This is a genomic window from Photobacterium sp. HL06 (assembly GCF_059552575.1).
On record NZ_CM183915.1, the window covers coordinates 346,029 to 403,699 of the forward strand.

The following is a 57,671-nucleotide window of genomic DNA, read 5'->3' on the forward strand; positions in this document are numbered from 1 at the left end:
AAAAAGGGCTGTTTATCTTTCCAGGCCTTCAAGGGAGTCGTGATATTTTGCAATATAATTTTAGGATGCCCCTTGCTGACAATACGATCGATAAACTTTTTATGACGCAGGGTATCTAAAGTAAAAATCAAATAATCAGGATCAGTTTTTAACGCATCAAACAAGTGCCTGCTTTGTTCTCTTGGCTCTAACGAAGGTTTGGTGAAAAACGGCTCCAGTTGATAAGGAATGGCCAGCTCTGCCATCCTAGACTCAAATGCGGAGATATTTCTACGCCAATAGTCGGACACTTGCTCTGCAGGGTAGATCACCGCAACTTTTAATGGCCGCTTTATCTTTATCCGTTGTGGTTGTGCTGGCAGCTGAACTTGAGCAGAAAATGTTTTACTCAATTGTATTTGTTCGGGGTGGGCGATGAGGAACTCATTTAGCTCCCAATAATCTTTTAGGGAATCAGCTGCCATCACGAAGCTTGAAAAAAGGCCAATGATGAGCACACTATTGAGTTTGATTAGCAAGTTATCCATAACTAACAATCCATCCTTAATCGGTCTTGATATGCAACTAACTATAGTTGGCCCACCTACCACAAAAATAGTCCATTTCCGCATATGATGTGCGGTTATTAACGACCTATGTACTGATGAATGAATCATAACATTACGATGGCCTCCTACAACCTGATTTATACCAACTGTTCACCTCAAATAGTAATATACCCAAGCTACCTCAAGATGCTCGTTTCAGCGAGAATGACTGGGTTGGTGGGCAAGACGCTGCTTTGAATACATAGTCTTCTACGTTAAAAAGCAGCAACACAGCATACTGGCCCAGTCAACTCGCCCTACGGGAGTGATTCAGCAAACCCATTTCTGTGTCAAATGATGTTGAAAGGGGCAGCCATTCCTGCCGTCATTTTCCTTGAACTGGGCATGCTGCTATCACTCTGAATCCTGCATCTTGAGGTAGCTTGGGTATAGCGTTCACACACTCGGACGCAATATCCGAAGTGGCAATCTTAGCCACCTCTTATAAAGTTACATTATGATCAGTATTGTCATTGTCTCCCACAGTTTGAAGCTAGCAGAAGGGCTACTAGAACTGGCATCTCAGGTGACCCAAGGCAAGGTTGCGATCACCATCGCTGCAGGCCTTGATGATCCTGAAAACCCAATAGGTACAGATACAATCGCCGTCATGGAGGCCATCGAACAAGCGTACTCCGAAGATGGTGTTCTGGTATTCGTTGATTTAGGCAGTGCGATCCTCAGCGCTGAGACTGCGCTCGATTTAATGGAGCCTGCTCAAAGCAAAATAGTGCATGTCAGCGCCGCACCACTGGTTGAAGGTTGTATTGCTGCTTGTGTTTCTGCGGCGTCAGGCTTATCACTGAAGGCCGTCGTCAGGGAAACCAATAATGCCCTAGCCGCCAAATACCAAGCGCTTGACCAGCTATTGCAATCCGAAGAACCTGAACCCGAAGCTGTAGATGAGCACCTCAATCACGAGGAACGACTCAGCTTTTCATGGACAGTGCATCATCCTCATGGTCTCCATATTCGCCCTGCCGCAGTGCTCGTTGCATCTCTTCGTCCTTTTGAAGCCCAAATATGGTTGGAAAAAGCAGGCAAAACAGTCGACGCCAAAAGTATTAACAATCTACTGTCATTAAGTATCCAGCATGGCGACACACTCACATTCACAGCCTTTGGTCATGATGCCGAGCAAGTGATCAATACCTTGCAAAACCAAGCTAAGAAACTGTTTGGGGCTAATAGCGATAAATAGAACAGAGCAATACGAATTGCTCAGTTTTGCTGCTCGGATTGAAAATAGATCTCGCGAACAGAGGCATTGACGGCTTGCTTGAGCATATTGACAAACAACTGCTCAACGTCACTCAATGGGATGTTTTCTGGCGTCACTAGGTACACCTCAGCAACAGGTAAATGTTCATAGGGCGGCAGTTGCCATAAGAGCCCCTGTTCAACAAAAGGCCTTGCTCCCTCAACGGTCAGCGCACCAAAACCAACCCCAGCCAGAATTAATCGACGGATCTCTTCCTCATTCGAAGACACCGCCACCAGTTTTCCCCAGAACGGTTGTTCGGCGCGAAACTGGGCTATCGCGTTAAGCCCTTCACCAGGTTGATCACTTTCAAAGGAAATATAAGACAATCCACTGAGATCTTCTAAGTTCAAATCCGTTTTGCCAAACAAGGCGTGATTGCGACAACAATAGAATGCCATTTGTTCATAACCGAGCAAATCAAAACATAGCCCTGTTTGTGACGTTTTCTTATTACTTAAACCAATATGCAGCTCATCATCAGCCACCGCCCTGACAATATCCGCACTTGGTTGAGTGTTAATTGTCATTAACACATTGGGATACAAACAATGAAACTGTGCCAATGTTTGGTCAAAAGCCGGGCAATGGATATGGCTGGCGATCTGTATGTTTATCTCCCCTTGAACCGCCCCTTCATCACCCGAGAACTGCTCCGCCATATGGGAAAGGATCCCACTGGCTGAAGAGGCATACTCATACACTCTAAGCCCCTGATAAGTTAGGGTAAACACCCCCTTTCGCCTCATTATCAGCTGCATCCCAAGATGCTCTTCGAGTCTTTTCAAGGCATTACTGACACTTGGCTGGCTCAGCGACAGCTTTCTTGCGGCACCGGTAATACTGCTTTCATCAACAATAGTGAGAAACGTATACAACAGGTTCCAATCTAAATTTCGTAACAAGCGTTCCTGGGGCGATAGCATTTTGCAGTCCTATCCAAAGGGCCATATCCAGCACATAGCGAGGCGCTATGAATATCATAATTATTATCCATTTGTAAAATATTAACATTTTCACAACAATCATTTTGTGCACTTACGCTGTCATGACTCAATAGAGCTTGGCGGTAGGACAGCCATTGATATCGGCTCAGACTCCAAGGAAAACGATAATGAATAAAAAACTCTGCTCATTGGCACTATCAACATTACTTGCTGCGGCTCCACTATCCGAAGCACTGGCAAAAGAAACAACGACGCTACGTATCGGCACAGAAGGCGCCTATCCTCCATTTAACTATTTCACCGCCAACGGTCAGCTAGCAGGCTTTGATATCGAGATTGGCGAAGCGCTATGTAAAAAAATGGAGATGAAATGTACTTTCGTCGCCCAGGATTGGGATGGCATTATTCCTGCTCTTCTGGCAGGTAAATACGATACTGTGATTGCTTCTATGTTTATCACCGAAAAACGTAAAGAGAAGGTCGATTTTACCGACCCATACCAAAAATCTGCCATGACGTTTGTGGTGCCTAAAGACTCGGCACTGACTGATTTCTCTCCGAATGCACTAGCTGGAAAAACCATCGGTGCACAGGGTTCAACCACCCAGGCCGACTACCTAACGGCCTTATATCCAGAATCGGATGTCCGCCTATACCCCACCCAGGATGCCGTCAATCTCGATTTGGTTTCCGGCCGTCTTGATGCGCAGGTCGGCGATATGATCCCAATGCTCGATTGGACGCAAAAGTCTGACGACGGAAATTGCTGCAGACTCTCAGGTGAAACCATCACAGACCCGAAATATGTGGGTGATGGTGTGGGCATCGCAGTGCGTCAGGCAGACGATGCATTGCGGCTTAAATTAAACAAAGCACTGGCTGAAATTGTTGCTGACGGCACCTATCAAACCATCAATGACAAATACTTCTCGGTCAACATTTTAACCTTGCAATAACGCCACATTCACCGTCAGTTGTAGCTAGAAAATAATAAATATAAGTTCAGAGGATACTGTATGCAGTGGTTTGATTACCTGAGTTTTGGCAATAACGGCTGGGGAGATGAGTTGCTCAGTGGCTTGGGAATAACCCTGGCCTTGGCATTAGTCACATTACCTATCGGCTTGACTCTAGGCTTTGCAGTTGCTGCCGCATCTGTATCCGGAAAACCTGTCCCCCGTTCAATGGCGTTACTTTTTACAACGACAATTCGGGGGCTTCCAGAACTACTGACCTTGTTCATGATTTACCACGGTGCAGGGCTGCTGATCAACAGCACCTTGAAGTGGTTCGATTCGGAGGCCGGCTTTTTTGAGCTAAGTCCCTTTATCGCTGGCACGGTAGCATTAGGACTGGTGTTTGGCGGATATGCCGGAGAGGTGCTTCGCGGTGCATGGCAAGCCCTGGATAAAGGACAACGGGAAGCCGGCCAAGCGATTGGCTTAAGCCGCCTACAAGTTTTCTTTCATATTGAATTACAACAAATGCTTCGCCTGGCACTGCCGGGGCTGGGCAACCTGTGGATCAACCTGGTCAAAGATACCGCGCTGGTCTCTGTAATCGCCTTAAGTGATTTGATGCGAATGGCAAATGTGGCCGTCGGCGCAACGAAAAAGCCATTTCTGTTCTTCCTGACAGTCTGCCTGGTCTACTGGGTGATTTGCATCTTCTTCGAGTGGTGCATCGCCAAAATGGAACAAAGAGCTAACCGCGGTATTCGCGCGTCATAACTGTTGAAGGATATATCCCATGTTTGAAATGCTGATCAACTACGGGCCGAAGTTGCTCGATGGCGCAGTCATGACCCTAAAGCTAACGTTCATAGCCGTTGCTATCGCGTTACTGCTATCGCTACCTTTAGCCATGCTACGACAGACCAAAGTTGCGCTATACCAATTCCCTATTCGCCTTTATGTCTCTTTTTTTCGTGGTACACCATTATTGGCGCAACTATTTCTTGTTTATTATGGTTCGGGGCAGTTTCGTCCGGAGTTAACCGAACTAGGGATCTGGTGGTTTTTCCGTGACCCCTATTATTGTGCGCTGTTTACCTTCGCTTTGAATTCAACAGCTTACCAGATTGAAATCCTTCGAGGTGCGCTGCAGGCCGTCCCGTACGGTGAAATTGAGGCTGGTATTGCCATCGGTATGCCACGGCCTTTGCTATACCGGAAGATTATTTTGCCCCATACCTACCGGATTGCATTCCCGGCTCTTGGTAACGAAATCATTCTGATGCTCAAAGGTGGTGCTATTGCCAGTGTGATCACTTTGCTGGATCTCATGGGCCAGACCCGCCGGGTTTTCTCCCAGACGTTTGATATCTCAGTGTACTTTTGGACTGCCTTGTTTTACTTGGCCATCACGAGTCTCTTCGTAATGGGATGGCGCCTAATTGAACGCCGCCTGACCCGGCACCTTCATTACAACAATCAAAACCACATTAAAACACAAGATATTCACACTCAGGCTCCTGAGGCAATGACCACCCAATTGGAGGAACCTACCCATGTTCGTTAAGCCCGATACCGAATATGCCTTGCAAGCAGATGATCTGCACAAATCCTTTGGTGACGTAGAGGTTCTAAAAGGGGTTTCCCTGGCGGCAAAAAAACACGATGTCATCAGTATCATTGGTTCCAGCGGTTCTGGGAAAAGTACATTTTTACGTTGCCTGAACTTACTGGAGTTACCCAATTCAGGCAGGATCCGAGTGCATGGTGAGGAATTGAACCTCTCTTTGAACAAAAAGGGGAAAACCTCAAAGCACTTCCAACAACAAATTGAACGCACGCGTGCTCACCTCGGCATGGTATTCCAGCAGTTCAATCTATGGTCCCATATGACTGTGCTGGAAAATGTCATGCTAGGCCCCTGCGCGGTACTCAAGCGCAACCGTAGCGACGTTGAGGCTCAGGCCAAGGCACTGCTCGACCGTGTTGGTATGCTTGAGAAACGTCATATGTACCCAGACCATCTTTCCGGAGGCCAAAAACAGCGCGTCGCCATCGCACGAGCGTTAGCCATGGATCCTGATGTGATGTTATTTGATGAGCCCACATCTGCGTTAGATCCGGAACTTGTCAATGAAGTCTTACTGGTGATTCGTGAGCTAGCTCAAGAAGGACGAACAATGATCATGGTGACCCACGAAATGCGCTTTGCCTGTGACGTATCATCACAAGTCGTTTTTCTCCACCAAGGGCGTATCGCCGAACAGGGCCCGCCCGAACAACTGTTTAACAACCCACAATCAGAGCATCTGCAGCGTTTCTTATCGTCACAGTACTAATGCGCTGATTTACACTCTTTATAACACCGAAAATTCACATCGATTGAGTTCGAAGGGCCTACTGATGCCCACAGCAAAAGGATAATGCCATGACTACGAATGAATTGAAGACACCATACCTGGTTTTTCTTGGAGATGCTGAAGACCTATTGATGGCTAAGGTTGCCAAAGGGGTTGCGTACTGGCGTCCTGAAAAATGTTTAGCCCAAATGCGTCTGGAAACAGCCAAAGCCGACCTGGGCCTGACTGAAATGTCGATAAAAGAAGCAGCTGATGCCGGGGCCAAAACCTTCATCCTTGGCTTGGCTCCGATGGGAGGTACGCTGCCACAAGAGTGGATCCCACTGCTAATTGAAGCAATGGAATCAGGCATGGATATCGCTAGTGGGCTGCATATTCGCCTCAATGATATCGAAGATCTAACAGCTGTCGCTCAACGTACCGGCCAGCGGATGATTGATGTGCGTAACCCCCAGCAAACATTAGAGTGCGGCACCGGATCACCGCGTTCTGGTAAACGTTTATTGACGGTGGGCAGTGACTGCTGTGTCGGCAAAATGTTCACCGCCCTTGCGATTCACAAAGAGATGGCAAACCGCAATATCAATGCATCATTCCGAGCCACTGGCCAGACGGGAATTTTGATTGAAGGATCCGGGGTCCCCGTTGACGCAGTCATCTCAGACTTTACGGCTGGCTCGGTTGAGCAACTTTGTCCGGCAAATGATGAACAGCATTGGGACATTGTTGAAGGCCAAGGCTCCTTGTTCCATCCGGCTTATGCCGGTGTCAGCCTCGGGCTTTTGCATGGTGCACAAGCTGATGTGATCATCTTGTGCCATGAGGTTGGCCGTACCCAAATGGATGATATGGAAGGCTATCCTGTTCCGGATTTTGAAACATTAATCAAAACTAACCTAGAGCTCGGCGCGTTAACCAACCCCAATATTCGCCTGGGCGGAATTGCTTTGAACACCTCAGCCCTTGAGGAAGAGCAAGCACTAGAGGAAATCGCACGTTATCAGGAACAATACGGTGTTCCCGTTGTTGACCCAGTCAGAACCGGCGTTGCTGCTATTGTTGACGAGCTGGAGAAATAATCATGCGTAAACTCTCTGTTAAGGTTGAAAAGTGGCCACTAAAACAGCCCTTCGTGATTTCTCGTATGGATCCGATGCTACATGGCGAGGTCGTCGTGGTTGAAATCGAACAAGACGGCGTCATCGGACGCGGCGAATGTGAGCGCAGCGATGTGTTTGAACCGGGCTATCCCCCAGTTATCGAGGCTATCGAAGATGCCCGCGAAGCCATTGAGCAAGGAGTCACTCGTCACCAGCTACTGGAGGTCATGCCTGCAGGCTGTGCCCGGAACGCCGTGGATTGCGCCCTGTTCGATCTGGAAGTAAAACAATCAGGAAGCCATGGCTGGCAGCTAGCCGGGTTGGAGCATAGCCCCCTCCCCGTTACTACCGTGTTCACCCTCTCGCTAGACAGCCCCGAAGAAATGGCTGCAATGGCAGCCAAAAACAAAGATCGACCGCTTCTAAAACTGAAACTGGGCCGAGAGGGAGATATCGAGCGGGTAGCAGCCGTTCGCGCAGCAGCGCCTAATACGCGATTAGTCATTGATGCCAATACCGGCTGGAGCCTGGAACAGCTGCAAGGCTACCTTCCCAAGCTGGCAAAACTTGGGGTAGAGATGGTGGAGCAACCACTGTCGCCAGCTCAAGATCACTTGTTGGAACTCGTTGATCCGATCATTCCGATTGCGGCCGATGAATCCTGCATCGACCGCAGCTCTCTGCCGGGTCTGAAAGGCCGCTATCAGATTGTTAACATCAAGCTGGATAAAACCGGAGGCATGACTGAAGCACTAGAGCTGATGAAAGAAGCACAAAGCCAAGGGTTTGACATCATGGTGGGTTGCATGATTGGTACCTCGCTAGCGATGGCTCCGGCCTTGTTACTGGCACAGCAGGCTCGCTGGGTTGACATCGATGGCCCACTGCTGCTTTCCAAAGACAGGGCTGATGGCCTCATTTACCAAGGGAGTACCGTGCTCCCGGCAGAGTCGGATATCTGGGGTTAATATCACTTCAACCTACACACCCTTCGCCGTCGTGGCACTGTAATTCAGGGCCACGACCAAAAACACACAGCTCAGCACGTTTACCCCTTTAACCAAGCCATAATAATTAAAACTTTAATTTTCTCATCGAATTCTCAAAGGCATCTCAATTTTTAACGCCATCTATCACCTAGCCATAAATTACGTCGAAGCAGCAAACAAGATACCACATTGCAAATGATAATATCATTCACTCCTATAATCAGACATTAATCACCAGCATATTACCTTCATATTTATTGTGGTTATTCTTGATACTGAGCTTGATCTAAAGTATTCACAAACAATACTTCAAACAACAAATAGACAATTAAAAAAGCTAGGTTACTGTGTTTAATAAATATGTGGTAATAACTTTACTTTTTATTCTAAACAGCCCATCGTTTGCTGGAACGTTACTGCCCGTTACCGTAAAAACACATCAGTACAGTATCGCTGCATCACCCAACAAGCCACCTATCCGACTGAATCAAATACACTCTTGGACTATAGGTATTAAGGATAAAGCGGGCCATCCCATTCAAGGATTGCAGTTCTCTGTACAAGGAGGAATGCCCGCTCATCAGCATGGTTTTCCCACACAGCCTCTACTAATAGGTGAGCCTAATCCCGGTGAATATATCATTGATGGCCTGAAATTTAATATGTATGGAAAATGGCAAATAGAATTAATAGGTTCAGGCTTAAATCCTCAATTCCATCACATAATAGAAATTGATATAGATCATGCTAACTCCAATTAAAATATTTATTGTCATAATATCTACTATGACAATATTAGTTGCTGGTTTAATTAAATATAACTCTATGCCTATAGCAACACATTGGACTCAAGAAGAATTAGGCGTTCTTCGAAGTTTACGTCTTCCTAATATATGGGAGGTAAATGATCCCTCTAATGATTATCTGCACAACTCACAGGCAGTATTACTTGGAAAGTTACTTTTTGGTGATACTCAACTAAGCCGTTCTAAGCAAATTGCTTGTGCTAATTGCCACCAGCCAGAACACTATTTTACCTTAGCGCATAACAGCGACATTTCATTAGATAAGCAGGTTCCATCACTATTGGGCGTTGCCAATTTCAACTGGTTTATGCTCGATGGCAGTGCTGATAGCCTATGGGCCCAGGCCCTAAGGCCACTCGAGAACCACATTGAGCATAACGGCACGCGTACCCAATATGCGCTGCATGTCCTTAGCCACTATCCACAACTTTACCAAGCTGTTTTTGATCATATACCCGAAGAGCTTGTCAATACACCCTTGCCAAAGCAAGCTTCTCCAACTAGCCAGTATTTGACAGAGCAGGAACAATGGCAACAACTAGACACTCACACACAAGAAGCCATCAACCGTGTTTTCGCTAACATCGGAAAATCCCTCGCCGCCTATCAGGCAACCTTGTGGCCGAAAGATTCGCGTTTTGATCGCTACATCGATCAGATCACAACATCGATAGAAAAGCCTGTTGATGACCAAGTCCCTCTGTTAAATGCAAACGAAATAGCAGGGCTGAGAATTTTCATCAGCGAGCAAGGGCAATGTCTTCGTTGCCACAATAGCCCGCTGCTATCAAACGGTGACTTTCACGCCACAACCGTTCCCTTACCTCACCCTGCCGCGCAAAAAGGTCGCTTGGCTGGGATTGAATATGCGATTGCCGATCCATTCAATTGCCTAGGGAGCTATAGCGACAGCGAGTCATCTCAATGCAAAGAGTTGCTATTTAGCAAAAGGGCCTCTTACGAGCTTGAAGGGGCAACTAAAGTACCTACTTTGAGAAATGTCGCAGCAACTGCCCCTTATATGCATGCAGGGCAATTTAGCACACTCATCGACGTACTCAACTACTACAACCGAGCGGCTACGCCTTTCGGCACACATTCAGACTTAGCACCACTGAAATTATTACCCTATCAACTCAACCAACTCGAAGCATTTCTCTTAACGTTGACTGAAGAGCCCAGCAACGGATCAGCGAAATAACCCAGGGTTAATTTGGGGAGGATATATCTAATGAAGAGAATGAGATTAACACATGGCAAACTATGGTTACTTATCACAGTTTGCTTAATTGCTCTTGGCTTTAGCCAACCTGGTTATGCCCATGTGAGGTGGTTTATCCCCGATGGTACAAACCCTGACGTTAGCCTTCCCCTTGATACCATCACACTGGCCATTACAATAACAACACTCGGCTTGTTTGTTTTTGCCTCTCTATTCACCCGTGTCCCAGCTCTGCCACACCCATTGAAGGTGGGTTTAACTCGCCCTGTCGTAACGTCCCATCCATGGCTATGGTACTTCCTGGTGCTTATTATTAATTGCTATCTGGCAGTCAACCTATTGCAGGGTGAATTCCTTGCCCCGAACCTCTATCTTTCTCCTCAATTTGCTTTATATGGCGTGATCATCCAAGCTGCAGCTATCATAATTATGGCTGTCTCAGTCAGTCTTACGGGTGTCGCGATTGTGTTCACCTCTCTCGCGCTGCTATTTTTCTTTCCTTTTTTCATCGCCCTGGATTACCTCTTTGAATTTTTGTTCGTCGGCCTCTCACTAGTATTTATTGGCCCTAGCCTTAACAGAAATGACGACCAACTGTGTAAATCATGGGGGCAGAGCAAAGAACAATGGCGCAGCATCGCTGTTCATCTCATTAGAATAGGACTAGGGCTGCAATTATTGGAGTTGGGAATTCACAATAAGTTAATGCTTCCAGGCATGGCTTTGGCGTTCATCAACCAGAACGAGTATTACAATTTCTTCCCGCTACTGAATCTACCCCAGATCAGCAATCTTCATTTCGTGTTGTTTGTCGGGATCAGTGAAATAATGATCGGATTACTTTTGATAGCCAATCTTGCCAACCGAATAATTTATGCCCTTTTGCTGGCTATATTCACGACAACTTTTTTGCTTTCTGGCTTGGAAGAACTTGTCGGGCATATGCCGATCTTCATGATCATCATCATCTTGTTTTTAGAGTCAGGACAATCAAAAGCGCCAAGAGGAACCTCACAAGCCATAATACAGCGGTGATTGTTTAGGAGCTAGAAGCACAGCCAGACTTTTCGAGCCAAAAGGGCTGGCTGTATTTTCTCTGGCGGCGAGTAATGAACCAGCTAATGCAATCGATATCTTTAGCGCCCCCAAGCTAATAGCCTTCCCTTCACAGTTTCATTCTATTGAGCAGTAATCAGCAAGTAGACGGCAGGTTTTGGCTAGTTATCAATCCCCTGCTCAATCAATATAAATATCAACCACAACATACCGAACTGTACACCGCAGTATGTTGCTATTTGCACCTTGAAAAAGGGAATGAAGATGCTTACAGGATATTGGTCAATAGATGCATTTATAGTCGCTAACGTAATTCTATGTGTGGTGGTAGCGCTGATATACGGCTATTACCAGATCACCGGAGGTGGAATGCTTTGTGACCAGCCTGACGACAATAATCAAAGGAGTAAGTCATGAACACCAAAACCTTGGGCTATTCCACCATGATAGTCTCGGCAGCCTTAATGGGATGCGTTGGATTATTTGCCCGAAACATTAATACCAGTGGCGATGTTATCGCATTCACCCGTATGACCGTCGGTGCCATCTGTATTTTTGGCCTGATGTTCTACCAAGGAAAAGCCTCACTCGTTAAAGCGACCAAACTATCACCAACCGTTATTGCTAGTGGTGCCTGTTTAGGTCTATGTCTAGCAGCGTATGTCTCCTCGACGCAATACACCACCTTGGCTAATGCCGTGTTCCTGATTTACACAGGCCCGGTCTTCTCCACCATTTTGGCCGCTATCTTTCTTAAAGAAAAAATATCTAAACTCACGGCAGCCTTGTTAACTGCAGTGTTTATTGGATGTTTGTTTATTATCGGGATCATTAATTACAATGCCACCGATGGGTTAACCGTCTCGCTATCATTTTCGAAAGAGAATTTCATCGGCGATATGTTAGGGCTCGCATCAGGTGTCGGTTATGGTTTATATCTGTTCTTCAGCCGCTACCGCACCGATGTCAGCTCGGATTCACGCTCTTTCTTCAACTTCCTGTTTGGCGCCGCTGCCATTGGAGTGTGCTTTGTTGTGAAACCACCATCATTAGCCGATATGAACACCAGTTCTTGGATTTGGCTAATTTCGATGGGTTTCTTTATCGGCTTTGGAGCATTAACATTGCTGACCATTGCGGCAAAACACCTAAAGGCAGCAGAGTTGGCTTGTGTGTCTTACCTTGAAACCGTGGTTGGCGCAGGCATTGGTATCGCCATGTTCGGAGAGTCACTCACCGTGCTCCAAACCCTTGGGGGCATCTTGGTCATTGGTGGGGGTATGGGTGAGATTGTCATCAGTATGACAAAAAAGCGCACCGCCATCAAAAATGCACAACTAGAACATTAAGCGGAGGCTACTAATATGATCACCTCATTGAACTGGGCGCTCCTCTTGGTGACGGTGATCATCATGGTTGGACTCGCACTGTATAGCAATAAAATCATGAAAACCCGCAATGGCGAAGGCGGCTTCCTGCTAGCCGCCAACTGCCTGGGCCCTTTCATTGGTGCAGCCACGATAGTGGCAACTGGGTTCTCAGGGTGGGGCTTTATGGGCTCTCCTGGCGTTGCCTATAAATATGGCGCGATTGAATTACTCGGCAATTTCTTCTTCGCGCCAGCCATGGTCTTTGCCGTCCTCTTTTGTGCCCGCTTTTTACATCAAAAAGCACAAGATATGGGCAGCTTGACCATTCCCGAATATATCGCACGCAGTCACCAGGGACCGACCCCGGTCAAACGATTCACCCAAGCCTTTGCCGCCATTATAACGATTATCTTGTTGTTAGTTTTCTTAGTTGGGCAAATCAAAGCGCTAGGGCTGCTTGCCGGGCAATGGTTGGGAATAGATAGGGAGTCTGCCGCGTTGTTAATGGTCGGCATTATCATTATCTATACCTCCATAGGTGGCCTAGCAGCGGTGGCATTCACCGACGCCTTTATGGTCGTGGGGATGTGTGTGTCGGCATTGATCATTGTGGTCACCATTTTTGCCGATATATCGCCAAGCGAGCTTATTTCGGGCTTAAACGACATTGATCCTGAATTACTCACCCCGACCGATTCCGGCCCTTATGGCTCAACAGTCTGGCACGTCCTCATGGTACTGCCTTATGCCTTCATTTATAGTGCAACCCTACCCTATATGTCAGTTCGGTTTATGGCTCTGGCGAAAACCACCAAGCTTCACCACGTTGCCGCTTACATGACACCCATTGCCTGTTTGCTCAGTTTAGTGCCGTTGGCAGGCTTATATACCCGCTTGAAAGTACCCGGATTGGCAACACCTGATGAAGCTATGCCCACCTTCCTGACACTCTTCCTCTCGCCGTCGGTTTCTGCGGTTGTCACACTGTTCATTCTGTTTGCCATGAAATCGACGGCCAACTCAGTGTTGCATGCTATCGCTGGCTCGGTATCACACGATTTACGTCAGGCGATTTGGCCTGACTGCAAATTATCAGAGAAATCATTATTAATATTGAACCGCAGTGCCGTCTGGGTGCTAGGCATCGCTGGTTTTGTCATTATGATGTTTGCACCACCGTTCATGCTTTCTATGTTAGCTATTTTAGGCTCAGGGACATTAATGGCGGCACTGGTTGCCCCAACGTTGCTGGCACATTTTATTCCGGCCAATATATATGCAGCACTGGCGTCGATGATTATCGGCTTCGGTTCTGGTTGTCTTTTATTCTTGCAATTCAACTTAGGCTGGGTAGAAGCACCGATGTACTCATCACTGTTTGCCTGCAGTACCTATTGGTTAGTCGCTAAATATTTCAGCCACCAGCACTCGGCTATTTCCGTCTCCTCTCATTAATAACCCAAAAGAGAATAGCAATAGAGCTATTCTCTTTTATTCTCTATCACTCAACTTATGACAATTTATATATTGCTACATCATAACCTCAGACAATTGCTTTTGTATTTGTCCTTCTACCGCACGACTACTTGCTATATCTTCACGCATATCAATATGACTTGAACGATATTCTCGAGGTGTGACACGTAATAGACCTTTAAACTTCGAATTGAAATTTGATAATGATGAAAATCCCACTTCAGAGCCTATATGTGCAATAGTCCAGTCTGTCGACACTAAATACCTTGCGGCTTGTCTGACTCGTTGTTCAATCACATATTGGCGAAAGGTCACGCCTAGGTTTGCATGAAAAAAGCGAGAAAAAGTACTGTCTGCCATATGCAGTTGTTCTGCCACTACCGCAACAGATAATGGCTCAGCAAGATTATCAGCTATATATGCCTGAGCGATCTGTACTCGGCTTTCAGTACGCTTAATATTGCTGACCTCAAAGCTGTTATCTGCAAGGTAACGTGCCGGGGCAAGTTTTGATAGAGTTTCAAGCAAGCCAAGTAAGTTAAGGACCTGCGAGAACTCAAAGGTATTCTCCATGCTATCTAAGATATGATTAATCCCTACGATCCCCTCACCTTCAAACAATACACCGCTTCGTGACTGTTCTAGCATGGTTTTGATGGTATAAAACTGGACACTATCAACAAACGTTTGCCCCAACGCATTCAAACGAAAATGCAGCACATCACAATCCGTCGGGCCTCTGCCCTGGTTTTGATCGAGCGATAGTCGGAATGGATTGAAAGGTGCCAGTAATACCAGTTGCCCTGTCCTCAACCGATAGTAAGTATTAGCTAAGTGTAATGTACACCCAGCGGTTTTAGGGCGTATCAATATATAATCGGCCCCAAAAATCATATGCTCGGTCTCTTCTACTTTTTGTAAGTCGAACATCAGAAACTTTGGGGTATTGGCAATAACACGTTGACACATGAACGTACCTCCCTTCTCATACATTTCCATATTCACCCGAGGTTAAAATGAACACCAATTAATCAGCTTAAAAATGTGATGCCACACGATTATAAATAACACTAATGCCTTGCCTGTTCGGCATATAAGCCAAATTAAACTATCACCTCAAGTTATGAATAATTTGTGCAATTTTATGCAAGTAAAACTCATTATTCCCCCCCCCCTTAACAATCGCATTAACACTGTTTTTACTTAATAAATAACACTAGGCAGAAAACAGTCAGTCTTAGGCATTAAATGACTATTATCAATCCGATTTTAGCGCGATATTAATGTCATTGAAGAGCAAAACAATATCGCTCATCAGATTAAAAAAGTAGAACAGTTATTAATAATTTCACTACTCGCTATTTCCGCTGAGTCAATCGCCTAAATAATAAGTGAACACATTAATAATATATAGAAACGTTATTCCACTATGTATATTCATTCTATTGGAGATTTGAAATGAGTATTTCTAATGATCTATATCCAAATGCCTCTTTACCACTAGAAAGAAAAGACTCTGGCGTACCTTATGTAAGACAAGGCCTACATGTTGAATCTTACAATGATTTCGATCCACTTCGTCACGTTATTGTTGGCATTGCCGATAACCAGCACATTCCAGAAGCTTGCCCGGCAAGTAATGAAAAAATACCAGCCGATTCTCCAATGCGAGGTAGCAAAGCAGGTCGTCGTACCCAGGAATCTATCGACCGCGCTAACGAATGCCTCAATGGTTTTGCGAAAATATTAGAAGATCGCAATATCATTGTTGACCGCCCAGGGGCCGTCGATTGGCATGAGCGTATTACCACACCTGATTTCACCATTAGTTCTGGATTTGGTGTCATGCCACCACGAGATTGCTTGCTGACCATGGGTAAAAGTATCCTCATGGCACCAATGAGCTTCCGTAGCCGTTACTTTGAGTATTTAGCCTATGTTGACTTGCTTCGCGAATACTTCGAATCCGATCCAAACTGTCTGATTGAACAGGCACCACGTCCACGCCTTTCTGATGACAGCTTCCGCATGGATTATGTGGCAGCCTATGAACACTTGTCTGACGAAGAGACCCTGGCGCGTTCGCTACGCAAAGAATACAGTACCAAAGAAACCGATATTCTATTCGATGCCGCTGATGTTATGCGTTTAGGTAAAGATATCTTTGTTCAGCATGGGCTTACCACAAACCTTGCTGGTATCCACTGGATCAAGCGTAAGTATGAGCCTCAAGGATATCGTATTCACACCTTGAGCTTTGAAGATAACCATCCGATTCATATTGATGCGACCTTCTGTCCGCTTCGCCCTGGCTTGATGTTACTAAATCCGCACCGTCCGCTATTCAAAGGCCAGCGTGAAATCTTCGAGAAAAATGACTGGGAAATCGTCGAAGCGGTCAGCCCTGCATGGGATAACCCACCACCACTTTGCTACTCAAGCACTTGGCTATCGATGAACACCTTGATCCTTGATCATAATACGGTTTGTGTCGAGGCATCTGAGACCGGACAAATGGAACAATTTGATAAGCTCGGCTTTGAGGTTATTCCAGTAGACCTACGTGATGCTTATGCCTTCGGAGGCGGCCTCCACTGCGCAACCGCCGATGTATGGCGTGAGGGCACGTGCGAAGATTACTTCGCTAACCAATTCTCTGGCGCTCATAGTATCGAGCACTGGGAATACTAGTCGTCATTTACTAGCTAATTCAATGGCTTCTTCGGAAGCCATTTTTATTGGATAACGAACTTGAGAAACGAAAATGCCCCACCATTTTGTGGACACTTGGGGGGAGATGAATAATAAAGGGTCAGTAGTACTTGCAAACGACACACATATCCAACTGCTATCCAATACCCACGAAATGCAACTTAAGTCATAAATAACTAATAATTAACTACTTTTTACAATTGCCACACAACTAAAAGTGGTGTGTAAGTGTTATCAGAATGAGGGTGAATAAAACAAAACACGTGTAAGCAAAAACTTTGATCTGCCACCGTGTATTCTTCTGGACTGGAACAGTCAAAGGTAACCCCAAACACGCCCGGTTCAAAGCATGTTTTCATGCAATTTGCACAACTATGCGATGTGTCACAAAGTGGATTTTATCGTCTTAACTCTTCCTGATTCGTTTGGTAAAGATAAGTGGATTTTGACGCAGGGTTTCTTTAGGAGGTAATTGTGTCTATCAATTCTATCGACCACACAGAGATTGCAGATGTTGCTTCGAAGTGGGATTACAAAGATGAAACCGCTTCAAACGTTGCACAGTGCAAACGCCAGCAGGCAGAGGCAAGACGCCGTATCGAGATGCTTCGCGACATTCGCGACAGCGGCCTTACCATCGCGGAAGCAAAAGAACTGGGGCTAATTCACTAACTAAAAATGAACTTAAAGAATGACTGTTGAAGCGCCAACATATCCGGCGCTTTAACGTGATAGAGAGAATCTATCGTACCAATCTATTATTCCGGCTTTTATAATCTTGGGGTAGTCGTTACATTATTGCTAAACACTTCCAATGGAACGCAATGATGACCACTATGACTACCCGTTGCCCGCACTGCAAGGCACTGAACCGTATCCCAACCGATCGCGTTAACGACATTGCCTCATGTGGTGCATGCAAAGATACACTACTAGACGGAAAGCCTGTTGAAGGCACGACAGACAACTTCCTGTCGCTGATCCAAGGCGATAAAGCGGTTGTCGTAGATTTTTGGGCCCCCTGGTGTAACCCTTGTGTGGGCTTTGCTCCCATTTTTGAAGATGTTGCCGCCGAGCGTAATGGCGATATCCGCTTCGTAAAAATTGATACCGAAGCACAGCAAGCACTAGCCGCGCAGTATCGTATTCGCAGTATCCCAACCATCATGGTATTCAAGAACGGTCAGATGATCGACTCTATCAATGGTGCACTGCCAAAAGGTCAGTTTGATCAGTGGTTGAATCAGGCGCTTGTAAAGGCTTAATTATCCTTCCTGCTCCTATAGCGCTGTAGAAGCATCACCGCGTGGATGCTTCTCAGCTTGAACCCTTTCTCATTGACAATACCAGCCCCTGACCATCCTCACCTCTATCAAGGACAGGCATACTTAAGAAAAAATCAATTCTATTAATTTCACTGCATCGTATTACCCATCCCAATATGCCTCTCTGCCCCTTTTCAAACAAAGCCCATACGCTATGGTTATTATTCGACCAGTAAGGGATAACTCATGACCACCGCGAGAAAACAACAGATTTGCCTGGAATCAACACCGTACTACCATTGCGTTTCACGTTGCGTGCGGCGCACCTTTCTCTGTGGTTTCGATGAAACAACACAAACATCCTATGAACACCGACGAGACTGGATTGAAGTGAAACTCAAACAGCTAAGCAACATCTACTGTATTGATATTTGTGCCTATGCAGTGATGAGTAACCACTACCACCTCGTCGTGCATGTCGACAAAGAAAAATCACAAGGATTAAAGGAACGAGAAGTCATTGATCGCTGGTGTACACTTCATAACAAACCAGTGCTGATTCAGCGACTGTTAGCTGGCGATACCAATAGCGAAGCCGAACTCTGTGCTTGCAAGAGCATTATCGAAAATTGGCGCTCTCGGCTCGCCAACCTCAGCTGGTTTATGCGAGAGCTCAATTTAGAAATCGCCACCCGGGCCAATAAGGAAGATAAATGCACAGGGCATTTCTGGGAAAGCCGTTTTAAGTGCCAGGCATTATTGGATGAGCAAGCGCTGATGGCTGCAATGGCCTATGTTGATTTGAACCCTATCCGCTCTGGCGTATCCGAGACACCAGAGGAGTCAGAGTATACCTCGATAAAGGCCCGGCTGCAGGCCTTGCGAGATGAGAAGCTCACAGCCCCTTCACTTCATCCTTTCATTGGCAACCCTAGCAACGCCATTATCAAGGGGATACCAATACGATTGGTAGATTACATAGAGCTTGTTGACTGGACTGGCCGACAGCTTCGTGAAGGAAGAACAGGTTATATTGAATCCAGCACACCGCCTATTCTTCAACGTATTAATATCGAGCAACAAGACTGGTTAAAAGCCTGCACACAGTTTGAACGTCAACGCGCGGTTCTTATTGGCTCATCACGCGCCATCCTAGCAGCAAAGGAGAGTTTCAACCGCTCTAGAGGACAAGGTTACCGACTCACCACATAAATCGCTACAACAAATCATAGACTTCAATCCTATTTCTGGAGCCCAAAGGACTTCCTCCAATTACCAACAACCAGAAACACGAGATAACCCCCTCCTCACTTCATATGCTGATAAAAGCAAGAGCATAGCTTTGTCTTCTAAATGATTAATAAAGATTACCTTAGTTCGATTCTATTAGTTGTGCCTGTCCCAATTGATTAATTCAGTTGTGCCTGTCCTAATTGATTGGTCACATTAACAAAACCAATCACCACCATCTCATTAAAACAATTCCAACATTTATATTTATTTATAAACATTGGCTTCGATTTAATGATGAGAATCTTTTATGAGTAGAGATTATTACCCACAAAATGACTTCAGATTAATTTGGATAGAGATCTCAAACAGTAAGCAACTATTAATTGTATCTTTTCAAAACACTTTGCAGCTCGCTCATAAATATGAACTTTAATGCGGCATACCCCAATAGAATAAATTGATATCAGGATAAGTGTAACTTGGAAACAATTCACACAACCCTGTAATTAACAATTTCAACCATTATTTGGCCACTTCATTTCAACCATAACACAAAACCAATCTATATGATTGATTTTAAGGCACATTTTTAACAATGCATTATTATTGACAATCTTAATTATCACTCCTGATTATGCTTAGCCTTATATGCTTATTAAGCGATTATTTTAATCGCACAAAAATAAAAACATCCTTGAATTATTATTTTATTCAATCTAATGTTCGAGCTTAATATATGTTGCATATCTTAGTATGTAGCCACTATCAATTGATGGCTGCATGCTTTTTATTTTTATCATATATAGACTTCATAACTTTGCTCGGTTAGAGCGTACTTGGAAGTCACTGTAAATCAAAAGCTGATACGTCATAAATGTTAAGGAGTACGAATGTATAGGCCAATTTTGATGAGTATGCCGCTCATTGCTATGTTGACAGCGTGTGGGGGATCAGATTCAGATGATATCCCAGACTCAAAGCAAGGTCAGCAAAATACAATAACGTTTAGCGGAACGGTATATGACGGCCCAATGGCGGATACCACTGTTTCTATTTATGCGGGTAAAACTCTTCTCGCATCCGGAGTGACCAACCAAGATGGTCAATATTCTGTAACTGCTTCAATTTCTGTTGCTGATTTTGAAAACATCAAAACACAGCAAATCACGTATCACGCCCAGCGCAATGATATTATTCTCTACCAATTTGCGGGTTCGAGCCTGGCTGAAGCGTTAGAAAAGAAGAATAATCAAACACTGATTACAAACTTTTCAACGGTTGAATATATAATCGCCGATATAGATAAAAATAACTTTGTTACAGACACTGAGTGGAAAGCATACCAACAGCTGGATCGTAGCAAAATTGAGCCAAAAGTTATTCGGTTTGGTGTTGGCTTAAAGTCTATTATTGACTATTCAGCAACGTTGGCAGGTTTTGAAAATAGTACGGTTTGGCTACGTGCACTGGATGACGATACCGCTTGGCAAGAATGGTATCGCTTAAATATTGTGTCTTATGCTGACGCATGGGACGCCTTGTTTGCTGACAAATGGTTTTTAGATCAAGAAGCAAACCGTTTTGACGATATTACTGAGTGGGAACCAAAATACGATAACATTGTGATCCCTGGTCCAGCAGAGCCCGTGGAACCAGTTGTTGATAATGTCATTATTGCTGGGATCCCGCAAAGAGTGAGCGTCGGTGATTTATTGAGCCCATCAACTTTTGCACTGTGGTCAGATGCAAGTTCAACCGATGTTAGTGATAAGGCCAAGATTACCGTTAATCCTGCTGGCGCATTGGTAGAACGTGGAGATAAGTGGGAAGTTAAAACAACTGGAACCATTTCACTTACCACTAAATATCTAGATGCTTCAGCCACCATCACTTTTGTTGCTGAAGCGGCAGAAACTGCGTTAGAAAATATCGTACTAACAGGCATTGGCCAACGAGTAACGGTGGGCGATAAATTACAGCCATTAGTGTCCGCCCTATGGTCTGATGACAGTACAACAGACGTTACTTCGCTTGCAAGTTGGGCTGTTTATCCTGAAGGTGCGGTAAAATTTAACGAAGGACAATTGCAGGTAGTACAACCCGTTAATATTACGCTAATGGCAGAATACCAAGGGGCAACAGCGACAGTGAGCTTTAATGCTGACAAAGCCGTATTGACCTCAATGCGTTTAGGGTTTGATAGACGTCAGCAGTATCTTGGGGACGAATGGCAGGTCGTTGCACAAGGCGTGCATCAGAATGGCTATGTCGTTGACTTTAGCGGTGAAGCCACGTGGACTTCGAGCAACACAGATATCCTAGAGTCATTAGGCAACGGCCAATTCCTTGCCAAAGGCGTGGGATCAGCAACAGTGACCGCCACTTTGGGCGATCTCAGCGCTACGCAAGAATTTGACGTAGATGCGAAAATGGTTAACGTAAGCCTTAACTTACCTAATGGCACTATTTCGCGAGCCGAAACCCTGCAATTGTCGCTCAACGGTGAGTTTAATGATGGCAGCGTCAAAGTTATCACTGATGACGTTATCTGGACTAGCAGCAATCCAGAGTTCCTGACTATCGATGAAAATGGTGTTGCAACTGGCATCAAAGAAGGCCCGTCAGTGGTTACTGCCACCTACCAAAGCTTTACACTTGAAAAAACGGTGACAGTGATCCAACCGAAGATCATTGCTTCAACGCCAAGTTTTATTGATGGTGTGATGACCCTACGTGAAGGCGACAGCCTCGAGTATGGATTTACATTTACCCGCTCGAATGGTGTTGAGCATCTGTTTAACGCAACAGACAATGGGTTAGATTTCGAATCCTACGGATTCAGAAGAGACACAGACGTATCCGGTATTGATATCGCTGACCTCGATAAAGACAAAGATCGCATTCGTGCCGTACGGGCGGGCGAAACTAAATTGTCTATTGAAGATGTACCAGTAGAACTACAACAGATTTTTGTCGAGATTGGTGCAATCACTTCTGCAAATGATTACCCAAGTAAGGTAACTCTAAACGTCAACGTTCTTGATAACGCTAACGTGTACCAATGGAATGCCTTAGAAGGTAATGCTCCAATTGGTGATACCGTTACCCTTGTGCAGGGAATTGTGAGCAATAACAAGCTGTATCGCTTCTGGCAGGTTAGCGGTGGGGACCAAGCAGGAATCCATGTCACTCAACTAACCGCACAGGGTGAATCGGCAGCAATACCGGTACTCGCCGGACATACTCTGGTATCAAATCAAATCATCAGTGATAGCTTTGGTTATGTGCTGTTGGTAACCACCAACGCCAATAATGACGAAGTAAATTATCGCTATAACTTAAGTGATGGTAGCCTTGAACCAGTGACTATGACGGGCTTCCCAAATAGCAAGTTTAACTTCACCTACGACAGCTTTGCCTTTACTCCTGGTGGCGACTTAGTCGTTGGTCATCTTGATAAGGGTGTTACACCGTATATTTATTCTTTCGATACTAAAAGCTGGGAGCATAAGACCCCAATGCCAGGTGTTCGAATTCAGACACCGTCGAACAAAACCCAAATTGCAGTACTCGACACTGATGGTATGAACTGGAGCCCTTACAAACCGCCAGTACTGAGTTTATTTGATCTTGATACTCAAACAGTCACTACTCAAGAGTTTATTGTTCCAGGTGATGCAGAATATTTCTGTCGAAGTACTGAAACATTAGGTCTCGCCGTCACGGATGCCATGCAAAACTCCGGAGCTGGCTGCTTAGTTTCTAAAATAGGTAGTTATGATGGCGTTGGTTATTGGCTATGGGACTCTATTGCCGCATTGCCTAAGCTACATCTGTTCACTGATGGTGTAGTTAAATCCACAACCAAAGTTTTTGCAGTTGCTTCTCGTAAACTTGATGGTCACACGATATTTAGCGCGGCTCGAGTTGTCGATGGCAACAAAAACGATCTACTCGAGTTAGCCGAAATAGTTGATGTTGAAATCGACGGTAACACTGAGCAAAAAGTTAAGCATCAACGTTTTGCTAAACAAGGCAAAACATTGGAAGGCTACTATAGCAAAGAAGCTCGTATACACGATGGTACGCAATTTACTGTCGACAATGTCTATGTGCCTAATGAGCTAATTGCTGTGTTTAACCAAGGTGTTGCTGTACGTGATGAAAATGGACACTGGTCAAGCGATAAGTTTATGTACCAACTGCCCGTTCCGGTCGATACAGACTGGAAACTCTATGACCTTGGCAATACCATCGTGCTTAGCGAAGAAGGTAGTGCAAACACGAAATACTGGCTACTTCAGATGCGCAAACCTAATGTTGTGGATCAACCTGTAGATCCCGTACCACCCGTAGACCCTGAGCAACCAGCAGAGCCTGCTCCTGCACAGTAATGATTGTTGAATCACAAATATAATTAAGGGCTACATTGGTAGCCCTTTTCTGTTTAGTTTTGCTCAAGACAGACATATTCATTGAAGCCTATGTTGATAAAACAACGCTAATTCAGTACTGACTCGCACAAACTACGCCTCCCCCTTTCTATTCACTCAGGCACTTACCAAAATAATGATTTTCCAATCAACATGGAGGTAAATTATGGCCTTACTGGCATCCTTACTATTATCCAGCAGCATGGCGACGACCGCTTTCGCGATGCCTGTGGCAAGCCTTAATTGCCCAGCCAGCTGGCAAGCCAACCAACAATACCAAGCTGACGAGCAAGTGAATTTCAATGGTAAAATCTATACTGCTCGCTGGGCTTCATCAAATGAATCCCCTGAACCCTATCAAGGTGACTGGCAGGCATGGGAATACCGCAATGAAGACTGCTTGAATGGCCAGCGCCTAGCAATCAGTGACGCTGCAAAGCAAGAGATGGCTACGGTATTGGCTACCATCGAACAAGCCTCGCTCTACCGTTATCAACATGATTGGCATTCGCTTAAAAACGAAGCCTGGTACCGCGCAGGGGCAGCACAAGCCAGCCAACAGCTCTGGCCTGTGATCCAATGGCTGATAGCCGACAAACTCAATGATGGCCACGGTGGTGTGATTCCACCTTCTGATGCTGATTTTCAGCAGCAATTACCGACAGGCAAGCTTCTGCCTGGCGAGCAGGTCGGCTATATCAAGATCCCTGAGTTTGCGAGTGAAGATCCGCAAGTAATGATGGCTTATGCCGATCAAGGCCACCAGCTTTTCCGGCAGAACGATGGGCCGAATACCTGCGGCTGGATTGTGGATTTACGTGGTAACTGGGGTGGCAACTCTATTCCTATGATGGGTGCACTAAGCCCTCTTTTTAACGATGGTCGCTTAGCTGGGGTAACGGATGCCGACGGCGCTAGTCAGTGGTTAATATTGGACAAGCAAACGTTGAATGTTGATCAGCAGGTATTTCCTGTTGCCCTTAATCCATACAGGCTAGAGAAGCCACAACCACCTGTCGCAGTCTTGACCGGAAGTGATACTGCAAGCGGTGCTGAATTTGTGGTAGTAGCCTTTAATGGCAGGGAGAATACCACGCGATTTGGACAACCGACCTACGGCGCTTCGACGATAGCTAACGCCTTCCCGCTTTCAGGCGGCGCAAGCATGATGCTCTCAGTCGCAGACCTGCTGGATGTCCATGGCCAGACCTATGGCAAGTCCATTGAGCCCCATCATGTCATTACTGTTTCTGATAATGCGATTAACGCCGCAGAAGCATGGCTGACAGCACTACCAGCTTGCCAAACGACACCTTAGCGGCAGTACGCATCACTCGCTTTTAAAAAAATGGATACTACAAAAAGTATCCATTAATTAACTCACATCCTTACGATAACCAACCCTTACAACATCCGTCCCTGAACAGGTATTAATGCGCCTGATAAGTTTGTTTTTGAAGGCTGGGTCAGCTCAATCATGATTTCGGCAAACTGGGCAGGATCAACCCAGTCATTATGGTCAACATCCGGCATAGCTTGGCGGTTTACGTCTGTATCCATAATTGTCGGTAGTACTGCATTGACCTTGATACCATGCTGAACACCTTCTGCTGCGAGGCTTTCAACCAAGCCATTCAGCGCCAGCTTTGATGCCATATAAGGGCCAAATCCATATGAAATGTTACGGATCGTATCTCGCGCCGAGACGAACATAATAGAGCCCGCCCCTTTAGATTTCATCGCAGAGAATAGTTCGCGGCCGAGTGTCCATGCCGTGGTAAAGTTGGCACTAAACAGACGATCAACCTCATCTGCTGGAACCTCTTCCCAGCTATTCCATGAGAAAACCCCAGAGCAATGATAATGCACATCAATCTTACCGCCCAAAATATCTAATGATTCGGCGACAAGCTGCTGGCACTCTTCTCCTATCGTTAAGTCACCTAACAATACAGTCAGCTTACCCTCATATTTACGCTCTAGCTCGGCCGCACGCTGTTCATCCCCTTTTCGGCCATAACCTACAACCTGAGTACCTGATTCAATCAGCTGCCTGATAATTTCTTGAGCGGTAACTGAAAAACATGCCGCTACTGTGGCTGTCTTAATTTCATTCGTTTTCATTATTATTCCTGTTGAATAGGCTGTTATACAGACTCAGTTGATAATATTTATTGCCATATACGCTATCAATACGTCGATAGACAATATTCAATAATAAGGAATCACATATAGAGTCAAATGGCTGAGTTATTTGGGCTATTTAATTACAACCATTGTGCAGTGAATGGAGAAAAACATATAACCATGCCCGAGAACGATAATGTCACCATCGCTGGAATGCCGTCTTTCCAGGTATCAAACCGCAAATGACAAAAGATAGCCCCCAAAGAGGTGCCCAGCAAAGCCAACGCACCAAGCGGCCCGAGGAAACTACTCTGAAACCAGATTGCAACCGCACCAAACAGCTCGGCCACACCCACCAATGCCATGATCTGACGGTTGAGTCCGTAGGAGTGGAAGAATTCTAGCTGCTTTTCAAATATCATTTTCTGCCAGCCAAGTAACTTGATTGAGCTCGCAAATAGAAAGAATGCTGAAAGCAATGCAATTACTACTGTCATTAAGGTATCCATCATTAAAATCTCCCGAGATTCATCATGATCTAAATCGTATTGAGGGGTTGAAAAGAGCTTACGGCTTCACCATTATTAGCTGAAGTGATTACGGTTAATGATAATTATGAATAGAAATCATATTTCTAAAGTCGATCTCAACTTGTTGAAATCATTGAGAGCTCTGCTTGAAGAGAGACATGTCGGGCGAGCAGCAGCAAAAATGAATGTCACCCAGTCGGCCATGAGCCATACCCTAACCCGATTGCGAACAGTCTTTGACGATCCACTTTTTATTCGAAACGCCAAAGGGCTTGAACCCACCAGCTATGCATTAGAATTGTCCGGAAAACTCCGGTTCATACTTGATGAAATCGATACCCTGCTAGCACCGAAAACCCTGGATCTTACTGCGACTAAGTGTCACTTCAGGATACAGACTCATGACTTTCTCATTGCGACTTACCTGGCAAAGGCTTTTAGAGCTATCAATGATAAAGCCCCGAATATCATCTTCGATGTGCAGATTTTAGATAACAGCAGCGATCAAAAATTGGATCATGGCGAGTTAGATATGATCATCGGCGCAGGCCTGCAAGCCAACCCTCGATTTATGCAAAAGCGTCTTGCCGACGAAGAACTCGTTTGCCTGCTCGACAAACACAATCCAGTGTTAACAAGCTGGAATAGCAACGCCATTTTTCGCTACCCACACATCAAGTCCAGTCTATTAGATGATAAAAATGACCCTGTTGCACTCTATGGTAAAAATGAAGGCCTGCCAAAGCGCCAAATTGGCTTATATACCGAAACCCTCAATTCTCAGCTGGCATTACTGCCGAGTTCACAGTTAATTGCTTTCCTACCCAAATCACTCGCCAGGCAAGGACAGCAGTTTTACGGACTAGAAATAAAAGAGTGTCCTTTCCCACTTCCCGTCGTAACGATACGCGGGATTTGGCATGAGAGGCACCAGAACGATCAGGTACACAAATGGATTCGCGATAGGATCAGCGAGGCTTTTGATAGCATGAACGAAGTCACTAGGAAATAAGCGTAACTATTCAAAATTGACGTTCTCACAGAGAAAATCAATAAAGCACCTTACACGTTGGCTTACAGAACGTTCAGAGTAATACACGGCGGAGATAGGAATAGGTTGGTACTGAATATACTTGCTCAGCACTGGTACCAGTTCACCACTTTTAACCTCGTTTGCAACCGAAAACTTAGAAACACAAATAATGCCATTATGATGAAGCGCAAGTTGTTTTAATGTTTCACCGCTATTACTACGCATATAAGGTGTGATAGAGACCCATTCCCCCTGCTTATTGATCAATGGCCAAACGTTAAGCTGATCCGGTTGAGTAAAACCTAAACATTGATGCAAGGACAAATCATCAACGGTTTTAGGTATACCGTATTGGCTTAAGTAGCCCGGTGAAGCATAAAGCACCCTAGAGGTGTTACCAATCTTTCTTGCCTTCAAACTTGAGTTTTCGAGCGGCCCAACACGTATTGCAACATCCACTTTCCGCTCAATAAGGTTAATAATTGATTCATTACTTTCCAACGTCACATTTATCTTGGGATATCGTGAAGTGAACTCGGCAAGAAATGGTGCGATGGTATGCAAGGCAAATGGCGTGGCGGCATCAACCCTCAATTCTCCCTCAGAGGCATTTTTATTATCTTTAAAATGAATGTTAACGTCTTCTAGCGTGTCAGTTATCGTTCGGGCTTTAGCCAATAGCCAGCGCCCTTCTTCCGTCAAACTAATCTTTCTCGTGGTCCGATTGAATAACGTTGTCCTGAGTCCGCTCTCAAGCCGTTTGATACTTCGGCTCACAACGGATGCCGCAATGTTTAGTTGACTGGCTGCTTGATTAAAACTTCCAGTCTCAACGATAGCAATAAAGATCTTCAGCTCATCTAATTTAACCACGCTCGCCTCTTCATTATTGTCATAACAGCAACAGTGAAATAGCTAAGTATACATTTATGTCATCTTTGTGCAGCTCTAAGATGAACCTCAGAAACACTAAGGATTAAGCATCAAACACCGTTGGAGAAATAACCATGACACGCGTGAACATTCAAAAAACACAGCCAAACGCTTATGCTGCAATGTTTGGACTAGAGAAATACCTAAGCGAAACCACACTCCCTCCCCGACTAATCGAACTGATTAAAACGCGCTCCTCGCAAATTAATGGCTGTGCTTTCTGTATCCAAATGCACTCCCAATCTGCACAGGCTCATGGTGAAAGTGCCGAGCGACTTCTGGCCCTATCCGCATGGAAAGAATCCCCGTTATTTTCTGACAATGAAAGAGCGGTATTGGCATTGACTGAAGAAGTGACACTGATATCCCACACTGGTGTGCGCAACGAAACATATTCTCAACTAAGCCATCATTTTGATGAAATAGGCATTGCCCAGCTAATCATGACTATCGCTACCATCAATGCATGGAACCGTATTGCTATCGCAACACACGTTCAATAAAACAAACTTCCCCGAGTTTTTCTGTAACGACAAATAGCTGCCCCAATAAAGTCCGGCTCTAAACAAAGCCGGACTTTGAACATTTTCAAGCACCAGCACCGACTTCACCTCTCAACTATGCGATTGCGAAGTCGCTGTGAATATACCAAGCTATTTCATTAGCAAGCCGTTCAATTTTGCGTAGTCAGCTTAAGCCGACATCACATTCGCGGGCGCACAAGGGCTGTCAAATAAACGGTTATATGCCGTTATCATGCAGGCTAACGCTATACATTCACCGGGAAGACAGATGACGGAATCAATCATTCAAAAGCCCCCCCATATACCAGCGGTCAATATGGATAACTATCAACAATGTTATGCCACGTTTGATTGGTCTCATCCTGCTGGAGCACCGCTCAAGGGGCTGCCAGAGGGTGGTTTAAACATCTGCTACGAAGCCCTTGATTGCCACCTTAAAACCCCGACAGCCGACAAAATTGCCATTCGGTGGATCAGTAAGGATGATCAAACTGTTGACTACAGCTACCGTGAGTTAAGCGAACAAACAAGCCGCTTCGCCAGCGTACTTAAAGGATTGGGATGCTCCCCCGGAGCCCGGATATTCAGCCTGGCAGGACGTCGTCCTGAGCTGTATATCGCTGCGTTGGGGACACTAAAAGCTGGGTGCGTGTTTACCCCGTTATTTTCCGCCTTTGGCCCTGAGCCAATCCGCTCTCGAATGGAAATTGGTGAAGCCAACGTCTTACTGACCACCAGGAGCCTATACAGAAAAAAGATCAAGTCGTGGTGGCGAGATCTCCCTAACCTAAAAGCCATTCTAATTATCGATGGTGATCAAGGTGATGAAGCAGGTTGTTATGATCTGAAGGATCTGATGAGCTCTGCCGATCCCCATTTTCACTGCAGGCCGACTCAAGCAGAGGACATGGCACTATTGCACTTCACCAGCGGAACCACCGGCAAACCCAAAGGTGTCGTCCATGTCCACCAGGCCGTGCAGTATCATAAGCACTCCGCATTTTTCGCCCTTGATCTCCAACCATCCGATATCTATTGGTGTACCGCTGATCCAGGCTGGGTGACCGGTACCTCCTACGGGATCATCGCGCCGCTTTGTCTCGGTGTTACCATGATCATCGATGAAGCCGAATTTGATGTTGAACGCTGGTACCGCCTCTTACAGCAGCAGAAAGTGACCGTTTGGTATACCGCGCCAACAGCGATACGAATGCTAATGAAAGCTGGAGATGACATCCACAAACAGTTCGATTTATCCAACCTGCGCTTTATTGCCAGTGTCGGCGAACCGCTAAATCCCGAAGCCGTTATCTGGGGGCACAAGGTGTTTGCTATTCCTTTCCACGACAACTGGTGGCAAACCGAAACAGGCGGCATCATGATTGCCAATTTTGCCAGTCAGGCCGTCAAACCCGGCTCGATGGGGCAGCCTTTGCCGGGCATCGAAGCTGCTATCGTCAACCACGATGACAGCGGGAAACTTGAAGTCGTTACCACACCAATGGAGACCGGAGAGCTGGCCATCAAGCCCAAATGGCCATCAATGTTTCGCAGCTACCTGAATCAGGATGAGAAATACCAAAGCTGCTTCAAAGGTGGTTGGTACTTAAGCGGTGATCTGGCAATGCGGGACAAAGATGGCTATTTCTGGTTCGTCGGGCGTAAAGACGACTTAATCAAATCATCCGGCCATTTGATTGGTCCGTTCGAAGTCGAGAGCGCGCTTATGGAGCACGAAGCTGTTGCAGAAGTTGGCGTCATTGGAAAACCCGATCCGATCGCCGGGCAAATCGTCAAAGCATTTGTCACCCTAAAGCCGGGTATTACCCCCAATGACGAAGTACTCAAATCCTTGCAGGGCTTTGCCCGCAAGCGGCTCGGTGCTGCCGTCGCTCCCAAGGAAATTGTCTTTCGTAACAACTTGCCCAAAACACGCAGCGGAAAAATTATGCGGCGCTTGCTCAAGGCGCGGGAGCTTGGGCTGCCCGAAGGAGATATATCGACCCTGGAGAGCGATGAACAATGACTAGCCGACTCCACATCAACCGTAATCACCTGTTACATCAGCTAAAACAAATGCTACGGATCCGTCGCTTTGAAGAAAAATGTGCTGAGCTCTATGCTCTGGAAAAAATTCGTGGCTTTTTACACCTGTACATAGGTGAGGAAGCGGTGGCCGTGGGTGCGATGAGCGCCCTGACAGGTGAAGACCAAGTGGTCGCAACCTACCGAGAACATGGGCATGCACTTGCCCGTGGGCTCACTATGGGTAGCATACTGGCCGAAATGTACGGCCGAACGACAGGCTGCAGCCGAGGACGCGGTGGCTCAATGCACCTATTTGATAAAGCGCTGCAGTTTTATGGAGGTAACGCCATTGTCGGTGGCGGATTGCCGCTGGCGGCCGGGTTGGCAATGGCCAATAAAAAATCACATCGCCCAGCCATTACCGCCTGCTTTTTTGGCGAAGGTGCCGTCGCCGAAGGTGAATTTCATGAAAGCCTCAACCTCGCCGCCTTGTGGCAGCTTCCGGTGCTCTTTGTTTGTGAAAACAACCGCTACGCAATGGGTACTGCGCTGACACTCTCTGAGTCAGAAACCAATATTGCCAAGAAAGCCGAAAGCTATGGGATCGCCGCGGCCCAAGTCGATGGCATGAATGTGGTTGATGTCGAAGCTGCGGCGCTCGAAGCCACAGCATACATTCACAAAGAACAAAAACCATACTTCTTAGAATGCCAAACATACCGTTTTCGTGGCCACTCCAGCTTTGACAGCCAACTTTACCGTGACAAAGAAGAGATAACCCGCTGGGAAGAAAAAGGGCCCGTCCGGCAATTAATTCAGTGGCTAAGAAACAACAACCATTTTCAGGACAGCGAGCTGGATGCGATTGAAAAAGAGATCGAACAGGAAATTCTCGCCGCCATCCATTTTGCAGAAGTGGGGGAATGGGAGTCAGTAGAAGATTTATGTCGAGATGTATATAGCGCAAGAAAGTTATAGCGAACCCTGTGGGGAAACAACTAGGGGAAAATACAATGGCTGCTAGCACCTTAAGCTATCGAGAGGCACTACGTGCAGGATTAGAAGATGCCCTCAATAAAGACCCCCGAGTATTTCTGATGGGCGAAGATGTCGGTCGCTACGGCGGCTGCTACGCGGTAAGCAAAGGCTTGTTAGACCAATTTGGCGCAGAACGTATAATCGATACCCCGCTGTGTGAATCAGGCTTTGTCGGCGTAGGTATCGGTACGGCATTAGGTGGTATGCGCCCTATTATTGAAGTCATGACGGTCAACTTCAGCCTGCTGGCGATGGACCAAATAGTCAATACCGCCGCCACACTCAGGCACATGTCCGGTGGCCAGTTCAACGTACCGCTGGTGATCCGCATGGCCTGCGGTGCCGGACGACAGCTCGCAGCCCAGCATTCCCACAGCTGGGAAAACTTCTACGCTCATATTCCCGGTCTCAAGGTCTTAAGCCCGGCAACGCATTGCGATGCCAGGTACATGCTGGGACAAGCCATCGCCGACCCGGATCCTGTGCTTATTTTCGAACATGTGATGCTATTAAATGAAATGGGAAATGTTCCAGACAATGCCGAAGCCCCCATGGAACAGGCATTGATTCGACAAGAGGGCTCCGATATCAGCCTGATCACCTATGGCGGCAACCTAAGAAAAGCGCTGGCTGCCGCAGAGCAACTAGGTCAAGCTGGTATTTCTGCCGAAGTGATCGATTTACGCTGCCTAAGGCCTATAGATAAGCCCACCCTACTTGCCAGCGTCACTAAAACTCACCGCGCTGTCATCATTGATGAAGGCTGGTACACAGGTAGCCTTGCCGGAGAAATCAGTGCAATTATCATGGAGCAGGCTTTCTGGAGTCTTGATGCCCCGGTCAAGCGGGTCTGTACTGCTGAAGTGCCCATCCCTTACCCCCAGCATCTCGAACAAGCCGCCCTGCCACAGGTCGAACAGATTGTCAGCACAGCCAAGGCTGTGATGGAAGGCTTGTAATGAGTAAAGTAAATATTGATATCACTATGCCATCACTTGGCTCTGACATGCGTGATGGCATGTTGGTTGAGTGGCAAATCAGCGAAGGCGATCATGTCAATAAAGGCGATATCATCGCGGTGATCGAAACCAATAAAGGTGCCATTGATATGGAAAGTTACCATACCGGCACCATTTCGCAGATATTGGCTCAACCAATTGTATCCCTTCCTGTTGGCAGCGTTCTCGCCCGAATTGAAACAGACAGTGACACCGTTCAACCTGCTTCTCAGGTTTCACAGCCTTCACCGATAGTACAACCCCAACAGCCTGATATTCAGCCCACACCACCAACCACTACCACCTCGACCACCTCACTCGTTAGACAGAGAGTTCTCGCCTCTCCGGTAGTACGGAGAATTGCCCAACAAAATCATTGGGATTTAACCTCGGTAAAAGGCAGCGGTCCGAATCATGCTGTGTTATTAAGAGATATTGCAGATCTTAGTGAGCACACCAGCTCTGCACCAACCATCAGCTCTGAAGCAGTGAAACCCAGCGGATATAATCTTCCTGCAATGCGTGTTGCAATTGCCGAGGCAATGGAGAAGTCAAAGCAGAAGATCCCACACTACTACCTCACACTCGACATAGACTTATCCCTGGTTACACAGTGGCTACGAATGGAAAACGCCAAGCGCGAACCCGATGATCGAATTTTGCTGTTAGCGGTACTGTTAGCAGCCACCGCAAAAGTACTACCCAAATTTCCAGCCCTTAATGGCTTTTACTCTGAGGGACACTTTGCCTCCAGCCCGAACGTGCACATTGGTAATGTAATCAGCCTAAGGGGCGGCGGCCTCGTTGTGCCAGCAATCCATGATGTCAATACACTCACACTCGATGCCACGATGAACGCCCTGCGAGATATCACAAACAGAAGCCGAACAGGACGACTTCGCAGCTCCGAACTCACCGACGCCACGATTACTGTCACCAGTATTGGCGAGCGCGGCTCAGATACTCTCCTCGGGGTGATCTACCCTCCGCAAGTCGCGATTATTGGTTTTGGCCGTTCCCGTCAATTACCACAGGTGAAAGACGGCAAGATCAAGATTTGTGACATGATAAATGTGTCACTCAGCGCCGATCACAGAGTCAGTGATGGCAGCCAAGGGGCCAAATTTCTCAATGCATTATCCAATCAATTACAAAAGCCGGACACGTTATGAATCGAGACAAGATAGAAGCTATGGTTATCAGCGCTATTGTCCAGCTAGCACCGGAAATCGACCCTAGTGAAATAGATCCCGATGAAGATATCCGCGACGAATGCGATCTGGACTCGATGGATTTCCTTAATCTGCTCGGGGTATTAAAAAAATCCTGCGGAGTGAGTATCCCCGAGGCCGACTATTCTCACGTAAGAACCTTAAATAACATGCTCGAATACCTAAGCAACCAATTAACGTAGGAAATCTGTCAGCTTGATGGCTAAGGAATTGTGATATGGCAGCCCAGTTACCTCACGACGCCCAGAAAAATAGTCGTGACCCCGAGATTATCTATTGGTACAACGAACTCAATGTCACCGATATTGCTCAGGTTGGCGGAAAAAATGCCAGCCTGGGCGAGATGATCAGCCATTTGACAACAGCGGGCATCCGGGTGCCCACTGGATTTGCCACTAGCGCCCAGCTCTATCGTGATTTTCTCACCCAGAATAAGCTTGATGCCCCCATCACAGTGCATTTAGATGCCCTGGCCAACCAGACCGCAACATTACCTGATACTGGCGCAGCAATCAGGCAGCTTATCTCTCAGGGGGAGTTTAACGAAGACCAAAAGAAGGCGATCAGCCAAGCATATCAGCAACTCTGCCAACGTATCGGTATCGATAATCTAAGCGTTGCCGTCAGAAGCTCTGCCACGGCAGAGGATCTCCCCGAAGCCAGCTTTGCCGGGCAGCAGGAAAGCTACCTTAACGTTCAGGGTATAGACGAGGTACTGGAAGCCTGCCGGTTATGCTTTGCATCACTTTATACCGACAGAGCCATTATCTATCGCCAAGAGCAGGGCTTTGAACATCAGCAGGTTGCCCTGTCTGTCGGGATACAGCAAATGATTGAGTCCAAAGCAGCAGGCGTGATGTTCAGCCTCGATACCGAAACGGGGTTTCCCGATACCGTGATTATTAATGGGTCATGGGGGTTGGGAGAAACAATTGTCAAAGGCAGCGTAACGCCCGATCGGTTCATGGTCTACAAACCATTGCTGAAGAACGCAGCCTTAAATCCAGTGATAGAAAAACAGCTCGGCAGTAAGTTGCAAAAAATGATCTATTCAAGTTCTCCGCTCTCCTCGGAAGGCCTTAGCCACACTGGAAAATTCGTCGCCACTGAATCTACGCAAACGATAGCAACAGACCAAACTGAGCAAAGATCTTATGTTTTAACTGATCATGAAGTACTTATATTGGCTCGCTGGGCAGTGATTATTGAATGCCATTATGGCTGCCCAATGGATATGGAGTGGGCCAAAGACAGTCGCAGCCAGCAGCTGTACCTAGTACAGGCTCGTCCTGAAACCGTGGAATCGCTCAAAGACACCGCCGTCTTGGTCAATTACACCTTAAAAGAAAAATCCACTCTCCTATTAGAAGGTGCGAGTGTCGGCAGTGCGATTGCCACAGGTGAAGTATTTCAAATTCAGCACCCTGATGACATCAGCCAGTTCCCAGAGGGAGCCATTCTTGTCACCGAACGTACTGATCCTGACTGGGTTCCGCTAATGCGCAAAGCATCAGGCATCATTACTGATACCGGCGGCCCCACCAGCCATGCTGCGATTGTCAGCCGAGAGCTAAAAGTACCTGCCATTGTCGGTACCGAAAAAGCGACCCAAGAATTGAAGAGTGGACAAGAAATCACATTAAGCTGTGCGGGTGGCGCTATCGGCAAAGTGTATGAAGGGATCCTCGATTTCGAAACCAAACAGGTAAACCTGGATGATATTCCAAAAACCCAAACGGACATTATGATCAATGCGGCCATGCCAGATGGAATATTTCGCTGGTGGCAGTTACCGGTGGCTGGGATTGGCTTAACCCGAATCGAATTCATTATTTCCAGTCAGATCTGTATTCATCCGATGGCACTGCTCCATCCCGATCAAGTATCCGATCCAGCAACCCGAGACAAAATTGGTCAACTGACACAGGGTTACACTTGCCTGCCCGATTATTTCGTTGATAACTTAGCACTAGGTATTGGAAAGATTGCTGCTTCGCAGTATCCGAAACCCGTCATTGTCCGAATGTCGGATTTCAAATCAAACGAGTATCGAGGCTTACTCGGCGGCGAATCTTTCGAACTCTCAGAAGAAAACCCAATGCTGGGTTTAAGGGGGGCATCGCGCTATTACCACCCCTTATACCGCGAAGCCTTCAAGCTAGAATGCAAGGCCATTCTCAAAGCTCGGCAGGAAATGGGCTTTAGCAACATCATTGTGATGATCCCATTTTGCCGCACCACTGGCGAGGCCGATAAAGTGTTGGACGTTATGGCAGAAGCTGGCCTGAAACGTGGTATCAACGGCCTACAGGTCTATGTGATGTGCGAAATCCCATCCAACGTCATCCTAGCCGATCGGTTTGCCCAACGTTTTGATGGCTTCTCCATTGGCAGTAATGATTTAACCCAGCTGGTATTAGGTATTGATCGCGACTCTGCAGAGTTAAAGCCACTGTTTGATGCGCGTGATGATGCGGTAAAAAACATGATAGCCCAAGTCATTAAGGTCGCCCACCAATATGGCTGCAAAGTCGGGATCTGTGGTCAGGCCCCTTCAGATCACCCTGAATTTGCAGAGTTTCTGGTCAATTGCGGAATTGACTCTATTTCGCTAAACCCAGATTCAGTCGCCAACGGCTGTCAGCAGGTAGCAATGGCCGAACAGAAAAGGAAATAACTGTATTCAAGACATCTGATGTCAACAGGGAGTTACATATTTGCCTTGAGGAGATCTGCTAAGTTCTGCAAAATAGCGGATATCAATAAAAAAAGGTAAAGAGCATGATTTCTAAGTGGGCTGCGCGTTTTTTTCAAATGGCCGAATTGGTAGGCTCTTGGAGTAAAGATCCCTCGACGCAAGTGGGCGCTGTGATCACAGAAGGCAACCGTATTGTATCGGTAGGGTTCAATGGTTATCCGCATGGTATTTCTGATAGTGCGGACACAGATGATCGCGATATGAAATTGCTTAAAACGCTTCATGCTGAAGAGAATGCAATTCTGTTCGCCAAACGCGACTTGGCAAACTGCGATATCTGGGTGACTCATTTCCCTTGTCCTAACTGTGCGGCCAAGATTATTCAAACCGGTATTTCGACAGTACACTGCCCTGAGCAAACAGAAGATTTCCTTTCTCGCTGGGGAGATAAGATCAAGGTCAGCCAAGATATGTTTACTCAAGCTGGCGTTGCTGTTAACTGGTTACCGCTTGACGAGCTGTCCAAGCAGTAATTGACAAGCTCCCCTATACCCAAACGAGTAATGTTGAAGCATTGCTCGTTTCTACTTCAAATTTAGACTGCGTAACCTGAATTGCTTTTCGGCCTGAAACAAAACTCCAGTGGTTACATGAGCCCCCTCCCACATTAAATTGCCATTTTAGTGTGAAAACTCTAATTGAAATTCTTATTCTATATATAAGCAGTCAGGCAATAACCACTGGCTGACAGAGTATTCAATATTAATGAGGGCATAATCATGGACACACTTAAACAAGCAACTGAAGAGACAGCCAAAGAGAAAAAACTGCATAAGATCTGGTTAGCAGGGTTAGGTGCATATGCAAAAAGCACTGAAGAAGTAAACAAGTTATCAGAAAAAAACAAAAGCCTATTTGATGAATTAGTTGAACAGGGTCGTGTTGTTGAGTCAAATACGAAGGAACGCCTACATACTAACCATAGCCACACTTCTGTTGCGATTGAAGAGCGCGTACATCAAATGATGCAAAAATTTGTGGGCCTCGACAATGAGCATATCGATCGTGTTGATGATAAAATCGATCAACTCACTGCAAACATTGAGGTGTTATTAGCTCGCAAGCAAGAGAATACTAAGCCAGCGACAAAGAAGACCGCTAAATCTAACGTTGCAAAAGAAGATGCTGTTGCCACTCTGGACTAGCATTTAGTCAGATCATAGCCTGCCCCTTCATATAGCATCGCCCAACTTACAAACGATAAGTTGGGCCGTGACAATTCTAACTACCATGGAGGGGGAGCGTGGCGGCAAGCATCCATGATTTCACTGGAGAAACCTTTCAAAAAGATGGTGCTTTTATGAGTGATAAAAAGATACCAATCCAGGTTCGTCGATTAATCAAAAAGCTTATTCACAAGCATAAAAAGAAAAAGTAATCCAAAGCTAGAGCAATATCAAAAAACCGAACTCCGCAAAATCGCCGCTGCCAATAATATTCCCCAGTATAAAAAGACTTTCTAACACAACATTTGTCAGACTTTTGTTAAACTGCCAACCAGCATGAAACGCTGACTACACTCAATACAAAATGGAGTATCAAATGGCAATAACGGGCGAGTGCTTTTGTGGAGCAGTAAAATACAAAATTGAAGGCAAGCTTCGAGATGCTCGATCCTGTCACTGCTCAAGGTGTCGAAAAGCTTTTAATGCCCAAGCATCTACATCCGCATTTGTAGAACCAAGCGAATTTGAATGGTTATCTGGAGAGAACTTGTTAAGTTCTTATGTTGGAGAGCATAACTATGGATTGCAGTTCTGCAAAGTATGTTCAGTCTACCGTATGCACAATTTACAATGGAGAGATCTTTCAGGTTACATTAGGCTGTGTAAATGGTGATCCTGACATTGAAATTGGAATGCATCTGTATGTTGGTTCAAAAGCGCAATGGGAGATAATGCCTGAAGGTGTGGAACAATATGAGGAAGGGCCGACAGGAAATGCGTAACCGATTCAGAATGAGGACATTAATATAGCTCCCTCTTCAATGGAGCTATATCAAAAGTCGCTGAGGTTATTTCTCGACAACTACACGTGCATTCAAAGGTTGTAATGGTCGGTTATTTTTGCCCATTGCCTCATTTAGCATAGAGATTCGTTTGCTCGAAGCCGGCACTGACTCTTGTAGAACGAACCAGCGAACGCCCTCACTGCATGGTGGTGTGGTTAAAGAACCACTAAAGCGGTAGTAGTGCTCGGTGTCTGGCAACAGTTGACTTGGTTTAACCTCGGCCTCCAACTCAACCTCATCGTGAGCAGAAGGTACTACTGCTAGCAATTTGGACAAACCTTTATTGTAGGCAGGATCGGCTTTGAACATTACTGCCACTACCGCTAAATTACCTTTTTCATCGGCATGAACAAAGTGAGCTTCAAGTGGATACTGTTTGTTTTTGATAAAATTCTCAGATGGTGTATGGAAATGAAATTGCTTCAACTCAAAAGACTTACCATCGACCAACAGAGTATTTAACCCTTCCACTTCGGCCTGAACGGTATGACCATTATTCGTCAGTGCAGACACTCTACCTTGATATTGAATATCCAATGGCAGCAACTCAGCTTCAACGGACTGAGTAATATTAACTGGGCTTTGGTTACTACCTTCAGCACATGTTGGGTAGGTATCACCCCAGTGCTCTACACCATGTTCACCTGTATAGTCCCATTTACCTTCGGCAGCCAAGGCTGAACAAGAAAGCAAAAAACTTAACGAAGCTATAGCCAACTGTGTCTTTTTCATTTTTTTACCTTATCGGTTTGATATTAAGAATCACTATAAAATATAAAAACAAATGTAGCTGTCAACTAACTCATTGTGAAATCTAAGGTTTATGCCTTTCAAGCCAAACCCAATAGCAAATAAACTCACTACGGTTATTATTCCTAAACAAATACACCGATAAACAGCTGACCCATTATTCGGGCTCTTGCTCCATATATTCCTGTAATTTATCCCAACGAAAAGTGGGGCCGTCAGTACAAACATATTTGCTTTTTACATAGCAATGACCGCATGTCCCTACAGCACAGTGCATTCGGCGCTCAATGGACAAATAGATTGAATGATCAGAAACACCATACGCTGCCAGATATTCGGCCATTGAATACATCATCGCCTCTGGGCCAGCAAGCAATACAACCTCAGGCAACTCACCAAAGCTGTCGAGGACTGTCGGCATGATATCGCTCGGCGTGCCGTTATATTCGTTGTCACCGCCGTTAGTGGCGCCATCTTCAATGGTATTGTAGACAGGAATGATATGTTGCCAGCGTTCTCGTTCGGGGTTCAGCATCTGTGCCTGACGAGTGCGGGCACCATACACAACAGTTAGTTGAGTGTAATTCTGTTGTTCAATCAGCTGGTTGACGACACTGACCAACGGAGCCAAGCCACAACCCCCGCCGACCGCTAAAATCCGCTTATTGATAATTTCATCCATGGGCCAACCGATGCCAAAGGGGCCCCGAGCTCCCAGGATCTGCCCGGCCTGCAATTCAAACAATGCTGATGTCACCGTCCCCATACGACGGATCAAGGCTCGAAAGTCACCATTTTCATCAGGCGCTTCGGTGAAGCTAAAAGGGGCTTCACCAAGGCTTGGTACATTCAGCATGAAAAACTGCCCGGTTTGGGCTTGTTGCCATCGGCCATGGTGGTCGTGGCTTGTGACTTTAGGTTCCGCTAGCAACCGGAAATGAAAATGCCGGGTATTCTCGCCATCATCATAAAAATCAACTAGTTGTACGGCTGAAGGAGTAAGGCTATGCATCGTCGACGATCCTTTTCATTATCGAATGGACACCAATTACACCTGGGCAGGTTCGTTCGCAGCGACCACATCCTATGCAGCCGTATCGACCAAATTCCGGGAGGAAATCATCACTGAACTTGTGATACCAGAAGCGTTTGACACGATCCCCTGCCTGCTCGGCCGGATTATGAAAGCTGGCTTCACGCTGGAACCCTTCATATAAGCAGGAATCCCAGAACCGTACTTGCTGGTTAACTTGCTCAGAACTTTCTTCTTTCGGTTCTAAAGTGGCTGACTCCTGGAGACGCTGATCTTGAGTACCATAACAAGAACATGTCGGGCACAACGTCGTACAACCGGAACATCCCAGGCACTGAACCCCGACTTGCTGCCAAAAAGAAGCTGGAATATCGTCAGCATTGAGCTTGTTGATACCAGTGCTGATATAAGAGTGGTCTTCAAACTGTTGTTCGCAATGACTCAAGTTATCCCAACGTAAACTGATATCATGGGCAGAAGCTGGCGTTAGTGGCAGGCCATTGATTGACTCTTTACCCAAAGCCGTGATCGCTACCAGTAACCAACGACCATCAGCCAGCGGGTGCAAAATCAGATCAGCCGTTTCATCTCTTACGCCTGGCCCGGCATTAACCAAGTAACAGAAGCCCTCGCTGCAGGGTTGCACGCAGTCGATACCGACCAACAGTCCCTGCCGACGACGCGCCTGATAATAGGGATCCTGTTCGAAGAAAATGTCCTGATAATGAATGGCCATCAAGTCACAACTCAGCACACCAAACAGCACAAAAGGATCGGGTTCTGGAATGGTCTCGCGGAAAAACTGGCCGTCAAAAACATACAACGGCTCCTGCTCGGCAAAGAAAAAGCCCTTGGCTGAACTCAATGGCATTTGATGGGTTAATAGCGGGAATATATCTTGTTCAATCTGCTGCCAATATGGGGCCCCGCCATCATCAACCACCTGATAAAACTGACGAGAGCGGGACAAATGCGCTTGCAGCTCCTGAAGTGATTCTAGCAAGTATTGCTGCATTTTAATGTTCCTCCCATAGGTGCTGAACATCTTTAGGGACTTGACCCGGTGGCAGCGGAAATACCGACACAGCGCAGGCTTTCAGCTCTGGCATTTTGGTGATTGGATCCTGCGCGGTATTGGTCAGCTGGTTTGAAGGTGCCTCTTTGAAGTGATAAGGCATGCTGACCAAACCTGGCGGTACATCATCGGTGATCATCGCCCGGGTCTCTATATACCCACGACGGGAGCGGACACCTATTGGTGAGTACCGCTGGAGCTGAAGTGCCTTGGCATCTTCGGGGTTAATAAACAACACGCCCGCTGGGATCTCCCTTTCCAATAGCGGTGATTTTCGAGTCATCGAGCCACAGCCATAGTGAAAATGCAGGCGATTGGTCGTCAACAATAAGGGATATTGTTCATCGGCAGGTTCATCAATTTCGGTGAAATGAACTGGCATCAACTTCGCCTTGCCAATAGGAAAACTATCACGGTGCAATATTTCAGTTCCATTCGGCGCATCGGCATTACAGGGCCATTGCAACCCTTGCCGTCTCTTTAGCTCGCTGTATGTCATTCCTTGATAAGCAGGTGTCAGCGATGCCATTTCATCAAAGACCTGCTCGCTGCTTGTCCAGCTCAACTGCTTGCTCCCCAACTTTTCTGCCAAGGCTTTAAGCCATTGCCAATCCCCCATGGCTGTACCAGGAGGATCCAGTACCTGTGATATCCGTTGGACACGTCGCTCGCAGTTAGTAAAAGTGCCCTCTTTCTCGGCAAAGGAGGCTGCGGGCAAAATAATATCGGCCAACTTGGCCGTTTCTGTCATTGTCAGCTCGGCCACCACCAGCAGATCCAGAGCCTTGAGCGCAGCCCTAACATGATTTTGATCCGGATCTGTCACCACAGGATCTTCACCAAACAGGATCAATCCTCGAAAATCCCCCTCCAATGTCCCTTTGGTCATTCCTAACGAGGTTAAGCCCGGTGATTGGGCAACGTCTTCTCCCCAATTCTGGGAGAACTTTTGTTGAACACTGGGATCATCAGCTCCCTGATAGCCCGGATACACATTTGGCAAGCAGCCCATATCACAGGCTCCCTGCACATTATTTTGACCCCGTAGCGGATTAATGCCCGTACCCGGACGGCCTATCTGGCCGCAAACTAAAGCAAGATCAGCAAGTGCAATAACATTTTGGGTACCACTGACAAACTGGGTGATCCCCATACCATAGAAAATCATTGCGCTCTTGGCCTGGCTATAGGTTTTAGCAACGTGGCGAATAAGCTTGGCACTAACCCCCGTAATCGACTCGACCGATTCCGGCGTAATCGCAGCAACATTGTTGGCAAGTGCCTCAAAGCCTTCACAGCGCTGATCGACAAAGGCTGAGTTATGCCATTTCTGCTCAATAATGACATGCAGCATGGCATTGATAAGGGCGATATTGCTACCGGGTTTAAGCTGGATATGCGTGTCGGCCACTTTCGCCAATCGCGTTACCCTCGGGTCAATAACGATTAGCTGGGTTCCCTTGCGGTGGGCATCAATGATGTGCCCCCCCAAAATGCTATGGTTTTCTGTCGGATCTGCCCCGATCACCACCATCAGATCAGTCGAATAGATATCTTTGGCACTGTTAGTCATCGCCCCGGAGCCCAGGGTTTGCTTCAGCCCAGCAACGGTCGGGCTATGACAGATCCGTGCACAGTGATCCACATTGTTGGTTTTCAGCACGGCACGAGCAAACTTTTGCGCGGCATAATTATCTTCATTGGTCGCACGGGCACTGGAGATCACTCCAACCGACTTGGGACCTGTATCATCGAGAATGTCCTGTAAAGATTCACTGATCGTAGAGAGTGCCTCATCCCAGCTTATCGGCTGAAAATGGTCTTTGATTCGTTTGAGAGGTTGGGTAATTCGGTTGTCAGGATGAATAGCAAAAGCTGTACTCCATCCCTTTTCACATAGCTTACCGCAACTAATTGGGTGATTAGCCTGCGGTTCTACACCTGTCAGTTTCCCTTGTTTATCAACTTTCAGGCATATACCACAACCCACTCCGCAAAACGGACAAATGGTTTTAACAATCGAGGAAGTCATAGTCATTACACAGCACATGTCCAGTAATGGACTGAGTATAGCAACCGCATCAAATCCTGATGGATCTCGCCTGAGAATATCCTTCCAAACAGTAGGCAATTCACTGCAGGTTTGTTTCTTGTTCTCGGTCTGAAATTTATTTTTTGCTCTCAGGTGTAGTTACACCCTGTCCACGCTGGTAGATAACATGGTAGACGAAGCCAACTAGCACACTGCCACCAACAAGATTGCCCAAAATCACCGGGATCAAGTTCCCGATAAAGCCGAGCAAAGTAACCGATTCAGCAGCAGTCCCACCATCAGAAAACGCTTTAAGCAACATCGCCAGAGGAATAAAGTACATATTTGCGATACTGTGTTCGAAACCAGCAGCCACAAAGGCTGAAATAGGAAAAATGATTGCAACAGCCTTATCAATCACACTACGTCCGGCTAGTGCCATCCAGACAGCCATACAAACCAGAACATTACACAGTACCCCGCGAAAGAAGGCAGTCCAGAATGGTAAATTGCACTTTGCCTCAGCGATCTTGAGGTACTGCTCGGCAATGGCTCCCTGATTCAGATCAGTGTGACCCGAGAGGTAAACCAACACGGCAAGTCCTGTCGCACCAATAAAATTAGCACCACACACAACCATCCAATTCTTCATCAGTTCCGACGTGGTGATTTTCTTGTCTGCCCAAGCCATTGCCAATAAATTATTGCCAGTAAACAGCTCAGCCCCAGCCACAACCACCAGCAAAAGGCCTAATGAAAATGACAAGCCTCCGAGCACTTGCCCGGTGGCAAAACTAAAACTGGGATCAGATTTGATCAATACGAAATAAAGCGCACCCAGGCCAATAAAAGCACCGGCAAGAATGCCGAGCATGATCATAGACAGCAGAGGTAAACGCGCTTTAACCACACCGATGCTGTCAACTTTCTCTGCAATCTGTTTGGGAGAAAAAGCATCGAAACCATAAATGTCAGCCATGCGAACTCCTGAATACCAATATGAGCACTAGGATGGAAATGGATAAATGTAACATGCCTAAATAATCTTCGAGGCTGCACAAACCAGTGTAGTTGTATATCAGCTTCAGAGCGTTAGCTTAGTACTCAATATTGAGAGCCTGCTCAGTCTTTTGCAAAAATAATACAGCCCACTCTTCATTGCGGATTTTTGCTCTTAATTGCTGCTAACCTTATATACCCAAACTACCTCAGGATGCAGGATTCAGAGTGATAACAGCATGCCCAGTTCAAGGAAAATGACGGCAGGAATGGCTTCCCCTTTCAACATCATTTGACACAGAAATGGGCTTGCTGAATCACTCCCGTAGGGCGAGTTGACTGGGCCAGTATGCTGTGTTGCTGCTTTTTAACGTAGAACGACTATGTTTTCAAAGCAGCGCCTTGCCTACCAACCCAGTCATTCTCGCTGAAATAAGCATCTTGAGGTAGCTTGGGTATATACTTATGGGTATTCGGCAAAGTGGTTACAGGTATTGTTGTATATGCATGTCCGCCAATTCCAGCTATTCGTTCTCGGTGCTATCGCAGCTCTATTACTGGCAGGTTGTAGTTCAACATCGGACTCATTCTTTAGCTCCAGTGAATACCGTTTTCATGACTCGACCCAAAGTTTTATCTCCCTCAATGACACGCGCAGCAATGGTGCTGTTGTTGATAAAGGCCTGTTTTATCCTAAAAGTGCCTTTTCTTTCACTTACCGGTACTGCGCCAATAGCCCGCAAAGCGCTAGCAACGATATACTGGAGTTCCAGCAGTTGGCCAAACGGGTCTGCGATGCCAATATTGGCCAGCTACTCCATCAAGATACCGGTACCTGGTGTGTCTATAACCCCAACACCGTCGATGAACGCCCGATTTTCTATGCCAAGATATCGAGTACCGAGCTATGGGCTGATCTCTGTCTCGATGGGCCGTTTGTGACCTTAAAAGTGATCGAAAATACCGAAGCAAGCCCGGAAGAGTGGTATGAAGCCGCCAAAATACTGGGCTACCAACCCTACTCCAGCCACCGAAAACTGATTTCCCCTGCAGAGCTCGGGCTGCTGTCCCAACCACAAAAAGAGCCAGTAGCGACGGAATTCTGGAATGAAGAAAGCCAGTATATCTATACCAATATCGGCTCAGTTGTCTGCCTGTATAACCAACCCGAAGACTCATCTATTGGCTATACCTATCAAGGAACAGTGCACAGCGTAAGCAAAGGCTTGGTAAAAGTGGCCGCGACTATGAAATTAAAGGGAGACATCAGAACGGCGCCAGCGCTAGAACAGCTGGACTGGCACAGAATGGCTTATATTACCGCGGCAGCAAACTCATGGTTTGTATGCGGGTAGTTATACAGAAAAGCTAAAGCAAAATGTATTATTAATAACGACAACATCTTTGAATTTAAAACAATGCAATCACTGTTTGCCCTTCAATGAAGGGCAAACAGTAATCATCATGCAGTAACAAGCTGGCAGTGATTAGTAGTAAACAACACCTTCACCTTGAGTAACCAAAGTACCAGCTTCATTTGTAATGATCTTATCTAAATCAAACAATGAACCAATTGCAGAATTACCACGACCTGTTTCGACAAACTTACAAACTGCCTCAATTTTTGGTCCCATTGAACCGGCAGGGAAATTAAACTCAGCTAAACCTGCAGGCGTCGCTTGTTTCATTTCAGCTTGATCTTCTTTGCCGTAATTACGATAAATAGAACCGTCGGTCAGGATAATAAACAAATCCGCATCAATTTTCTCAGCTAGAAGCTCTGCGGTCAGATCTTTATCAATAACACATTCAACACCAGTGCTTTGATTATCTTCAAAACAAACCGGCACACCGCCACCACCACACGCAATAACCAAGTTACCCGCTTTCAGCAATGTTTCTATTTGTGGCAGTTCCACAATATCTTTCGGCATTGGAGATGGCACGACACGACGATAGTAATCACCATCAGCTTTAAATTGCATTGATGATTCTGCCATGATCTCTTTGGCACGTTCTGCTGTATATACAGGGCCAACAAACTTAGTTGGATTAGTAAATGCAGGATCTTCTTTGCTCACTTCAGTTTGAGTCACTAAAGTCGCAATATTAAGAGAACGATCGATATTTCTCAGTTCCTGTTGCAGCATGTAACCAACCATACCGCAAGTTTGAGAACCTAAAACATCCATTGGATAAGGCGTTGTCTCTGGCGAGTATTCCTGATAAGCCGCATTCTGCTCCATTAATAAACCAACTTGCGGTCCATTACCATGAACAACAACAATCTCATGTTCTTTCGCAATAGCCGCAATACTTGCCGCTGATTTTTTAATATTTTCACGTTGGTTTTCAGCTGTTAAAGCTTGGCCACGAGCGAGAAGTGCGTTACCGCCTAGTGCTAATACTATACGCATATGATCGTATCTCCTATATTATTTTATGGAGTTATTATTTTGTTTTTGTATCTCGATTAATAACAGATGCTATTAATTAATAATGACAAGGCCTATTGTTGGCCCTTTATGTTCTTTCAATAAGAAGTAATGAAAGTGAGGCTATAATAAGTGAAAACATTTATAGTGAATGTGATAAGTATCAAACTATTATTTCACTAGAAGTGGTTACTACATAGAGCAGTTATTCACTATACGAGTAATTATCCGTAAATATGCCAATAATCTGGCTGTGTCGGTGTTTTTTTTTCAAATGATTCGTCAATAGTGAATATTATCTCAGCAATTTAATCCCTTATTCTTCGATGTTTAGTTCAATTATGCCGCATCGGTCACAATAAGCTCAGTCAAAATAGAGCAGGAACATAACGGAGTAGCCGCTTTATGCCCTTGGGGACAAAAAAAGGCCAGAAATACTCTGGCCTTTTCGGTTACTCAATATAGTTGACTATAGAAGCAATAGCCTAGCGACCCAGCTTAAGTGCGGACTGACCAGCGATGCCAAAATTAGCTTTCGGCATCTCATTGATCAAGACCCTCACACTCGCCTCAGGGGCATCAAGCGATTCCATTATCGCCGTCGTGACATTACGAATAAGCATTTCTTTTTGCTCGTCCGTACGCCCTTCCATAATATTTATCTGTGCAATTGGCATTTAGATTTCCTAATTAAATCAGCTATCCATCATTTAGATGACTTGAAACACTTACCAGTCGTCACAACGAAAAAGCGTTTAGACAAACTTACCGGAAATGGAGCCCAAATCCTGGTAATGGACGCAGAAGGAGTCGCCTTTATTGACCTGTACAGCAGCCGTGATCGCACCAATCATGACAAAGGAGCCTGCTGGCAGCTCTTCCCCTCGCTCACCCAGCATATTAGCCAGCATTGCTACAGAGGCGGCCGGATGCCCCAACACCGCAGCCCCAGCACCAAGTTCAACCACTTCACCGTTCACTTCCATAACCACACCCAGTGTCTTTAGATCCAGGTCTGCCACATCAGCCATACGGCCACCGGTAATAAAGCGAGACGAAGAAGAGTTATCTGCAATCACACTTTTCAGATCAAACTTAAAATCCTGGTAACGGGAATCGATCACTTCAATCGCAGGCATCACAAAGTCTGTTGCACGCAGTACATCACCAATATGAATACCGGGGCCTTTAAGCGGCGCTTTGGTAACAAAAGCCAATTCAGCTTCTATCTTGGGGTGGATCAGTTCGTCATGCCTAATTTCTCCCCCTTCGGGGATAGAAAAGTAATCAGCAAGAAAACCGTAACACGGATGCTCAACCCCCATTTGAGACATCTTCGCCCAAGATGTCAGACCCATTTTCATCCCGACAATTTTGTTTCCGCGCTCTTCTTTGCGGCGGCGAATTTCCCACTGAATATCGAAAGCATCATCGTAAGTCATATTCGGGAAGTCGTTCGTTATCTTAGTGACTTCATAGGCCCCCAGCTCTGCACTTTCCAGGTGGGCCGCCAGTTCATTGATTTGTTGTTTTGTTAAGTTGCCCATCAGATCAGTCCTTTTTCTTTAGCCATTGTTAATGCAAGATCTTCAATCATGTCTTCCTGACCGCCGACAGTACCGCGGCGTCCTAGCTCTACCAGCAGATCACGCGCCTGAATGCCATATTTGGCTTCCGCACGCTTGGCGAACAACAGGAACGAACTATAGACACCGGCATATCCCAATGTCAGTGCATCACGGTCGACACGAATAGGCTGATCCATCATTGGCACAACAAGATCTTCTGCTACGTCCATGATTTTATAGAGATCGATTCCGTGATCTGCTTGCATACGTTCCAGCACCGCAACAAAGACTTCCAATGGCGTGTTACCTGCACCTGCTCCTAAACCTGCTACTGAGCCGTCAATGCGGAGTGCACCGGCTTCAACGGCAGCCAGAGAGTTTGCAATCGCCATCCCCATATTGTGGTGACCATGAAAGCCAATCTCGGTGGTTGGGCTCAACTCGGAGCGCAACAGGCCAATTTTCTCACTCACCTCATCGGGCAACATGTAACCCGCTGAATCCGTACAATAGATACAGTTAGCCCCGTAGGACTCCATGAGTTTTGCCTGTTGCAGGATTTGCTCCGGCGTGGCCATATGCGCCATCATCAAAAAGCCTACAGTGTCCATCCCCAACTTGGCAGCAAGACCAATATGCTGTTCAGAAACATCGGCTTCGGTACAGTGGGTAGCAACGCGGATGGTATTCACACCGAAATCTTTAGCCATACGCAGGTGATCAACGGTGCCGATACCCGGTAACAAGAGTGCGGAAACCTTGGCATTCTTCATCTTAGGAATAACAGCATCCAAGTACTCTTCATCGGAATGAGCCGGAAAGCCGTAGTTTACAGAGCTGCCGCCCAGACCATCTCCGTGGGTAACTTCAATCAGCGGAACACCCGCTTCATCCAGTCCTGTCGCGATATCCACCATCTGATCCAGCGAGATCTGGTGACGTTTGGCGTGCATACCATCACGCAGACTCATGTCGTGGAGGACGACTTTATTTCCTTTCAAATTCATGTTTTCTTCCTCAACTTATGCGCGATTAGGTAACTGAATAGCATCGTTATAGGCTTCTTCTGCAAACATCTCGGCGGTACGCAGACCCGCGGCAGTCATGATGTCCAGGTTACCGGCGTATTTCGGCAGATAATCACCTAAGCCTTCCACTTCCATAAACACTGAAACACGGTTGCCATCAAACACCGGGCCATTAACCAGGCGATAACCCGGTACATACTTCTGCACCTCTTTGACCATCTTGTGCACAGATGCCGTGATCGCTTCCTGATCGGGGGTGTCTTTAGTCAGACAGTGCACGGTATCTCGCATCATCAATGGCGGCTCGGCAGGGTTAATGATGATGATGGCTTTACCTGTTTCGGCACCGCCGACCTTTTCAACCGCACTGGCCGTCGTCCGGGTAAACTCATCGATATTCTTACGTGTACCTGGCCCGGCAGAGCGAGAAGAAACGGTGGCGATGATCTCGCCGTATTCAACGGCCTGCACCTGGGAAATAGCTGCGACCATCGGGATCGTTGCCTGGCCACCACAGGTCACCATGTTGACGTTCATCTCCAGCTCTTTGGCGTGCTTTGCCAGATTAACAGGCGGTACACAGTAAGGGCCGATCGCGGCAGGGGTTAAATCCACCATAATCACACCCAGCTCGTTGAGCTTACGGCTATTCTCGGCATGGACGTAGGCAGAGGTAGCATCGAACGCAATGCGAATATCATCTTCAACCACGTGTGGCAGCAGGCCATCTACCCCTTCCGCCGTGGTTTTTATGCCCATCTCGCGGGCGCGTTTCAGACCATCAGACTCCGGGTCGATACCCACCATCCAGACAGGCTCAATCCATTCGGAGCGAAACATTTTGAGCAGTAGATCGGTCCCGATATTGCCCGGCCCAATAATCGCCGCTTTTAATTTCTTACTCATAATTCGACCACCCTCTAAACAAAACGCACAGACGCAGAACCCATGCCACCGATGCTGACACTCATAAAATCACCAGCCTGTACGGGTTCCAGCGGCACCAGCGAGCCTGACAGGATCACTTCGCCGGCTTTCAATGGAATACCGAACTCTCCCAGCGTATTTGCCAACCAGGCCACGCTGTTTACCGGGCTACCAAGCGCTGCGGCTCCCGCCCCGGTTGAGATCACCGAACCGTTTTTCTCTACCACCATGCCGCAGGTAGCCAGATCAACTTTGCGCGGATCGACGGCTTTATCGCCCAATATAAACAGGCCGCAGGAGGCGTTATCCGCCACGGTATCCTGAATTTTGATTTGCCAGTTTTCGATACGGGAATCGACCACTTCGAAACATGGGATCACACAGTCGGTTGCTGCCAATACATCAGCATTCGTGACTCCCGGCCCCATCAGATCTTTTTTCAGGATAAAAGCGATTTCACCTTCTGCCTTAGGCTGTATCAGGTGTTCGCTAATTGGCATTTCCTGCCCCTGGCTGTAAGCCATTTTGTCTGTCAGGTATCCAAAATCAGGCTGATGTACGTTCAGCATGCTTTGTACCGCTTTGGATGTGACGCCAATTTTCTTGCCAATCACTTTTTCTCCGGCTTCCACACGGCGGTCCAGCATACGCAGCGAAATGTGGTAAGCATCTTCAATTGTGATGTTGTCAAAACGCTCAGTTAATGGACGCAAGGTGCGGAGCTGGGTTAGGGCGTCAAACAATTCGTCGCCGCACTGAATAATTTGTTCTTGATTCATAATCGTTACACTCTTCCTTTAGTGACAGCACACATGGCTGCGTACTGGAGTACTTTGGGTTCCACTCATAACTTGATGCAGACGTTTTTGAGCTCGGTATAAAACTCCAGTCCGTGCACCCCGCCCTCGCGGCCAATCCCTGACTCTTTTGCCCCACCAAAAGCCGTACGAAGATCACGCAGGAACCAGCTATTCACCCACGCGATACCGACATCCAGTGATTCCGCCACCCGGCAGGCGCGAGAGGCATTTTCTGTCCACACCGCCGCGGATAAACCGTATTTGGTGTTATTAGCCAGCTCGATCACTTCCTCTTCGCTATCAAACGGTCTGATATGACAACAAGGGCCAAAGATCTCTTCCGTCACCACCCGGGCGTCATCGGCCAGTCCGGTCCAGATAGTTGGCTCGACCCAGGCACCGTCATTTAGCTCAGGTCCCATCTCTGGCACACCGCCACCGATCACGACATTGGCACCTTCTTCAACTGCCAAGTTGTAGTAGGAAAGGACTTTTTCTTTGTGCTCCTGGCTGACCAAGGGGCCAAAGTCCACATCCGAGTCTTCCGGGCGTCCGAGTTTCAACGCCTCGACACCTTCTTTGAGGCGCTGGACAAACTCATCGAAAATAGGTCGTTCAACGTAAACTCGCTCAGTCCCCAGGCAGACCTGACCGCAATTGACGAATGCTGAACGCATGGTGCCTTCGATAGCTTTGTCTAAATCGCAGTCCGCAAAAACAATACCCGGGTTCTTACCGCCACATTCTAGGGAAATGTTGCGCAGCCCCACCGAAGCGGCACGCATAATCACTTCACCAGTACGGGTTTCGCCGGTAAAGGTAATGGCATCAACATCGGGGTTGGCTGTCAGGAAAGCACCGGCAGAATCAGGTCCAAAGCCATGTACAACGTTGTACACGCCATGCGGGACACCACATTCATTCATCACTTCGCCCAGCAAGGTTGCTGTGGCAGGCGTTTCTTCTGACGGCTTAACCACAACGGTATTGCCGCAAGCCAGTGCTGGCCCTACTTTCCATGTCATCAGCAACAGTGGCAGGTTCCACGGGCTGATAACGGCAATCACCCCTTTAGGCTTTCGATGGCCATAGTTCAGTGCGCTTTTTCCATCTGGTGTATCCAGCTTGAACGCTTCGGTCGGATGGTTTGCCAAGGTCTCTGAAAAAGCCTTGAAGTTGGCAGCGCCACGGGGAATATCAATGTGGGAAGCCATCGAGCGAGGTTTCCCGGTATCTTTGCATTCGGCATCGAGAAACTCTTCAAAACGCTCATTGATACGGTCAGCCACACGATTTAGCAGCTTGATACGCTCTGCTTGTGTCATTTTCCCCCATGGCCCGTTCATCGCAGTTTTAGCCGCTGCAACAGCCGCTGCCACCTCCGGCTCACCAGCTTCGTGAACCACACCAATCAGGCTGTTATCAACAGGGTTACGGTTGTCAAAGGTTTTACCGCTGACAGTTGCCGTGAACTCTCCATTAATAAAGTTCTTAAATTCTTTCATTCTTTACTCTCATTCAGGTGACGATCTCAGGGGCCTATATATTTATGCAAGTTGTGCAAAACACTGTTTAACAGGCGCACTGATCCCTGTGCTGGCTCACGCCAGCACGGAAAGCCAACAAATATTGCTTAGGTCAAGGCAGTGAGGAAACGCTCGTTAAGCTGACGATCGTGGTAGAAAATAGCCTTACCCAACTGTTCAGTTGTCCAGGTAACAGGCTCATGATCCGGGTAGTGGTAGTCACCACCGCAGAAGACTTCAGTACGGTTGCCTGACGGATCAAAAAAGTAGATGGTTTTACCGTGAGTCAAACCATGGCGGGTAGGGCCAATATCCAAAGACGTATCCGTCATGGATATCAGGTCTGCAGCGCGCAGTACGTCTTCCCAGGTTTCCAGATAGAAAGAGGCATGGTGGAATTTACCGGCATCAGGACATTCAATGAACGCCACATCATGCGCTTTCATGCTTGAGGTTAAAAATGCAGCCGCTTTATTGCCTTCAGGATCAATCACCTGCTCAGCCAGATCAAAGCCCAATACATCACGGAATAATGCGCTGCTCCCTTCGACATTCGGCCCATACAGCAGGCAATGGTCAAATCGGGTGGCTTTCATACCCGTCAGATCACGTGGCCAGGCTTCCGGGTTCACCTGGGAAAGTCCCCACTTACCGGTCTGCTCTTTCTCAGCATAGATTTCGAACATGTGCCCTGTCGGGGAATCAAAACGTACCCTACGGCCGCAGCCATTCAGTTCACGGGCCGGGATCTCTTCCACCTTACAGCCATACTCAACAAGTTCCTGTTGCAGCTGATCCAGTACTTCATCGTTCAATACCTTATAACCCATGAAATCCATTCCCGGGGTATCTGCTTCGCGCAATACCACGGAGAATTTATCCACTTCAGTCCAGCCTTTCAGATATACCCGTCCCTGGCTGTCTGTTTCCACTTCAATTAAACCGAGCAGATCACGGTAATGTCCCAGCGCTTCTTTCATATCTAGAACACGGAGCTGAATGTGCCCCGGACGAATTACACCTTTTCTCATATTACTGTCCTTGTTTTTCTGATTTACCCATCATTGTGCAAGCTTGAAATGATCCGACTCGATCACCATATCGCTACGTGGCAAGATACGGCAGGAAAGAGCAAAACCCTGTTGCTGCTCCGCTTCCGTGATGTGCAAACGACTCATTCGTTTGCTCTCAAACTTGCCATCGAGAATACGGATTTTGCACATCCCGCATCCCCCGCCGCGACACCCGACCTCAATACACTTCGCCCCTTTGAGCTCCATGCCCACCAGCAGCGTTTTGCCTTCCGGACACAGGTATGATTGATCCCGGTTCACCACGGTAATGCGGTATGACCTTGTTTCAGTGTCGACTGTGTTCGCCATCATCACGCGGCCCCAACATCAAATTCGCTTAAACAGTGCAGAACGCGTTTGCTCTTTAGCGCCATCCGCTGCCGTTACAAAGCGCTCCATATGAATATCGCGCTCAAACAACCGCCCTTGCATTAGTGCCGTTAACGATGCATCAATCATCGGAGGGGGGCCGCACAGGTAGGCTTTGTGGCCGCTGAACTGGTTGCCGAAGTAATCCATTGCCGCTTCATGGACGAAGCCTTTGAAGCCTTCCCAGTTGTCACCGTCTTCCGGTTCGTTGAGTGCCGGAATATAGAAGAAATTCTCATGCTCTTTCGCGAGCTTTTCGAAAATGTCACGGTTATAGAGCTCATCAACATTTCGCGCCCCCTGGAACAGATACAGCTTGCGGGGATCCCCCTCTTCCAGCAGATCCAAAATCATCGACTGCGGACTTGAAAGACCTGAGCCACCAGCGATGAAGATTGCATCTTGCCTATCAGATTTTCTGCTGAAGAACTGACCGTAAGGGCCCGATATATCAAGGGTATCTCCGACCTGCAGCTGCTCGTGCAAGTAGGTCGTCCCCGCCCCACCCGGAACCATACGTACATGCAGTTCCAATATGCGGCTGTCAGATGGCTTATTCGCGATTGAGAATGCACGTGTTCCTTCTACCCCAGGGATGTGCAAGTTGACGTACTGTCCAGCCTGAAAAGCGATATCGTCATTCAACTGCAAGAAAAAGCCCTTGATGGTTGGCGACAAATCGCAGATCTCAGTAACAGTGCCGACAAAGTCACACACAGGGTGGCTCATAAAGTCAGGATCAACATCAATTTCCGCTTCGATAGTGAGATCAGATTCGGGCTTGGCACAGCATGCCAACACCACACCTTCATCGCGTTCTGAATCCATCAGTGCAAACGTGGATGCATCACCGATATCAACATCACCTTCCGTCACGGTCACTTTGCAAGTTCCGCAGGTGCCATGGCCGCAGGCGAACGGCAACCAAACACCTTGGCGCTGGGCTGCGTCCAGAATCGTCTGGCCTTCATCAACCTCAATCACATCACCTGTTGGCTCTACAGTTACTTCATATGTCATGATGATAGCCTCCTACAATTAAACGCCTGCGCCCTGATAGCCTTTCAGACCCGGTGTGTGGAAACGCAGTACCGACTTATGGCCAATTCCCTGTGCCTTCAACGAGGCCTGTGGCTGTGGAACAAAATCTTCATTGTCGAGCTTCCAGCTCACTGTCTCCCAATTAATCTGGTTAAACTCAGGATGCAGGCCAAATGCTTCTGGCATCACCTGAGTGCGCAAGGTCTCAAACGTCATTTCAGGCGGGACCGGGTAGGCAAAAGGTGCGCAGAACATCAGGTGGTGATCCCACCCCACATACACCACCTGATTACCATTAAAGTTCTCTAATCTATCGAGTTTTTCGCCTTTATAGTCTGGCGTAATTGCTTTTACAGGCATTGTTATTCCTCGTCTCTGGCTGGCGATGGCCGCTGCCATTACCAGCCTGTTAGTCTTCCGTTACCAACTTAGGCTTTACCTTTCCACTGGTTCCAGCGCTGCTCATCTGGCGAACCTTTCATGTCCATATTGTCGGCACCAAGGTTCATCTTGTAGAATTCACTCAAAATATCGCCCATGTCCGGGCCACCGCAGTTGCCCTGGAATATTTGATGTACCGGCAACCAGGACTGTACGAACTTCTCCGGCTCATCATCGAAGATGTCTTTACAGCCATCAGAGCAGAAGTGATAACGCTCACCTTCGTACACGCTGTCTCGGTATGCCGTTTGGGTGGGATCATCCATTTCAGTAAATAACATCGGGATCTGACAGGTGGTACACAGCTGCGGCAGTGCCTTGGTGTAGAAACGCTCTCCCTTGGCTTCCATTTCTTTCGCCAGCTCCCAGCGCGGACGGTAGAACTTGTCGAACGTTTCCGGATACTTCTCAGACAGCCAATCCAGCTCTTCATCGGTTGGGATCCAGGTATGGAAACCAGCAGCATGACCGTGGGTATAGAAGGTCCACCAAGCCTGGTGAGAGATATGCTCTTTCTCTTTCTCAATAACCTCAGTGTATTTCGGCATGCGGATGCCATAACGGGCCAGATCTTTAAACAGCGCTCCCCCTGCTTCTTCGAAATAGACCTCCCAGGCTTCCTTCCAGGACATCACCTTGTTCGGCAGCATGTAGTCCATCATCATCGAAACAATGGTCAGCAAACGGGAACCTCGCCAAAACCACTTGTCGATCCACTTCTGTACAATCGGCACGTTGTCTTCATGCTGCTCAAGCAGGAACTTGATGACTTCCAGACCGAGTGTCATGTGTCGGGCTTCATCCGATTGGGCAGAAAAGCCGAAGGTTACGGTAGCCATGTCACCGTTATGTGCAGCACCAGACATGAAAGGAACGAACAGCAAGTTGGTCAGTACATATTCGAATGAGAAACCGATGGCTAGCATGAACTCAAACGGGCCGGCTGCGCGTGCATCGTTGAAGAACGACTTAGGTACCGATAGGTACCACACTCGGTCATGCATATGGGGGAAATCCTGGAAGCCATCGAAGAACTTATTGTAGTGGCTCATCGCGTGGATCTGGGTCTGTACATGACGCAGCTCATCTAATGACTGCATCTGACAGGCAACCCGAGCCCCCACTCCACCAAACTGACGTCCTGTATGGGCAAATCCTTGGTAGGCCTGATACTCCAGTGGCGTAACGGCACTCAGGAAAATCTTAATCGCGTTAACGTAGCGTGGGTCTGATACATTCAAATGCCCGTTGTTTTGAGCAAATGCGTCAAAGATGGCGTAGAGCTTTTTCTCTTTCTCTGCCTGATACTTCCAATAGGCGTCCATGGTCAGGCGAAACGGGTCTTCCCATTTCGACCAGTCGGTAATTTTGATCCCTTCGAACTCTTCGTACGGAAACGCCTCTTTACGATCCTGGTAGGAATATTCCCAATCCAGATCCCGTGTTAGCAGGCGGTATTTATCTTTAATGTTGAGCTTTTTAGCTGCCATGATGCGTTACCTTTTATTATTCGTTCCAATACAGAGAAAGTTCGTCATCATCTTCCTCGACGTTGCCGCCAAGGGTAATGAGGTTGAGGTGCAATTCCTGAA

General features: G+C 46.9%; 55 protein-coding genes (2 of these 55 cut by a window edge). 31 read left to right on the forward strand and 24 right to left on the reverse strand.

Annotation, left to right across the window (positions count from 1 at the left end):
- Positions 1–527 carry the start of an autoinducer 2-binding periplasmic protein LuxP gene (locus AC51G0_RS20090; protein ID WP_496303423.1) on the reverse strand. The gene continues 580 nt to the left of window position 1, outside the view, so 527 of the gene's 1,107 nt are visible here — the first part of the coding sequence; the start codon lies at positions 525–527; its stop codon lies beyond the left edge, outside the window.
- Between the two features lie 517 nt (positions 528–1,044).
- Here AC51G0_RS20090 and dhaM point away from each other — a divergent pair.
- The gene (gene dhaM / locus AC51G0_RS20095) at positions 1,045–1,788 is read left to right on the forward strand and encodes a dihydroxyacetone kinase phosphoryl donor subunit DhaM (protein WP_496303424.1); all 744 of its coding nucleotides are present in this window, start codon (positions 1,045–1,047) and stop codon (positions 1,786–1,788) included.
- A gap of 20 nt (positions 1,789–1,808) precedes the next feature.
- On the opposite strand, the gene AC51G0_RS20100 is transcribed toward dhaM, so the two are convergent.
- The gene (locus AC51G0_RS20100; RefSeq protein WP_496303425.1) at positions 1,809–2,774 is read right to left on the reverse strand and encodes a LysR family transcriptional regulator; all 966 of its coding nucleotides are present in this window, start codon (positions 2,772–2,774) and stop codon (positions 1,809–1,811) included.
- A 188-nt stretch (positions 2,775–2,962) separates the two neighbouring features.
- Between AC51G0_RS20100 and AC51G0_RS20105 the strand changes: the two genes are divergently transcribed.
- From AC51G0_RS20105 to AC51G0_RS20155, 11 genes are all read left to right on the forward strand, one after another.
- Positions 2,963–3,751 carry an ABC transporter substrate-binding protein gene (locus AC51G0_RS20105; protein WP_496303426.1) on the forward strand — a complete coding sequence of 263 codons (789 nt, stop codon included), beginning with the start codon at positions 2,963–2,965 and terminating at the stop codon, positions 3,749–3,751.
- A 60-nt stretch (positions 3,752–3,811) separates the two neighbouring features.
- A complete protein-coding gene (locus AC51G0_RS20110; RefSeq protein WP_496303427.1) occupies positions 3,812–4,525 on the forward strand; it encodes an ABC transporter permease in 714 nt (237 codons plus the stop codon).
- 19 nt (positions 4,526–4,544) lie between these two features.
- Positions 4,545–5,315, forward strand: coding sequence for an ABC transporter permease (locus AC51G0_RS20115; protein WP_496303428.1), 771 nt, complete (start codon positions 4,545–4,547; stop codon positions 5,313–5,315).
- Positions 5,305–6,087: an ABC transporter ATP-binding protein gene (locus AC51G0_RS20120; protein WP_496303429.1), complete on the forward strand. Its 783-nt coding sequence runs from the start codon at positions 5,305–5,307 to the stop codon at positions 6,085–6,087. Before AC51G0_RS20115 ends, AC51G0_RS20120 begins: the two co-directional genes overlap by 11 nt.
- An 89-nt stretch (positions 6,088–6,176) precedes the next feature.
- Positions 6,177–7,187, forward strand: coding sequence for an N-acetyltransferase DgcN (gene dgcN / locus AC51G0_RS20125; protein WP_496303430.1), 1,011 nt, complete (start codon positions 6,177–6,179; stop codon positions 7,185–7,187).
- Between the two features lie 2 nt (positions 7,188–7,189).
- Positions 7,190–8,176, forward strand: coding sequence for an N-acetyl-D-Glu racemase DgcA (dgcA, locus tag AC51G0_RS20130; protein ID WP_496303431.1), 987 nt, complete (start codon positions 7,190–7,192; stop codon positions 8,174–8,176).
- 368 nt (positions 8,177–8,544) lie between these two features.
- Positions 8,545–8,958 carry a FixH family protein gene (locus AC51G0_RS20135; RefSeq protein WP_496303432.1) on the forward strand — a complete coding sequence of 138 codons (414 nt, stop codon included), beginning with the start codon at positions 8,545–8,547 and terminating at the stop codon, positions 8,956–8,958.
- A gap of 64 nt (positions 8,959–9,022) precedes the next feature.
- Positions 9,023–10,204 (forward strand): cytochrome-c peroxidase, encoded by a 1,182-nt coding sequence (locus AC51G0_RS20140; protein WP_496303433.1) that lies wholly within the window; start codon positions 9,023–9,025, stop codon positions 10,202–10,204.
- Positions 10,205–10,234: 30 nt separating this feature from the next.
- Positions 10,235–11,260 (forward strand): hypothetical protein, encoded by a 1,026-nt coding sequence (locus AC51G0_RS20145; protein WP_496303434.1) that lies wholly within the window; start codon positions 10,235–10,237, stop codon positions 11,258–11,260.
- Positions 11,261–11,694: 434 nt separating this feature from the next.
- A complete protein-coding gene (locus AC51G0_RS20150; protein ID WP_496303435.1) occupies positions 11,695–12,630 on the forward strand; it encodes a DMT family transporter in 936 nt (311 codons plus the stop codon).
- 15 nt (positions 12,631–12,645) lie between these two features.
- Positions 12,646–14,106, forward strand: a complete 1,461-nt coding sequence (locus tag AC51G0_RS20155; protein ID WP_496303436.1) for a sodium:solute symporter family protein — start codon at positions 12,646–12,648, stop codon at positions 14,104–14,106.
- Positions 14,107–14,181: 75 nt separating this feature from the next.
- Here the strand turns inward: AC51G0_RS20155 and AC51G0_RS20160 are convergent, their stop codons facing one another.
- The gene (locus AC51G0_RS20160; protein WP_496303437.1) at positions 14,182–15,126 is read right to left on the reverse strand and encodes a helix-turn-helix domain-containing protein; all 945 of its coding nucleotides are present in this window, start codon (positions 15,124–15,126) and stop codon (positions 14,182–14,184) included.
- Between the two features lie 459 nt (positions 15,127–15,585).
- On the opposite strand from AC51G0_RS20160, the gene AC51G0_RS20165 reads away from it, so the two are divergent.
- From AC51G0_RS20165 to AC51G0_RS20190, 6 genes are all read left to right on the forward strand, one after another.
- Positions 15,586–16,818, forward strand: coding sequence for a serine/threonine protein kinase (locus AC51G0_RS20165; protein WP_496303438.1), 1,233 nt, complete (start codon positions 15,586–15,588; stop codon positions 16,816–16,818).
- A gap of 495 nt (positions 16,819–17,313) precedes the next feature.
- Positions 17,314–17,511: a hypothetical protein gene (locus AC51G0_RS20170; protein WP_265699829.1), complete on the forward strand. Its 198-nt coding sequence runs from the start codon at positions 17,314–17,316 to the stop codon at positions 17,509–17,511.
- A 155-nt stretch (positions 17,512–17,666) separates the two neighbouring features.
- Positions 17,667–18,104: a thioredoxin TrxC gene (gene trxC / locus AC51G0_RS20175; protein ID WP_496304160.1), complete on the forward strand. Its 438-nt coding sequence runs from the start codon at positions 17,667–17,669 to the stop codon at positions 18,102–18,104.
- 246 nt (positions 18,105–18,350) lie between these two features.
- Positions 18,351–19,316: a transposase gene (locus AC51G0_RS20180; RefSeq protein WP_496303439.1), complete on the forward strand. Its 966-nt coding sequence runs from the start codon at positions 18,351–18,353 to the stop codon at positions 19,314–19,316.
- 911 nt (positions 19,317–20,227) lie between these two features.
- Positions 20,228–23,731 (forward strand): Ig-like domain-containing protein, encoded by a 3,504-nt coding sequence (locus AC51G0_RS20185; protein WP_496303440.1) that lies wholly within the window; start codon positions 20,228–20,230, stop codon positions 23,729–23,731.
- Positions 23,732–23,936: 205 nt separating this feature from the next.
- Entirely contained in the window at positions 23,937–25,088 is a 1,152-nt protein-coding gene (locus AC51G0_RS20190) for a S41 family peptidase (RefSeq protein WP_496303441.1), read from the forward strand.
- 86 nt (positions 25,089–25,174) lie between these two features.
- Here AC51G0_RS20190 and AC51G0_RS20195 read toward each other — a convergent pair whose 3' ends face one another.
- On the reverse strand, positions 25,175–25,894 hold the full coding sequence (locus tag AC51G0_RS20195) for an SDR family NAD(P)-dependent oxidoreductase (RefSeq protein ID WP_496303442.1): 720 nt from the start codon (positions 25,892–25,894) through the stop codon (positions 25,175–25,177).
- A 143-nt stretch (positions 25,895–26,037) separates the two neighbouring features.
- Positions 26,038–26,394, reverse strand: coding sequence for a DoxX family protein (locus tag AC51G0_RS20200; protein WP_496303443.1), 357 nt, complete (start codon positions 26,392–26,394; stop codon positions 26,038–26,040).
- Positions 26,395–26,512: 118 nt separating this feature from the next.
- Here AC51G0_RS20200 and AC51G0_RS20205 point away from each other — a divergent pair, with 118 nt between their 5' ends.
- Complete coding sequence (locus AC51G0_RS20205) at positions 26,513–27,439, forward strand: LysR family transcriptional regulator (RefSeq protein WP_496303444.1); 927 nt, start codon at positions 26,513–26,515, stop codon at positions 27,437–27,439.
- Positions 27,440–27,445: 6 nt separating this feature from the next.
- Here AC51G0_RS20205 and AC51G0_RS20210 read toward each other — a convergent pair whose 3' ends face one another.
- Positions 27,446–28,333 carry a LysR substrate-binding domain-containing protein gene (locus tag AC51G0_RS20210; protein WP_496303445.1) on the reverse strand — a complete coding sequence of 296 codons (888 nt, stop codon included), beginning with the start codon at positions 28,331–28,333 and terminating at the stop codon, positions 27,446–27,448.
- 134 nt (positions 28,334–28,467) lie between these two features.
- On the opposite strand from AC51G0_RS20210, the gene AC51G0_RS20215 reads away from it, so the two are divergent.
- The 11 genes from AC51G0_RS20215 (at position 28,468) to AC51G0_RS20265 (ending at position 38,810) form a co-directional block, all read left to right on the forward strand.
- On the forward strand, positions 28,468–28,896 hold the full coding sequence (locus tag AC51G0_RS20215; RefSeq protein WP_496303447.1) for a carboxymuconolactone decarboxylase family protein: 429 nt from the start codon (positions 28,468–28,470) through the stop codon (positions 28,894–28,896).
- A gap of 289 nt (positions 28,897–29,185) precedes the next feature.
- Entirely contained in the window at positions 29,186–30,943 is a 1,758-nt protein-coding gene (gene acsA, locus AC51G0_RS20220; protein WP_496303448.1) for an acetate--CoA ligase, read from the forward strand.
- The gene (pdhA, locus tag AC51G0_RS20225) at positions 30,940–31,923 is read left to right on the forward strand and encodes a pyruvate dehydrogenase (acetyl-transferring) E1 component subunit alpha (protein ID WP_496303449.1); all 984 of its coding nucleotides are present in this window, start codon (positions 30,940–30,942) and stop codon (positions 31,921–31,923) included. The genes acsA and pdhA overlap by 4 nt, the downstream gene beginning before the upstream one ends.
- Positions 31,924–31,958: 35 nt before the next feature.
- Positions 31,959–32,942, forward strand: coding sequence for an alpha-ketoacid dehydrogenase subunit beta (locus tag AC51G0_RS20230; protein ID WP_496303450.1), 984 nt, complete (start codon positions 31,959–31,961; stop codon positions 32,940–32,942).
- On the forward strand, positions 32,942–34,153 hold the full coding sequence (locus tag AC51G0_RS20235; RefSeq protein ID WP_496303451.1) for a dihydrolipoamide acetyltransferase family protein: 1,212 nt from the start codon (positions 32,942–32,944) through the stop codon (positions 34,151–34,153). Before AC51G0_RS20230 ends, AC51G0_RS20235 begins: the two co-directional genes overlap by 1 nt.
- Positions 34,150–34,395, forward strand: a complete 246-nt coding sequence (locus tag AC51G0_RS20240; protein ID WP_496303452.1) for an acyl carrier protein — start codon at positions 34,150–34,152, stop codon at positions 34,393–34,395. Before AC51G0_RS20235 ends, AC51G0_RS20240 begins: the two co-directional genes overlap by 4 nt.
- Before the next feature lie 35 nt (positions 34,396–34,430).
- A complete protein-coding gene (ppsA, locus tag AC51G0_RS20245) occupies positions 34,431–36,890 on the forward strand; it encodes a phosphoenolpyruvate synthase (protein WP_496303453.1) in 2,460 nt (819 codons plus the stop codon).
- Between the two features lie 104 nt (positions 36,891–36,994).
- Entirely contained in the window at positions 36,995–37,444 is a 450-nt protein-coding gene (locus AC51G0_RS20250) for a dCMP deaminase family protein (RefSeq protein ID WP_496303454.1), read from the forward strand.
- Positions 37,445–37,690: 246 nt separating this feature from the next.
- Positions 37,691–38,116 (forward strand): phasin-related domain-containing protein, encoded by a 426-nt coding sequence (locus AC51G0_RS20255; protein WP_496303455.1) that lies wholly within the window; start codon positions 37,691–37,693, stop codon positions 38,114–38,116.
- Between the two features lie 98 nt (positions 38,117–38,214).
- Entirely contained in the window at positions 38,215–38,349 is a 135-nt protein-coding gene (locus AC51G0_RS20260) for a hypothetical protein (protein WP_496303456.1), read from the forward strand.
- A gap of 164 nt (positions 38,350–38,513) precedes the next feature.
- Positions 38,514–38,810, forward strand: coding sequence for a GFA family protein (locus AC51G0_RS20265; protein ID WP_496303457.1), 297 nt, complete (start codon positions 38,514–38,516; stop codon positions 38,808–38,810).
- A 175-nt stretch (positions 38,811–38,985) separates the two neighbouring features.
- Here the strand turns inward: AC51G0_RS20265 and AC51G0_RS20270 are convergent, their stop codons facing one another.
- The 5 genes from AC51G0_RS20270 to AC51G0_RS20290 all read right to left on the reverse strand — a co-directional run bounded on the left by AC51G0_RS20270 (position 38,986) and on the right by AC51G0_RS20290 (position 44,851).
- Complete coding sequence (locus AC51G0_RS20270) at positions 38,986–39,714, reverse strand: carbonic anhydrase (protein WP_496303458.1); 729 nt, start codon at positions 39,712–39,714, stop codon at positions 38,986–38,988.
- Between the two features lie 175 nt (positions 39,715–39,889).
- Positions 39,890–40,744, reverse strand: a complete 855-nt coding sequence (locus AC51G0_RS20275) for an FAD/NAD(P)-binding protein (protein ID WP_496303459.1) — start codon at positions 40,742–40,744, stop codon at positions 39,890–39,892.
- Positions 40,737–41,780, reverse strand: a complete 1,044-nt coding sequence (locus AC51G0_RS20280) for a 4Fe-4S dicluster domain-containing protein (RefSeq protein ID WP_496303460.1) — start codon at positions 41,778–41,780, stop codon at positions 40,737–40,739. The genes AC51G0_RS20275 and AC51G0_RS20280 overlap by 8 nt, the downstream gene beginning before the upstream one ends.
- A gap of 1 nt (position 41,781) precedes the next feature.
- Positions 41,782–43,878 carry a formate dehydrogenase subunit alpha gene (gene fdhF, locus AC51G0_RS20285; protein ID WP_496303461.1) on the reverse strand — a complete coding sequence of 699 codons (2,097 nt, stop codon included), beginning with the start codon at positions 43,876–43,878 and terminating at the stop codon, positions 41,782–41,784.
- Between the two features lie 130 nt (positions 43,879–44,008).
- Positions 44,009–44,851: a formate/nitrite transporter family protein gene (locus AC51G0_RS20290; protein ID WP_496303462.1), complete on the reverse strand. Its 843-nt coding sequence runs from the start codon at positions 44,849–44,851 to the stop codon at positions 44,009–44,011.
- A 523-nt stretch (positions 44,852–45,374) separates the two neighbouring features.
- On the opposite strand from AC51G0_RS20290, the gene AC51G0_RS20295 reads away from it, so the two are divergent.
- Complete coding sequence (locus AC51G0_RS20295) at positions 45,375–46,226, forward strand: hypothetical protein (RefSeq protein WP_496303463.1); 852 nt, start codon at positions 45,375–45,377, stop codon at positions 46,224–46,226.
- 132 nt (positions 46,227–46,358) lie between these two features.
- On the opposite strand, the gene arcC is transcribed toward AC51G0_RS20295, so the two are convergent.
- The 13 genes from arcC to AC51G0_RS20360 form a co-directional block, all read right to left on the reverse strand.
- Complete coding sequence (gene arcC, locus AC51G0_RS20300) at positions 46,359–47,288, reverse strand: carbamate kinase (protein WP_496303464.1); 930 nt, start codon at positions 47,286–47,288, stop codon at positions 46,359–46,361.
- 503 nt (positions 47,289–47,791) lie between these two features.
- Positions 47,792–47,983 carry a 2-hydroxymuconate tautomerase gene (thmT, locus tag AC51G0_RS20305; RefSeq protein WP_496303465.1) on the reverse strand — a complete coding sequence of 64 codons (192 nt, stop codon included), beginning with the start codon at positions 47,981–47,983 and terminating at the stop codon, positions 47,792–47,794.
- A gap of 78 nt (positions 47,984–48,061) precedes the next feature.
- Entirely contained in the window at positions 48,062–48,853 is a 792-nt protein-coding gene (dmpH, locus tag AC51G0_RS20310) for a 2-oxo-3-hexenedioate decarboxylase (protein WP_496303466.1), read from the reverse strand.
- Positions 48,853–49,881 (reverse strand): 4-hydroxy-2-oxovalerate aldolase, encoded by a 1,029-nt coding sequence (gene dmpG, locus AC51G0_RS20315; protein ID WP_496303467.1) that lies wholly within the window; start codon positions 49,879–49,881, stop codon positions 48,853–48,855. Before dmpG ends, dmpH begins: the two co-directional genes overlap by 1 nt.
- A gap of 15 nt (positions 49,882–49,896) precedes the next feature.
- Positions 49,897–50,808, reverse strand: a complete 912-nt coding sequence (locus AC51G0_RS20320) for an acetaldehyde dehydrogenase (acetylating) (protein WP_496303468.1) — start codon at positions 50,806–50,808, stop codon at positions 49,897–49,899.
- 14 nt (positions 50,809–50,822) lie between these two features.
- On the reverse strand, positions 50,823–51,608 hold the full coding sequence (gene dmpE / locus AC51G0_RS20325; protein WP_496303469.1) for a 2-oxopent-4-enoate hydratase: 786 nt from the start codon (positions 51,606–51,608) through the stop codon (positions 50,823–50,825).
- Between the two features lie 65 nt (positions 51,609–51,673).
- A complete protein-coding gene (locus AC51G0_RS20330) occupies positions 51,674–53,134 on the reverse strand; it encodes a 2-hydroxymuconic semialdehyde dehydrogenase (protein ID WP_496303470.1) in 1,461 nt (486 codons plus the stop codon).
- A 128-nt stretch (positions 53,135–53,262) separates the two neighbouring features.
- On the reverse strand, positions 53,263–54,186 hold the full coding sequence (locus AC51G0_RS20335; RefSeq protein ID WP_496303472.1) for a catechol 2,3-dioxygenase: 924 nt from the start codon (positions 54,184–54,186) through the stop codon (positions 53,263–53,265).
- 30 nt (positions 54,187–54,216) lie between these two features.
- The gene (locus tag AC51G0_RS20340; protein WP_496303473.1) at positions 54,217–54,540 is read right to left on the reverse strand and encodes a 2Fe-2S iron-sulfur cluster-binding protein; all 324 of its coding nucleotides are present in this window, start codon (positions 54,538–54,540) and stop codon (positions 54,217–54,219) included.
- A 15-nt stretch (positions 54,541–54,555) separates the two neighbouring features.
- Positions 54,556–55,617, reverse strand: coding sequence for an NADH:ubiquinone reductase (Na(+)-transporting) subunit F (locus AC51G0_RS20345; RefSeq protein ID WP_496303474.1), 1,062 nt, complete (start codon positions 55,615–55,617; stop codon positions 54,556–54,558).
- An 18-nt stretch (positions 55,618–55,635) separates the two neighbouring features.
- On the reverse strand, positions 55,636–55,998 hold the full coding sequence (locus AC51G0_RS20350) for a phenol hydroxylase subunit P4 (protein ID WP_496303475.1): 363 nt from the start codon (positions 55,996–55,998) through the stop codon (positions 55,636–55,638).
- Between the two features lie 68 nt (positions 55,999–56,066).
- Complete coding sequence (locus tag AC51G0_RS20355; RefSeq protein WP_496303476.1) at positions 56,067–57,569, reverse strand: aromatic/alkene/methane monooxygenase hydroxylase/oxygenase subunit alpha; 1,503 nt, start codon at positions 57,567–57,569, stop codon at positions 56,067–56,069.
- Between the two features lie 16 nt (positions 57,570–57,585).
- Positions 57,586–57,671, reverse strand: the 3' portion of a protein-coding gene (locus AC51G0_RS20360) for an MmoB/DmpM family protein (protein WP_496303477.1). Its footprint extends 184 nt past the window's final position; only the last 86 of its 270 coding nucleotides appear in the window; its start codon lies beyond the right edge, outside the window; the stop codon is at positions 57,586–57,588.

Bases quoted from the DNA above. Each gene is read 5' to 3' on its own strand.
- dhaM (WP_496303424.1), top strand. From the start codon at position 1,045: ATGATCAGTATTGTCATTGTCTCCCACAGTTTGAAGCTAGCAGAAGGG.
- AC51G0_RS20100 (WP_496303425.1), bottom strand. From the start codon at position 2,774: ATGCTATCGCCCCAGGAACGCTTGTTACGAAATTTAGATTGGAACCTG.
- AC51G0_RS20105 (WP_496303426.1), top strand. From the start codon at position 2,963: ATGAATAAAAAACTCTGCTCATTGGCACTATCAACATTACTTGCTGCG.
- AC51G0_RS20110 (WP_496303427.1), top strand. From the start codon at position 3,812: ATGCAGTGGTTTGATTACCTGAGTTTTGGCAATAACGGCTGGGGAGAT.
- AC51G0_RS20115 (WP_496303428.1), top strand. From the start codon at position 4,545: ATGTTTGAAATGCTGATCAACTACGGGCCGAAGTTGCTCGATGGCGCA.
- AC51G0_RS20120 (WP_496303429.1), top strand. From the start codon at position 5,305: ATGTTCGTTAAGCCCGATACCGAATATGCCTTGCAAGCAGATGATCTG.
- dgcN (WP_496303430.1), top strand. From the start codon at position 6,177: ATGACTACGAATGAATTGAAGACACCATACCTGGTTTTTCTTGGAGAT.
- dgcA (WP_496303431.1), top strand. From the start codon at position 7,190: ATGCGTAAACTCTCTGTTAAGGTTGAAAAGTGGCCACTAAAACAGCCC.
- AC51G0_RS20140 (WP_496303433.1), top strand. From the start codon at position 9,023: ATGCCTATAGCAACACATTGGACTCAAGAAGAATTAGGCGTTCTTCGA.
- AC51G0_RS20145 (WP_496303434.1), top strand. From the start codon at position 10,235: ATGAAGAGAATGAGATTAACACATGGCAAACTATGGTTACTTATCACA.
- AC51G0_RS20150 (WP_496303435.1), top strand. From the start codon at position 11,695: ATGAACACCAAAACCTTGGGCTATTCCACCATGATAGTCTCGGCAGCC.
- AC51G0_RS20155 (WP_496303436.1), top strand. From the start codon at position 12,646: ATGATCACCTCATTGAACTGGGCGCTCCTCTTGGTGACGGTGATCATC.
- AC51G0_RS20160 (WP_496303437.1), bottom strand. From the start codon at position 15,126: ATGGAAATGTATGAGAAGGGAGGTACGTTCATGTGTCAACGTGTTATT.
- AC51G0_RS20165 (WP_496303438.1), top strand. From the start codon at position 15,586: ATGAGTATTTCTAATGATCTATATCCAAATGCCTCTTTACCACTAGAA.
- trxC (WP_496304160.1), top strand. From the start codon at position 17,667: ATGACCACTATGACTACCCGTTGCCCGCACTGCAAGGCACTGAACCGT.
- AC51G0_RS20180 (WP_496303439.1), top strand. From the start codon at position 18,351: ATGACCACCGCGAGAAAACAACAGATTTGCCTGGAATCAACACCGTAC.
- AC51G0_RS20185 (WP_496303440.1), top strand. From the start codon at position 20,228: ATGTATAGGCCAATTTTGATGAGTATGCCGCTCATTGCTATGTTGACA.
- AC51G0_RS20190 (WP_496303441.1), top strand. From the start codon at position 23,937: ATGGCCTTACTGGCATCCTTACTATTATCCAGCAGCATGGCGACGACC.
- AC51G0_RS20195 (WP_496303442.1), bottom strand. From the start codon at position 25,894: ATGAAAACGAATGAAATTAAGACAGCCACAGTAGCGGCATGTTTTTCA.
- AC51G0_RS20200 (WP_496303443.1), bottom strand. From the start codon at position 26,394: ATGACAGTAGTAATTGCATTGCTTTCAGCATTCTTTCTATTTGCGAGC.
- AC51G0_RS20205 (WP_496303444.1), top strand. From the start codon at position 26,513: ATGAATAGAAATCATATTTCTAAAGTCGATCTCAACTTGTTGAAATCA.
- AC51G0_RS20215 (WP_496303447.1), top strand. From the start codon at position 28,468: ATGACACGCGTGAACATTCAAAAAACACAGCCAAACGCTTATGCTGCA.
- acsA (WP_496303448.1), top strand. From the start codon at position 29,186: ATGACGGAATCAATCATTCAAAAGCCCCCCCATATACCAGCGGTCAAT.
- pdhA (WP_496303449.1), top strand. From the start codon at position 30,940: ATGACTAGCCGACTCCACATCAACCGTAATCACCTGTTACATCAGCTA.
- AC51G0_RS20230 (WP_496303450.1), top strand. From the start codon at position 31,959: ATGGCTGCTAGCACCTTAAGCTATCGAGAGGCACTACGTGCAGGATTA.
- AC51G0_RS20235 (WP_496303451.1), top strand. From the start codon at position 32,942: ATGAGTAAAGTAAATATTGATATCACTATGCCATCACTTGGCTCTGAC.
- AC51G0_RS20240 (WP_496303452.1), top strand. From the start codon at position 34,150: ATGAATCGAGACAAGATAGAAGCTATGGTTATCAGCGCTATTGTCCAG.
- ppsA (WP_496303453.1), top strand. From the start codon at position 34,431: ATGGCAGCCCAGTTACCTCACGACGCCCAGAAAAATAGTCGTGACCCC.
- AC51G0_RS20250 (WP_496303454.1), top strand. From the start codon at position 36,995: ATGATTTCTAAGTGGGCTGCGCGTTTTTTTCAAATGGCCGAATTGGTA.
- AC51G0_RS20255 (WP_496303455.1), top strand. From the start codon at position 37,691: ATGGACACACTTAAACAAGCAACTGAAGAGACAGCCAAAGAGAAAAAA.
- AC51G0_RS20265 (WP_496303457.1), top strand. From the start codon at position 38,514: ATGGCAATAACGGGCGAGTGCTTTTGTGGAGCAGTAAAATACAAAATT.
- AC51G0_RS20270 (WP_496303458.1), bottom strand. From the start codon at position 39,714: ATGAAAAAGACACAGTTGGCTATAGCTTCGTTAAGTTTTTTGCTTTCT.
- AC51G0_RS20275 (WP_496303459.1), bottom strand. From the start codon at position 40,744: ATGCATAGCCTTACTCCTTCAGCCGTACAACTAGTTGATTTTTATGAT.
- AC51G0_RS20280 (WP_496303460.1), bottom strand. From the start codon at position 41,780: ATGCAGCAATACTTGCTAGAATCACTTCAGGAGCTGCAAGCGCATTTG.
- fdhF (WP_496303461.1), bottom strand. From the start codon at position 43,878: ATGACTATGACTTCCTCGATTGTTAAAACCATTTGTCCGTTTTGCGGA.
- AC51G0_RS20290 (WP_496303462.1), bottom strand. From the start codon at position 44,851: ATGGCTGACATTTATGGTTTCGATGCTTTTTCTCCCAAACAGATTGCA.
- AC51G0_RS20295 (WP_496303463.1), top strand. From the start codon at position 45,375: ATGCATGTCCGCCAATTCCAGCTATTCGTTCTCGGTGCTATCGCAGCT.
- arcC (WP_496303464.1), bottom strand. From the start codon at position 47,288: ATGCGTATAGTATTAGCACTAGGCGGTAACGCACTTCTCGCTCGTGGC.
- thmT (WP_496303465.1), bottom strand. From the start codon at position 47,983: ATGCCAATTGCACAGATAAATATTATGGAAGGGCGTACGGACGAGCAA.
- dmpH (WP_496303466.1), bottom strand. From the start codon at position 48,853: ATGGGCAACTTAACAAAACAACAAATCAATGAACTGGCGGCCCACCTG.
- dmpG (WP_496303467.1), bottom strand. From the start codon at position 49,881: ATGAATTTGAAAGGAAATAAAGTCGTCCTCCACGACATGAGTCTGCGT.
- AC51G0_RS20320 (WP_496303468.1), bottom strand. From the start codon at position 50,808: ATGAGTAAGAAATTAAAAGCGGCGATTATTGGGCCGGGCAATATCGGG.
- dmpE (WP_496303469.1), bottom strand. From the start codon at position 51,608: ATGAATCAAGAACAAATTATTCAGTGCGGCGACGAATTGTTTGACGCC.
- AC51G0_RS20330 (WP_496303470.1), bottom strand. From the start codon at position 53,134: ATGAAAGAATTTAAGAACTTTATTAATGGAGAGTTCACGGCAACTGTC.
- AC51G0_RS20335 (WP_496303472.1), bottom strand. From the start codon at position 54,186: ATGAGAAAAGGTGTAATTCGTCCGGGGCACATTCAGCTCCGTGTTCTA.
- AC51G0_RS20340 (WP_496303473.1), bottom strand. From the start codon at position 54,540: ATGATGGCGAACACAGTCGACACTGAAACAAGGTCATACCGCATTACC.
- AC51G0_RS20345 (WP_496303474.1), bottom strand. From the start codon at position 55,617: ATGACATATGAAGTAACTGTAGAGCCAACAGGTGATGTGATTGAGGTT.
- AC51G0_RS20350 (WP_496303475.1), bottom strand. From the start codon at position 55,998: ATGCCTGTAAAAGCAATTACGCCAGACTATAAAGGCGAAAAACTCGAT.
- AC51G0_RS20355 (WP_496303476.1), bottom strand. From the start codon at position 57,569: ATGGCAGCTAAAAAGCTCAACATTAAAGATAAATACCGCCTGCTAACA.